Annotated in this window: 52 protein-coding genes and 1 pseudogene (2 of these 53 only partly in view); 30 read left to right on the forward strand and 23 right to left on the reverse strand. The window is 63.6% G+C overall.

Annotation, left to right across the window (positions count from 1 at the left end):
* On the reverse strand, nt 1–419 hold the 5' portion of the coding sequence (locus NKI85_RS05625; RefSeq protein WP_352776327.1) for a hypothetical protein. It extends 34 nt beyond the left edge of the window; 419 of the gene's 453 nt are visible here — the first part of the coding sequence; the start codon lies at nt 417–419; its stop codon lies beyond the left edge, outside the window.
* A gap of 160 nt (nt 420–579) precedes the next feature.
* Between NKI85_RS05625 and NKI85_RS05630 the strand changes: the two genes are divergently transcribed.
* The 3 genes from NKI85_RS05630 to NKI85_RS05640 all read left to right on the forward strand — a co-directional run bounded on the left by NKI85_RS05630 (nt 580) and on the right by NKI85_RS05640 (nt 4,203).
* Nucleotides 580–1,962 (forward strand): aspartate aminotransferase family protein, encoded by a 1,383-nt coding sequence (locus tag NKI85_RS05630; RefSeq protein ID WP_352522503.1) that lies wholly within the window; start codon nt 580–582, stop codon nt 1,960–1,962.
* A 14-nt stretch (nt 1,963–1,976) separates the two neighbouring features.
* Entirely contained in the window at nt 1,977–3,398 is a 1,422-nt protein-coding gene (locus NKI85_RS05635; protein WP_352522502.1) for a glutamine synthetase family protein, read from the forward strand.
* A gap of 85 nt (nt 3,399–3,483) precedes the next feature.
* On the forward strand, nt 3,484–4,203 hold the full coding sequence (locus tag NKI85_RS05640) for a UdgX family uracil-DNA binding protein (RefSeq protein WP_352522758.1): 720 nt from the start codon (nt 3,484–3,486) through the stop codon (nt 4,201–4,203).
* Nucleotides 4,204–4,210: 7 nt separating this feature from the next.
* Here NKI85_RS05640 and NKI85_RS05645 read toward each other — a convergent pair whose 3' ends face one another.
* From NKI85_RS05645 to NKI85_RS05660, 4 genes are all read right to left on the reverse strand, one after another.
* Entirely contained in the window at nt 4,211–5,476 is a 1,266-nt protein-coding gene (locus NKI85_RS05645; protein ID WP_352522501.1) for a glycerate kinase type-2 family protein, read from the reverse strand.
* A complete protein-coding gene (locus NKI85_RS05650) occupies nt 5,473–5,976 on the reverse strand; it encodes a heme-degrading domain-containing protein (RefSeq protein ID WP_352522500.1) in 504 nt (167 codons plus the stop codon). The genes NKI85_RS05645 and NKI85_RS05650 overlap by 4 nt, the downstream gene beginning before the upstream one ends.
* 74 nt (nt 5,977–6,050) lie before the next feature.
* A complete protein-coding gene (gene guaD / locus NKI85_RS05655; RefSeq protein WP_352776330.1) occupies nt 6,051–7,364 on the reverse strand; it encodes a guanine deaminase in 1,314 nt (437 codons plus the stop codon).
* Nucleotides 7,361–8,578 (reverse strand): urate hydroxylase PuuD, encoded by a 1,218-nt coding sequence (locus tag NKI85_RS05660; RefSeq protein WP_352522498.1) that lies wholly within the window; start codon nt 8,576–8,578, stop codon nt 7,361–7,363. Before NKI85_RS05660 ends, guaD begins: the two co-directional genes overlap by 4 nt.
* 139 nt (nt 8,579–8,717) lie before the next feature.
* Between NKI85_RS05660 and NKI85_RS05665 the strand changes: the two genes are divergently transcribed.
* The 4 genes from NKI85_RS05665 (at nt 8,718) to dps (ending at nt 12,633) form a co-directional block, all read left to right on the forward strand.
* Nucleotides 8,718–9,638: a LysR family transcriptional regulator gene (locus NKI85_RS05665; protein WP_352522497.1), complete on the forward strand. Its 921-nt coding sequence runs from the start codon at nt 8,718–8,720 to the stop codon at nt 9,636–9,638.
* Nucleotides 9,639–9,714: 76 nt separating this feature from the next.
* Entirely contained in the window at nt 9,715–10,737 is a 1,023-nt protein-coding gene (locus tag NKI85_RS05670) for an LLM class flavin-dependent oxidoreductase (RefSeq protein ID WP_352522496.1), read from the forward strand.
* A complete protein-coding gene (locus NKI85_RS05675; RefSeq protein WP_352522495.1) occupies nt 10,734–11,999 on the forward strand; it encodes an LLM class flavin-dependent oxidoreductase in 1,266 nt (421 codons plus the stop codon). Before NKI85_RS05670 ends, NKI85_RS05675 begins: the two co-directional genes overlap by 4 nt.
* 145 nt (nt 12,000–12,144) lie before the next feature.
* The gene (dps, locus tag NKI85_RS05680; protein ID WP_352522494.1) at nt 12,145–12,633 is read left to right on the forward strand and encodes a DNA starvation/stationary phase protection protein Dps; all 489 of its coding nucleotides are present in this window, start codon (nt 12,145–12,147) and stop codon (nt 12,631–12,633) included.
* Between the two features lie 9 nt (nt 12,634–12,642).
* Here dps and xdhC read toward each other — a convergent pair whose 3' ends face one another.
* The 4 genes from xdhC to uraH all read right to left on the reverse strand — a co-directional run bounded on the left by xdhC (nt 12,643) and on the right by uraH (nt 17,917).
* Entirely contained in the window at nt 12,643–13,632 is a 990-nt protein-coding gene (gene xdhC / locus NKI85_RS05685) for a xanthine dehydrogenase accessory protein XdhC (RefSeq protein WP_352522757.1), read from the reverse strand.
* 76 nt (nt 13,633–13,708) lie between these two features.
* Nucleotides 13,709–16,060, reverse strand: coding sequence for a xanthine dehydrogenase molybdopterin binding subunit (gene xdhB / locus NKI85_RS05690; protein WP_352522493.1), 2,352 nt, complete (start codon nt 16,058–16,060; stop codon nt 13,709–13,711).
* The gene (gene xdhA, locus NKI85_RS05695; protein WP_352776334.1) at nt 16,060–17,541 is read right to left on the reverse strand and encodes a xanthine dehydrogenase small subunit; all 1,482 of its coding nucleotides are present in this window, start codon (nt 17,539–17,541) and stop codon (nt 16,060–16,062) included. Before xdhA ends, xdhB begins: the two co-directional genes overlap by 1 nt.
* Nucleotide 17,542: 1 nt before the next feature.
* The gene (uraH, locus tag NKI85_RS05700; protein ID WP_352522491.1) at nt 17,543–17,917 is read right to left on the reverse strand and encodes a hydroxyisourate hydrolase; all 375 of its coding nucleotides are present in this window, start codon (nt 17,915–17,917) and stop codon (nt 17,543–17,545) included.
* A 173-nt stretch (nt 17,918–18,090) separates the two neighbouring features.
* Here uraH and puuE point away from each other — a divergent pair, with 173 nt between their 5' ends.
* From puuE to NKI85_RS05765, 13 genes are all read left to right on the forward strand, one after another.
* Complete coding sequence (gene puuE, locus NKI85_RS05705) at nt 18,091–19,524, forward strand: allantoinase PuuE (protein ID WP_352522490.1); 1,434 nt, start codon at nt 18,091–18,093, stop codon at nt 19,522–19,524.
* A gap of 63 nt (nt 19,525–19,587) precedes the next feature.
* Nucleotides 19,588–20,436 (forward strand): bifunctional allantoicase/(S)-ureidoglycine aminohydrolase, encoded by an 849-nt coding sequence (locus NKI85_RS05710; protein ID WP_502895989.1) that lies wholly within the window; start codon nt 19,588–19,590, stop codon nt 20,434–20,436.
* Nucleotides 20,433–20,936, forward strand: coding sequence for an ureidoglycolate lyase (locus NKI85_RS05715; protein WP_352776337.1), 504 nt, complete (start codon nt 20,433–20,435; stop codon nt 20,934–20,936). Before NKI85_RS05710 ends, NKI85_RS05715 begins: the two co-directional genes overlap by 4 nt.
* Entirely contained in the window at nt 20,936–21,529 is a 594-nt protein-coding gene (locus NKI85_RS05720; RefSeq protein ID WP_352522487.1) for a nucleoside deaminase, read from the forward strand. The genes NKI85_RS05715 and NKI85_RS05720 overlap by 1 nt, the downstream gene beginning before the upstream one ends.
* 84 nt (nt 21,530–21,613) lie before the next feature.
* Nucleotides 21,614–23,599: a CocE/NonD family hydrolase gene (locus NKI85_RS05725; RefSeq protein WP_352522486.1), complete on the forward strand. Its 1,986-nt coding sequence runs from the start codon at nt 21,614–21,616 to the stop codon at nt 23,597–23,599.
* Between the two features lie 155 nt (nt 23,600–23,754).
* Nucleotides 23,755–25,341 carry an ABC transporter substrate-binding protein gene (locus NKI85_RS05730; RefSeq protein ID WP_352776339.1) on the forward strand — a complete coding sequence of 529 codons (1,587 nt, stop codon included), beginning with the start codon at nt 23,755–23,757 and terminating at the stop codon, nt 25,339–25,341.
* A 16-nt stretch (nt 25,342–25,357) separates the two neighbouring features.
* Complete coding sequence (locus NKI85_RS05735) at nt 25,358–26,317, forward strand: ABC transporter permease (RefSeq protein WP_352522484.1); 960 nt, start codon at nt 25,358–25,360, stop codon at nt 26,315–26,317.
* A 10-nt stretch (nt 26,318–26,327) separates the two neighbouring features.
* Nucleotides 26,328–27,152, forward strand: a complete 825-nt coding sequence (locus NKI85_RS05740; protein WP_352522483.1) for an ABC transporter permease — start codon at nt 26,328–26,330, stop codon at nt 27,150–27,152.
* A complete protein-coding gene (locus tag NKI85_RS05745; protein WP_352776342.1) occupies nt 27,152–28,804 on the forward strand; it encodes an ABC transporter ATP-binding protein in 1,653 nt (550 codons plus the stop codon). The genes NKI85_RS05740 and NKI85_RS05745 overlap by 1 nt, the downstream gene beginning before the upstream one ends.
* Nucleotides 28,805–28,905: 101 nt before the next feature.
* Nucleotides 28,906–29,745, forward strand: a complete 840-nt coding sequence (locus NKI85_RS05750) for an alkaline phosphatase family protein (RefSeq protein ID WP_352522481.1) — start codon at nt 28,906–28,908, stop codon at nt 29,743–29,745.
* A 159-nt stretch (nt 29,746–29,904) separates the two neighbouring features.
* On the forward strand, nt 29,905–30,468 hold the full coding sequence (locus tag NKI85_RS05755; protein WP_352452243.1) for a sigma-70 family RNA polymerase sigma factor: 564 nt from the start codon (nt 29,905–29,907) through the stop codon (nt 30,466–30,468).
* The gene (locus tag NKI85_RS05760; protein WP_352522479.1) at nt 30,465–31,133 is read left to right on the forward strand and encodes an anti-sigma factor; all 669 of its coding nucleotides are present in this window, start codon (nt 30,465–30,467) and stop codon (nt 31,131–31,133) included. The genes NKI85_RS05755 and NKI85_RS05760 overlap by 4 nt, the downstream gene beginning before the upstream one ends.
* Nucleotides 31,123–32,580 carry a S8 family serine peptidase gene (locus NKI85_RS05765; protein WP_352522478.1) on the forward strand — a complete coding sequence of 486 codons (1,458 nt, stop codon included), beginning with the start codon at nt 31,123–31,125 and terminating at the stop codon, nt 32,578–32,580. The genes NKI85_RS05760 and NKI85_RS05765 overlap by 11 nt, the downstream gene beginning before the upstream one ends.
* A gap of 11 nt (nt 32,581–32,591) precedes the next feature.
* On the opposite strand, the gene NKI85_RS05770 is transcribed toward NKI85_RS05765, so the two are convergent.
* Both NKI85_RS05770 and NKI85_RS05775 read right to left on the reverse strand, forming a co-directional pair.
* Entirely contained in the window at nt 32,592–33,086 is a 495-nt protein-coding gene (locus tag NKI85_RS05770; protein WP_352522477.1) for a DUF8737 domain-containing protein, read from the reverse strand.
* 22 nt (nt 33,087–33,108) lie between these two features.
* Complete coding sequence (locus tag NKI85_RS05775) at nt 33,109–33,297, reverse strand: hypothetical protein (protein ID WP_352522476.1); 189 nt, start codon at nt 33,295–33,297, stop codon at nt 33,109–33,111.
* Between the two features lie 82 nt (nt 33,298–33,379).
* Here NKI85_RS05775 and NKI85_RS05780 point away from each other — a divergent pair, with 82 nt between their 5' ends.
* On the forward strand, nt 33,380–34,288 hold the full coding sequence (locus NKI85_RS05780; protein ID WP_352522475.1) for a LysR family transcriptional regulator: 909 nt from the start codon (nt 33,380–33,382) through the stop codon (nt 34,286–34,288).
* A 67-nt stretch (nt 34,289–34,355) separates the two neighbouring features.
* Here the strand turns inward: NKI85_RS05780 and NKI85_RS05785 are convergent, their stop codons facing one another.
* Nucleotides 34,356–35,378, reverse strand: a complete 1,023-nt coding sequence (locus tag NKI85_RS05785; RefSeq protein WP_352522474.1) for a substrate-binding domain-containing protein — start codon at nt 35,376–35,378, stop codon at nt 34,356–34,358.
* A 360-nt stretch (nt 35,379–35,738) separates the two neighbouring features.
* Here NKI85_RS05785 and NKI85_RS05790 point away from each other — a divergent pair, with 360 nt between their 5' ends.
* The 5 genes from NKI85_RS05790 (at nt 35,739) to NKI85_RS05810 (ending at nt 42,298) form a co-directional block, all read left to right on the forward strand.
* Complete coding sequence (locus NKI85_RS05790; RefSeq protein WP_352522473.1) at nt 35,739–37,094, forward strand: ABC transporter substrate-binding protein; 1,356 nt, start codon at nt 35,739–35,741, stop codon at nt 37,092–37,094.
* Nucleotides 37,095–37,321: 227 nt separating this feature from the next.
* Entirely contained in the window at nt 37,322–38,335 is a 1,014-nt protein-coding gene (locus NKI85_RS05795) for a carbohydrate ABC transporter permease (RefSeq protein WP_023680221.1), read from the forward strand.
* A 1-nt stretch (nt 38,336) separates the two neighbouring features.
* Nucleotides 38,337–39,491: a carbohydrate ABC transporter permease gene (locus tag NKI85_RS05800; protein WP_352522472.1), complete on the forward strand. Its 1,155-nt coding sequence runs from the start codon at nt 38,337–38,339 to the stop codon at nt 39,489–39,491.
* Nucleotides 39,492–39,495: 4 nt separating this feature from the next.
* Nucleotides 39,496–41,160, forward strand: a complete 1,665-nt coding sequence (gene bglA, locus NKI85_RS05805) for a beta-galactosidase BglA (protein ID WP_352522471.1) — start codon at nt 39,496–39,498, stop codon at nt 41,158–41,160.
* Nucleotides 41,161–41,185: 25 nt separating this feature from the next.
* A complete protein-coding gene (locus NKI85_RS05810; RefSeq protein WP_352522470.1) occupies nt 41,186–42,298 on the forward strand; it encodes an ABC transporter ATP-binding protein in 1,113 nt (370 codons plus the stop codon).
* 185 nt (nt 42,299–42,483) lie between these two features.
* Here the strand turns inward: NKI85_RS05810 and NKI85_RS05815 are convergent, their stop codons facing one another.
* The 9 genes and pseudogenes from NKI85_RS05815 to NKI85_RS05855 form a co-directional block, all read right to left on the reverse strand.
* Nucleotides 42,484–42,720 (reverse strand): DUF680 domain-containing protein, encoded by a 237-nt coding sequence (locus NKI85_RS05815; RefSeq protein WP_352522469.1) that lies wholly within the window; start codon nt 42,718–42,720, stop codon nt 42,484–42,486.
* 68 nt (nt 42,721–42,788) lie between these two features.
* A complete protein-coding gene (locus NKI85_RS05820) occupies nt 42,789–42,995 on the reverse strand; it encodes a DUF680 domain-containing protein (protein ID WP_352522468.1) in 207 nt (68 codons plus the stop codon).
* Nucleotides 42,996–43,067: 72 nt separating this feature from the next.
* On the reverse strand, nt 43,068–43,271 hold the full coding sequence (locus tag NKI85_RS05825) for a DUF680 domain-containing protein (RefSeq protein WP_352522467.1): 204 nt from the start codon (nt 43,269–43,271) through the stop codon (nt 43,068–43,070).
* 442 nt (nt 43,272–43,713) lie between these two features.
* A complete protein-coding gene (locus NKI85_RS05830; protein ID WP_352776347.1) occupies nt 43,714–44,460 on the reverse strand; it encodes an FAD-binding oxidoreductase in 747 nt (248 codons plus the stop codon).
* Nucleotides 44,457–45,068, reverse strand: coding sequence for a molybdopterin-dependent oxidoreductase (locus tag NKI85_RS05835; protein ID WP_352522465.1), 612 nt, complete (start codon nt 45,066–45,068; stop codon nt 44,457–44,459). The genes NKI85_RS05830 and NKI85_RS05835 overlap by 4 nt, the downstream gene beginning before the upstream one ends.
* Nucleotides 45,069–45,203: 135 nt before the next feature.
* A pseudogene (locus tag NKI85_RS05840) lies at nt 45,204–46,741 on the reverse strand (DegQ family serine endoprotease).
* A gap of 401 nt (nt 46,742–47,142) precedes the next feature.
* Nucleotides 47,143–47,868 carry an MBL fold metallo-hydrolase gene (locus tag NKI85_RS05845; RefSeq protein ID WP_352522464.1) on the reverse strand — a complete coding sequence of 242 codons (726 nt, stop codon included), beginning with the start codon at nt 47,866–47,868 and terminating at the stop codon, nt 47,143–47,145.
* Nucleotides 47,869–47,884: 16 nt separating this feature from the next.
* Entirely contained in the window at nt 47,885–49,051 is a 1,167-nt protein-coding gene (locus NKI85_RS05850) for a diphosphate--fructose-6-phosphate 1-phosphotransferase (protein WP_352522463.1), read from the reverse strand.
* A gap of 95 nt (nt 49,052–49,146) precedes the next feature.
* On the reverse strand, nt 49,147–49,911 hold the full coding sequence (locus NKI85_RS05855; protein WP_352522462.1) for a L,D-transpeptidase: 765 nt from the start codon (nt 49,909–49,911) through the stop codon (nt 49,147–49,149).
* Between the two features lie 187 nt (nt 49,912–50,098).
* On the opposite strand from NKI85_RS05855, the gene NKI85_RS05860 reads away from it, so the two are divergent.
* From NKI85_RS05860 to xylB, 3 genes are all read left to right on the forward strand, one after another.
* Nucleotides 50,099–50,722 carry a LysE family translocator gene (locus NKI85_RS05860; protein ID WP_352522461.1) on the forward strand — a complete coding sequence of 208 codons (624 nt, stop codon included), beginning with the start codon at nt 50,099–50,101 and terminating at the stop codon, nt 50,720–50,722.
* Nucleotides 50,723–50,731: 9 nt separating this feature from the next.
* Nucleotides 50,732–52,057, forward strand: coding sequence for a tetratricopeptide repeat protein (locus NKI85_RS05865; RefSeq protein ID WP_352522460.1), 1,326 nt, complete (start codon nt 50,732–50,734; stop codon nt 52,055–52,057).
* Nucleotides 52,058–52,249: 192 nt separating this feature from the next.
* On the forward strand, nt 52,250–53,704 hold the full coding sequence (gene xylB / locus NKI85_RS05870; RefSeq protein ID WP_352522459.1) for a xylulokinase: 1,455 nt from the start codon (nt 52,250–52,252) through the stop codon (nt 53,702–53,704).
* 41 nt (nt 53,705–53,745) lie between these two features.
* On the opposite strand, the gene NKI85_RS05875 is transcribed toward xylB, so the two are convergent.
* Nucleotides 53,746–54,105, reverse strand: a complete 360-nt coding sequence (locus tag NKI85_RS05875; protein WP_352522458.1) for a nuclear transport factor 2 family protein — start codon at nt 54,103–54,105, stop codon at nt 53,746–53,748.
* 110 nt (nt 54,106–54,215) lie between these two features.
* Here NKI85_RS05875 and xylA point away from each other — a divergent pair, with 110 nt between their 5' ends.
* Nucleotides 54,216–55,541, forward strand: coding sequence for a xylose isomerase (xylA, locus tag NKI85_RS05880; RefSeq protein ID WP_352776353.1), 1,326 nt, complete (start codon nt 54,216–54,218; stop codon nt 55,539–55,541).
* Between the two features lie 123 nt (nt 55,542–55,664).
* On the opposite strand, the gene NKI85_RS05885 is transcribed toward xylA, so the two are convergent.
* Nucleotides 55,665–56,264, reverse strand: the 3' portion of a protein-coding gene (locus NKI85_RS05885; RefSeq protein WP_352522456.1) for a TetR/AcrR family transcriptional regulator. The gene runs 45 nt beyond the window's last position; the window shows 600 of its 645 coding nt (coding positions 46–645); its start codon lies off the right edge, out of view; it ends in the stop codon at nt 55,665–55,667.

Consider the following 56,264-nt stretch of genomic DNA (forward strand, 5'->3'; position numbering starts at 1 on the left):
TCAGCCGGCTTACCGTCCCGGTCCGCGTCTGTCGTGCCGTCATAGACTTCGAGCAAATAGCGCCCGTCATAGACGCCTTCGTCGCTGGCCTTTGTCAGAATGGCCAGCTTGACATAGCTATAGGTGTTTGCGACCTCGTGCTCGCGATAGACGAGCAGCCGCAACTCCTTGTTGTCGAGCCAGTATTGCGTGAGGTTCGAATCCTCGAACAGCGTCTTGCGCAGATCGTCACCGACTGGCCTGTCCAGAATTTCGACATCGCCGCGAAAATTGAAAGTTGGTCCGCCCATGCCGGTGGTGACGCCGGCATCGACCTGGAATTTTACCGCCTTGTCTTCGACCGAACACCAGATGCCGCCGGAGGCCAAGGCCGTGCCGGCCGACAAAAGCAGCGTTGCTGCACAAACGATCGCCCGCATTGTTCTTCCCCAACCACCAACCTGCCCGCATTGATGCCGGTTGCCACGCTGAGGTCAAGCGCCGGTCATGTTCGCCATGATCGCTGAACCAACGCAGGGCAGCCACCCGGCCAATTGCGGTGGCAGAGGCCGATTGGCTAGAGTGCTGATGAGAGGGCTCATGAACGTCATCGACCATTCAAAGACTTCCATCGGCGGCATCGGCCCGGCCCGGATCGCCGAGTTGCGCGAGACCGAGGCAGAAGCCTTCCGCCGGGCGCGGCCGAAATCGATGGCCAAAATCGGCAATGGCCTGCCCGGCTTCTTCGGCGGCGTGCCGATGCACTGGATGAACGACTGGCCGACGCCGTTCCCGATCCTCGTGGATAGCGCCAAAGACGCCACTATCACCGACATCGACGGCAACCGGCTCGACGATTTCTGCCTCGGCGACACCGGCTCGATGTTCGGCCATTCGCCGCCGCCAGTCGCCCGCGCAATCCGCCGGCAGGCCGGACGCGGCCTGACCTACATGCTGCCTTCCGAAGACGCGCTCGCCATCGGTCCGCTGCTGCAGCAGCGTTTCCGCTTGCCGTCTTGGCAGATCGCGACGACGGCGACAGACGCCAACCGCTTTGCGCTGCGGGTTGCCCGCGCCGTCACCGGCCGGGAAAAGATCCTGGTCTTCAACGGCTGCTATCACGGCTCGGTCGACGAGACGATGGTCCGACTGGTCGACGGCAAGGCGGTGAACCGGCCCGGCCTTGCCGGCGAGTTCCGCGACTTGACGCGGGCGACTGATGTGGTCGAGTTCAACGATCTGCCGGCGCTCGAGGCCGCACTCCGCGACAACGATGTCGCCTGCGTCATCACCGAGCCGGTGCTGACCAACTCCTGCATGGTGCTGCCCGAAGCCGGCTTTCATGACGGGTTGCGGCGGCTCACCCGTGCGACCGGCGCGCTGCTGCTGATCGACGAGACGCACACGATCTCGACCGGTCGCGGCGGCTATACGAGGAAATACGGGCTGGAGCCGGACCTGTTCGTACTCGGCAAGCCGATCGCCGGCGGCGTGCCGGCGAGTGTCTGGGGCATGAGCGAAGACGTTGCGGCGCGCTATGCCGCTTATATCAGCCAGAAAGAGCCCGGCTATTCCGGCATGGGGACAACGCTATCGGCCAATCCGCTGCAATTCGCGGCGATGCGCGCCACGCTCGAACACGTCATGACCGACGACAACTACAGCCATATGGAGCATCTGGCGCGGCGGCTTGACGCCGGGTTGACCGCCGTCATCGACCGCTACCGGCTGCCCTGGCACGTTGCCCGAGTCGGCGCCCGTGTCGAGTTCATCTGCGCACCAGGCCCGCTGAGGAATGGCGGCGATGCAGAGGGAGCGCATGCGCCGGAGCTCGAGGCGGCGATCCACGTTGCGCTGGTCAATCGCGGCGTGCTGATCGCACCGTTCCACAATATGATGCTGATCTCGCCTGCGACCGGCGCCGCCCAGGTGAACCGGCTGATCACCGCCTTCGGCGCGGTTGCGGCAAAGCTTGTGGCATGAGACAAGCTTGCCACATGAAACAAGCGCCCAAGCAAAGTTTGAACCTGGTCACGGCATCCCCTTCGGGCTCGACGCCCGCCGAGGCGCAGGCCTTTCTCGACGCCCATCCCGAGATCGAGGCGTTCGACATCGTGCTGACCGACGCCAATGGCGTCGGGCGTGGCAAGATCGTGCGCCGGCATGAATTGATGAGCATCTTCGAGGGCGGCCGGCACATGCCGATCTCGATTCTCGGCCTCGACATCACCGGCGAGGATGTTCACGAGACCGGGCTGATCTGGACGACCGGCGACGGCGACCTGCGCGCATGGCCAATCCCCGGCACGCTGGTGCCGCTATTCGGCACACAGCCGCCGCGCGGCCAGGTGCTGATGGCGATGTACCACCTCGATGGCCAGCCGATGTCGTCCGACCCGCGGCTGGCGCTCGCCCGCCAGGTGGATATCCTCGCGGCCAAGGGCCTGCATCCGGCCGGCGCCTTCGAGCTCGAATTCTTCCTGCTCGCCAACGAGCGCGATGCCGAAGGCAAGGTGCAGCCCGCCCACGCGGTGCTCGACGGCCGCCGCTCGGCCAAGACCGAAGTCTATTCCGTCGACCATCTGCACGGCATGGAGCCGCTGTTTTCCGACATCTATGCTGCCGCCAAGGTGCAAGGCATCCCGGCCGAAACGGTCATTTCCGAATATGCGCCCGGCCAGTACGAGCTGACGCTCAACTACCGCAAGGACGTCATGCGGGCGGCCGACGATCTCGTCATGCTCAAGCGGCTGGTGCGGGCGCAGGCACGTCGCCATGGCGTTACCGCTTGCTTCATGGCCAAGCCGATCGAGAAGTATGCCGGCTCAGGCATGCATTTCCATGTCTCGCTGCTGGACGATGCCGGCAAGAACGTCTTTGCCGAAGCCGGCGGCGAAAACTGGTCGCTGCCGCTGCTGCGCGGCCTTGGCGGCCTCATCCAGACGATGGCGGAATCGATGCTGGTGTTTGCACCGCACGCCAATTCATGGCGGCGCTTCGTCTCGCAATCCTATGCCCCGGTGGCGCCGAGCTGGGGCGTCAACAATCGCTCGGTGGCGCTGCGCGTGCCGGCCGGCGATGCCAAGAACCGGCGCATCGAGCACCGGCCGTCGGGCGTCGACGCCAATCCTTACCTGGTGGCGGCGACGGTGCTGGCCGGCATCACCAGGGGTCTCGACGAGGGGCTCGATCCCGGTCCCGAAACGACCGGCAATGGCTACGAATCCGCCGTCACGCGTACGACGATGCCGGTCGACTGGCGCGCCGCGATCGAGGCGGCAAGGGCGTCGACCTTCCTCAAGGGCGCATTGGGCGAAGATCTGCACCGGACATTCGTGGCGATCAAGCAATCCGAATATCTGCGCGTGGCACGCACGGTCAGCGAGCTGGATTATCACCTTTATCTGCACGAAGTGTAAGGCCCTGCCCCGCAGGGTTCGTCCGGCGAAGTTCCGACCGAACCAGTTTTGAAGGAACCTTCTGGCGGCTTCGCTCATTCCGGTTCTGATCGCGGAAGCGGACAGGACCGTACTCGCCATGATCGCCAGAATGACAACACCCGCGCCGCACCACACCAAGGTGCAGGCCAGACGCTTGCCGGCAGGCAAGTCCCCGGAAACGACAGAAATCGACGCCAGGACCATTCCTGAACTGCGCGAAACGGCTAAAATCTGCCGCCGCTGTCCGCTGTGGCACGACGCGACGCAGACCGTATTCGGCGAAGGGCCTGACAAGGCGAAGGTGATCTTCGTCGGCGAACAGCCGGGCGACCAGGAAGATCTGGCCGGCAAGCCTTTCGTCGGTCCGGCGGGCAAGGTGTTCGATGCGATCCTGGACGATGCCGGCGTCGACCGGCTGAAAGTCTACGTCACCAACGCGGTCAAGCATTTCAAGTTCGAGCCGCGCGGCAAGCGGCGCATCCATTCGAAGCCGAATGCCGGGGAGGTGCAGGCCTGCCGCTGGTGGCTCGACAAGGAGCTCGATCTGATCAAGCCCAATCTGGCGGTGGCGCTCGGCGCCACGGCAGCGCAGTCGCTGCTCGGCAAGGTGGTGCCGATCATGAAGATGCGCGGGGCGGTCGTAGAGCGGGACGATGGCCTGCGTGTCTTCGTCACCATCCACCCGTCCTTCATCCTTCGCATTCGCGAGCCGGCGGACAAGCAGGCCGAACGCGAACGGTTTCTGCAGGACATGAAAGCAGTGAAAAAGCTGATGGCGGCCTGAGCTTGGCCTATTTGACTAATATCGCCCTGAGATCGTTGACGTTCGTCCCGGTCGGTCCAGGCACGAAGAGGTCGCCGACGGCGTTAAACGCGGTCCAGGCGTTGTTGCCGGCAAGCATGGCCTTGGCATCGACGCCCACCGCCCGCATCCGCGACACCGTCGAACCGTCGGCGAAGGCGCCGGCATTGTCTTCCGAACCGTCGATGCCGTCGGTGTCGGCGGCCAGTGCATGGACGCCCGCCATGCCGTTGATGCCAATGGCGAAAGCAAGCAGGAATTCCGAGTTGCGTCCGCCCTTGCCTTTCGCGCGCAAGGTCACCGTCGTCTCGCCGCCGGACAGGATCAGCACCGGTTTTGGGAATGGCCGGTTGCGCGTCGCCACCTCGCGGGCGATCGCCGCGTGGACGCTGCCGACCTCGCGCGCCTCGCCTTCAATGGAATCGGAGAGGATGACGGCCTGAATGCCTTGACGCTTCGCTTCGGCTGCAGCCGCCTCCAGCGACACGCCGGCCGAGGCGATCAGATGCACTTCGTTGCGGGAAAAGCGCGGATCATCCGGACGCGGTGCATCTGCAGCCGGCGAGCTGATATGCGCCATCACTTGAGCAGGCAGTTTCATGCCATAGGCGGCGATCGATGCCAGCGCCTCTTCGCGGCTTCCCAAATCGGGAACGGTTGGGCCGGAGGCGACCAGCGCCGGATTGTCGCCCGGAATGTCTGAAACGACCAGCGAGACCAGTTTGGCCGGATAGGCGGCGGCCGCCAGCCTGCCGCCCTTGATCGTGGAAAGATGTTTGCGGATGGTGTTCATGGCGGCGATGGGCGCGCCGGAGGCGAGCAGCGCCTCGTTGGCGGCGATCTCATCGGCCAGCGTCAGACCTTTGGCGGGCGCCGGCAGCAGCGCCGAGCCGCCGCCGGAGATGAGCGCGACGACGAGGTCGTTGGCCGTTAGTCCCTGAACCTTTTCGAGCAACCGTCGTGAAGCCTCCAACCCGGCGGCGTCCGGCACCGGGTGCGCCGCCTCGATGATCTCGATGCGCCGGCATGTCGCGCCACAGCCATAACGGGTGACCACCAGCCCTTGGATCGGCCCGTCCCACACTTTCTCGAAAGCCGCCGCCATCTGCGCCGAGCCTTTTCCCGCGCCGATGACGATCGTGCGGCCCTTCGGCTTTGCCGGCAAATGGTCCCTGATGGTCCTTTCGGGATCGGCGGCGGCAACGGCGGCGTTGAAGATCGACGTGAGGAAGAGTTTGGGGTCTACCTCTGTCATTTTGCTTCCAGCGGCAGTGCCAGCCCGCGCGCGTCGATGCTGAGATGCTCGCAAAGCGCATTGACCACCACGCCGTGGTCCTCACGCTCCGGCAGGCCGGAGACTGCGATCACGCCAATGACACCGGCGCTCTTGACCGTGATGGGAAAGCCGCCGCCGGCCAGCACATAATCTGATATATCCAGCCCCTCGCCGGGCTTGAAGCTGCGGTCGGGGCGCTGCTGCTCCAGCACCATGCGATAGGTGCTTTTCAAAAACCGGCGCACGACATTGATCTTGCGCCGCGCCCAATCCGGATTGGAGGCGTTCGAGCCGGGCATTGCCGCATAAAACAGCGGCCGGTCGAAGGTTCTGATATCGACGATGATCGGCAGGTTCTCGGCTAGCGCGCGGTCGCGGATCGCCGAGCCGATCTTGAAAGCGACGGCCTCATCGAACGCCGGGAAGACGAGCGTGGCTTCCTGTTTCTTGATCAGAGCGATGTCGTCCGCAACGGCCATGTCGTTCCCCTGTCAACTTCGCTGCACGATTTGACCGATGGCTGCCGCTCGGTCAAGCCCGCCGTATACGACAGCTAAACCGCCATGTCCGTCTTGGCCGCCCGGCCGGCGACATAGACCTCGCGCACGGCGCGGTCGTCGCCGAGCGTCTGCAGCAGAAACAATTCCTCGGCGAGCGTGTCCGCCGTCTCCATCCGCAGCCGCATCGCCGGCGTGGCGCGAGCGTCGAGCACGACGATATCGGCATCGCTGCCTTCCTTCAGGGTGCCGATCTTTTCCGCAAGCGACAGCGCCTCGGCATTGCCGAGGGTCAATTGCCAGAAGGACTGCAACGGATTGAGCTTCTCGCCGTTCAGCGCGATCACCTTATAGCCCTCGTCCATGGTACGCAGCATCGAATAGTTGGTCCCGCCGCCGACATCGGTGGCAGCGGCTATGCGGAGCGACTTTTCGCGGCGGCGATACCGCTGATAATTGAACAGGCCCGAGCCGAGAAACAGATTGGAGGTCGGGCAGAACACCGCCACCGAGCCGCTATCCGAAAGCGCATCCGCCTCGCGTTCCGACAGATGGATGCAGTGGCCGAACAGGCTTTTGCGGCCGAGCAGCCCGTAATGCTCATAGATGTCGGTATAGTCGCGCGCCTGCGGATAAAGCTTCTGGGTGAAAGCGATCTCGGCGTGGTTTTCCGACAGATGCGTTTGCATATGCAGGTCCGGATATTCACGGCAGAGCGTACCCGCCATCTCCAATTGCTCCGGCGACGAGGTGATGGCGAAGCGCGGGGTGATGGCATAGTGCTGGCGCCCCTTGCCGTGCCACTCCTCGATCAGCGCCTTGCTGTCGTCATAACCCGATTGCGGCGTGTCGAGCACGCCTTCCGGGGCGTTGCGGTCCATCATAACCTTGCCGGCGATATTGAGCATGTTGCGGTCGTGCGACTCGGCAAAGAACGCCTCGGCCGATTCCTTGTGCACCGAGCAATAGGCGGCGACCGTCGTCGTGCCGTGGCGCAATACGTCATCCAGGAACAGTCTGGCGATACGGCGTCCATGCTGAGCGTTCTGGAATTTGATCTCCTCGGGAAAGGTGTAGGTGTTCAGCCAGTCGAGCAGCTCGGCGCCGTAGGAAGCGATGACCTGCATCTGCGGAAAATGCGCGTGCGCATCGATGAAACCGGGCAGCAGCAGATGCGGCCGATGGTCGATCTTTTTTGTTCCCGCGCCCGCCTTTTTCTCGACCTCGGAATAGGCGCCCGCTGCAATGATCCTGCCGTCGTGCATCAGCAGGCCGCCATCGTGCTCGTAACGCCAGGCGGAATGGTCGTCGATGGTTTCGGGCCAGCGCAAAAACGACAGCGTACGGCCGCGCAGGAGCGTGCTGGTCATTTCCCCGCGCCTTCGAACCAGGCCACCAGCAGCGCCCGTTCCTTGTCGGTGATCTGGGTGACGTTGGCGGGCGGCATGGCGTGGCTGCGGCCGGCCTGCAGGTAGATCTCGCCGGCGTGCTCGGCGATGCCGGCATCGGTGTCGAGCATCACGCCCTTCGGCGCGTGGTAGATACCCTCGTAGGACGGCTCTGCCGTGTGGCACATCGAACAGCGGCCAAGAACGGTGTCGCGCACAGCGGCGAAGTGCGCCGAGGCGACGTAGACCTCCGCCGCCGAGGACGTCTTGACCTCGCCGGTCAACAGCTTCGGCACCGTCGACAGCCAGATGATGACGACGAACAGCACGGCCGCCACCAGCCAGGTCCAGGTCGGATTGCCTTTACGTGCATGCATGGTGTTGAAATAGTGCCGGATCAGCACGCCGATGATGAACACCAGCGAGGCAATGACCCAGTTGAACTCTGTCCCGAACGCCAGCGGATAGTGGTTCGACAGCATCAGGAACAAAACCGGCAGCGTCAGGTAATTGTTGTGCAGCGAGCGCTGCTTGGCGATCTTGCCGTATTTCGGATCTGGCTTCCTGCCGGCGATCAGGTCGGCGACGACGATCTTCTGGTTGGGGATGATGACCATGAAAACGTTGGCCGACATAATCGTCGCGGTGATGGCACCAAGATGCAGGAAGGCGGCGCGGCCCGTGAACAGGTGGGTTAGCCCCCAGGCGACGAACACCAGCACCCCGTAGAGCACCAGCATCAGGCCGGTGTCGCTCTTGCCGAGCGGCGAACGGCACAAGAGATCGTAGACCACCCAGCCGATGCCGATCGTCGCCAGCGACAACAAGATGCCTGTAGGCACCGACATCGCGAGCACATTCGGATCGATCAGGAACAGGTCCGCGCCGGCATAGTAGACCACGCACAGCATGGCGAAGCCCGACAGCCAGGTGGCGTAGGATTCCCATTTGAACCAGGTCAGGTGCTCGGGCATTTCAGCCGGCGCCACCAGATATTTCTGCACGTGGTAGAAGCCGCCGCCATGCACCTGCCATTCCTCGCCGAAAGCGCCGGCAGGCATGCCCGGACGCTGGCGCAGGCCGAGATCGAGCGCGACGAAATAGAAGGACGACCCGATCCAGGCGATGCCGGTGACGACGTGCAGCCAGCGCACGGCGAAATTCAGCCAATCCCAGAATATCACGAAATCCATCATGAAAAGTCGTCCCTGCCGATCGGCTGACTTTACGGGCTGGAGCGCAAACGGAAAGGGCCGAGGTGCACGATGACTTTCAAAAAAAATTGGAAAATACTACGCTCGTTACACGCAGCCACATGAGAGCCACGAAAGCCGCATGGCCTATCTCGATAACATCGCCGTTTTCGTCCGCGTCGTCGAGCTCGGCAATTTGTCGGCGGCTGGGCGCGACATGCGCATTTCGCCGGCGGTCGCCTCCAACCGCATCAAGGAGCTCGAGAAGCATCTCGGCGTCAGGCTGTTCAACCGCACGACGCGGCAGTTGATGCCGACCGAGCACGGCACGGTGTTCTACTCCGGCGCCAAGCAGGTGCTGGAGGCGGTCACCGAGGCGGAAGCGGCGGTCAGCGCCTTATCCGGCCAGCCGCGCGGCACCATAAAAGTGACGGCACCGCTCGGCCTCGGCCGGCGGCTGGTAGCATCGGGCATTCCGGATTTCCACGACAGGTACCCCGATATCGAGGTGCGGCTCCGGCTTTCCGATCACAATGTCGACATCATGAAGGAAGGCATCGATGTTGCGTTCCGGCTGGGCATCATCGAGGATTCTAGCCTCAGAATGCGCGGCATCATGGAATGCGAACGGGTGCTGGTGGCGGCGCCGAAATATCTGGAAGCGCGCGGCGAGCCCCGCGAGCCGCAGGAGTTGATCGGCAAGAAGCACGACTGCCTGATGCTGCGCTATTCCGGCGCGCGCGAATATGTCTGGACGCTGCAGACGCCAAGCGGGCCGCAAAAATTCGAGGTGCACGGCCCCTACGATACCGATGATGGCGACGTGCTGACCGGCTGGGCGCTGTCCGGCCGCGGCATCATCAACAAGCCGCGCTTCGAGGTCGAGCCATTTATCCGCGACCAGCGGCTGAAAGTGATCCTGAGCAACACGCCGCCGACGCCGGTACAGTTCGCCGCCGTCTACCCGCACAAGAAGCTGCAGGATCCGAAGGTGCGGCTGCTGCTCGACTTCATGGCCGAGCGCTGCCAGCGGCTGATCAGGGATATTCTGGCCGGCAAGTGATCGCCGGCTGGCCGGTTGCTTTCCGTCCAGCCGGCGAAGATAATTCCTGCGGAATCTCACTCACCAGGGAAGACCAATGGCCAACGGCGCCACAATGCATCTCGCCGTTTCGCTGTCTCCGGAAGCCGCCCCTCCCCATCCGCCCGACGCCGGCCCGGATTTCAGCCTTCTGACCCGGTCCGTGCAAAAGGCCGAAGCAGCCGGGTTGGACATGGTGTTGCTCGCCGATTCCGCGCTGGCTGCAGGCGGCGGACCGAACCGGCAAGTGCCGTTCGAAGCGACGACCCTGCTGGCGGCACTGGCGACGGTGACGAGCAGGATCGGCCTGGTCGCGGCAGCCTCGATGGTCGCCCACCAGCCCTACAATCTCGCACGCCGTTTCGCCTCACTCGACATCATCAGCCATGGTCGCGCCGGCTGGCACGCGAGCATGATGCCCGGTCCGCGCGAGGCGGCCAATTTCAGCCGGCCGGAAGGGATTCCCACTGACGATTTTCGCCGGCGCGCGGTGGAGTTCATCGGCATCGTGCAAGGCCTGTGGAAAGGCTGGGACGCGGACGCGCTGCTGTTCGACAAGCGTGGCGGCCGCTTCTTCGATCCCGAAAAAATGCACCTGCTCGGCCACAAGGGCGAGTATTTCTCGGTGCGGGGGCCGCTCAATGTGGCACCGTCGCCGCAGGACACGCCGGTGCTAGTGATGTCCGGCCTGTCCGAGCCCGACATGGACATCGCCGCCCGCACCGCCGACGTCGTCCTGCTGGACGAGCTATCCGTCGAGCGCACCAAGGCACTGCACGACGATCTGAAGCGCCGCGCACTTGCGTTTGGCCGCAGTCCGGGCGCGATAAAGGTGCTGATGAATGTAGCGGCGGGTGCCGAAATGACGGCCAGGCCGGACACATTCGCGGACAGGCTCGAAGAGCGCTTTCGCTCGAGAGCCTGCGAGGGGTTCAACATCGACATGCCGCTCAAGTCGACGCTCGACGATTTCATCGGTCGCGTGCTGCCGGAGCTTCACCGTCGCGGCCTTGTTCTGTCTGGTTACAGCGGGGCGACACTGCGCTCCCACCTCGGACTTGCCGGGGAGGATCGACAATGAGTACCGGTCGACGCCAGATGAAGCTCGGCGCCTTCCTGTGGGCGACAGGCCACCACATCGCCGCCTGGCGCCATCCGCAGGCGCATGTGACAGCCGGTATCGACATCGACCATTACATCCAGCTGGCGCGCACGGCGGAGGCGGCGAAGTTCGACATGATCTTCTGCGAGGACGCCGCCGGCGTGCGCGAGGCCAATGTCAACATCGCCAGCCAGACCTCACGCTCGATCGGCTTCGAGCCGATCAGCCTGCTTGCGGCGCTCGCCGTCCAGACGGAGCGCATCGGGCTCGTCTCCACGGCATCGACGAGCTACAATGAGCCTTACGGGCTGGCGCGGACCTTCTTGTCGCTCGATCATCTGAGCGGCGGGCGTGCCGGCTGGAACCTTGTCACTTCCGCCAGCCAGATCGAGGCCGCCAATTTCGGCTCGACCGGTCTGCGCCCGCATGCGGACCGTTACGAGCGGGCGCGCGAATTCGCTGCCGTGGTCGCAGCTCTCTGGCGGGGCGCAGGAACCAGTGGCTTCAATCACGAAGGCAGAAGTTTTTCGGTGCGCGACCCGCTCGATCTGCCGCGTTCGCCGCAAGGTGCACCGGTCATGATTCAGGCGGGAGCGTCGGACGAGGGCCGCGACCTCGCCGCCCGAACCGCCGATGTGGTGTTCACGGCGGCGCAAACGTTCAAGGAGGCGAAGGCCTTCTACGATGACCTCAAAGGGCGGCTGGCGGTCTATGGGCGCGAGCCGGACGACGTCAAGATCATGCCTGGCGTCGCACCGATCGTCGCTGCAAGCGAAACGGAAGCCCGGGCAAAATATGATGAATTGCAGGAACTGATCCCGGACGACGTCGGCGTCGCGCTGCTTTCCAGCTATCTCAGCATATCCGATCTCGCGCGCTATCCCATCGACGGACCGCTGCCGGAGCTGCCGGCCAGCGAAGGCATGCAGAGCCGGCAGGCGCTGGTCATCGAGCAATCCCGCCGCGATAACCTGTCCATTCGCCAGCTTGCCCGCCATTTTGCCGGCGCGCGCGGCCATTGGCGCGTCGTTGGAACGCCGGCTCAGATCGCCGACGAGCTCGAGGCACGCTTCGAGGGCGGCGCGGCAGACGGTTTCAACGTCATGCCATCCTATTTTCCCGGCGAATTCGACGCCTTTGCAACGCTTGTCGTGCCGGAGTTGCAGCGACGCGGCCTGTTCCGCACGGACTATCGAGGCAGCACGCTGCGTGAACACCTGGGCTTGAATCGGCCGGCGTAAGCGGCGAGCGGAACGAAAGTCGGAGATCGTCGTTTTGGGATGCTGTGCCGCGCGGCGATGAGGGCGTCTGCGCGCATGTTCGATTGACCTTCCACAAACTCGCCCTCTTTGAACCACGCGGACGCAACCGCCACAGGAGCCGATCATGGACGCCATCGCCACCCGCAACGACCTGCAATCCAACGCCAAGAAAGAGTGTATCGATCTTCTCAACGCCCGCCTCGCCGACGCCATCGATCTGGCGCTGATCACCAAGCAGGCGCACTGGAACGTCAAGGGGCCGCAATTCATCGCCATCCATGAGATGCTCGACACGTTCCGCGACGAGATCGATGGCCATGTCGACACCATTGCCGAGCGCGCCGTACAGCTCGGCGGCACCGCGCTCGGCACATCGCAAGAGGTGTCGAAGGCGACCATGCTCGAGGCCTATCCGACCGACATCCACAAGACCAGGGATCATCTGGCAGCGCTGATCGACCGCTATGCCGCGACAGCCAAGCGGGCACGCGCGGCGATCGACGAGGCGGCGGGTGCGGGCGACGCCGACACCGCCGACATCTTCACCGCCTATTCGCGCTCGCTCGACAAATTGCTGTGGTTCCTAGAGGCGCACACGCAGGAGAAGGAATAAAAGGAAACGTCAGCCGGCCATAGCCCCGCCATGAGGGGCTCTGGACGGAGTGGCCGAGGGCGCAGCATGGGCGGCCAACACCGTCATGATCTGGGCTGCGGCGAGTGCGGCGATCACCTGCGGGCGCTTGTCCTTGACGGCATCGCCGCCGATCGGCGAGACGAGGCGGGCAAATTCCGCCTCGCTTCCGTCCGCCGACTTCAGGAACCAGTTCCGGAACGTCGCCTTCTTGGTCCTGGAACCGATCATGCCGACATAGGCGGCATCCCGGCGTTTCAGCGCCTCGGCGACGATCAGGAAATCCAGCGCGTGGTCGTGGGTGAGGACGACGAAGGCGGAGCCGGCCGGGGCCCTGCGAACAATCGCCTCGGGCATCGGCGTCAGGCTTGTTTCGACCGTGCCCGGCATGCCCTCCAGCGCCTCGGCTCGTGTCTCGACAACAACGACATGCACCGGCAGCAAAGCCACCGCCGATGCCAGCGCCTGGCCGACATGGCCGCCGCCGAAGATGTAGACATGTGGCAGCTGCGCCTCCTCGGCTTCCGCCGCCGCAACCAGCTCGGCCTCAAGCGCCGCGTCCACCAGCCGGATCAGCACTTCCACCCGACCGCCGCAGCACTGGCCGATCTCCGGCCCGAGCGCGATGTCGAGCGTGGCGCGGATATCCCTCCCCCTTGAGGGGAGGGTGGCGGCGAAGCCGCCGGGTGGGGTCGCCGCGGCAGTGCTCGACGCTCTGGCGGTGCCTTCTGAGACGACCCCCTCTGGCCGCTTCGCGGCCATCTCCCCCTCGAGGGGGGAGAAAAGCATCTGCCGCGCCTTGTCGATCGCCATGTATTCGAGCTGGCCGCCGCCGATCGTGCCGAAAGTGGCCGATCCAGAGACGAGCATGAAGGCGCCCTTTTCGCGCGGCGTCGAACCTTTTGTCCCGGCGACCTCGACCACTGCGATGCGGCCGGCGCTGGCAAGAAAGATTTTCAGGCTTTGCACTCTCGCGTTCATCATTCGCATTCCCTATCGGGAAAATATAGAGTTTTTCGGCCTGAATTGCACGCTTTCCGGGATTCCGAGGCCGGGTTTAGGTGCCGGTCTTGGCTTCCCGCTTCAGCCGTTCGATCGCCATCAGCACACGCTCCGGCGTAGCAGGCGGGTCGAGGCGCGGACAGATCTTGTGGCCGGCAACGCTCGCCACTGCGTCCGAGAGGGCATGCAGCACCGACATTGCGAGCGGAAAGGGCGGCTCGCCGACCGCCTTGGAGCGGTGCACCGTCGGCTCGCCTGCTTCCGCCCAGTCGGCCAAAGTCACGTTGAAAATCTTCGGCCGGTCCGAAGCGAGCGGGATCTTGTAGGTCGACGGTGCATGGGTGCGCAGCCGCCCCTTGTCGTCCCACCACAGTTCCTCCGTCGTCAGCCAACCCATGCCCTGGATGAAACCGCCCTCGACCTGGCCGAGGTCGATGGCGCGGTTCAGCGAGCGGCCGGTTTCATGCAAGATGTCGGTGCGCTCGACGATGTATTCGCCAGTCAGCGTGTCGACCGAGACTTCCGAGCACGCAGCCCCGTAAGCGAAATAGTAGAAGGGGTGGCCCTCGCCCTTGTCGCGGTCCCAATGGATTTTCGGCGTCGTGTAGAAGCCCGCCGCCGAAAGCTGGATGCGCGCCATGTAGGCCTGCCTGACGAGATCGGCGAAGGCGATCTCCTGGTTGCCGATGCGCACCCGGTTGGGCAGGAACAGCACCTGGTCGCGCGGCACCTGGTATTTCTCGACGGCAAAATCGGTCAGCCGGTCCTTGATTTGCCGGGCGGCGTTCTGTGCCGCCATGCCATTGAGGTCGGAGCCGGACGATGCGGCAGTTGCCGAGGTGTTCGGCACCTTGCCGGTCGTCGTGGCGGTGATCTTCACCTGGTCGAGGTCGATCTGGAATTCCTCCGCCACAATTTGCGCCACCTTGACGTAGAGACCCTGTCCCATTTCGGTGCCGCCATGATTCAGATGCACCGAACCGTCGGTGTAGACATGCACCAGCGCGCCGGCCTGGTTGTAATGGGTGGCGGTGAACGAGATGCCGAACTTGACCGGCGTCAGCGCCAGTCCGCGCTTGATGAAGCGGCTATTGGCGTTGAATGCATCGATGGTCCGGCGACGCCTTGCATAGTCGGAACTCGCCTCCAGCTCGGCGACAATGCGGTGGATGACGTTGTCCTCGACCGTCTGGTGGTAGGGCGTGATGTTGCGGTCGCCGGTGCCGTAGAAATTCTTCTTGCGGATTTCGAGCGGGTCTTTGCCGACGGCAAAGGCGACCTCGTCGATGACGCGCTCGGCGCCGACCATGCCTTGCGGACCGCCGAAGCCGCGAAAGGCGGTGTTCGACACAGTGTTGGTGTAGAGCGGCGCCGATTGCGCGTGCACTGCCGGCCAGAAATAGGTGTTGTCGCAATGGAACAGCGCACGGTCGGTGACCGGGCCCGAGAGGTCGGCCGAGAAGCCGCAGCGCGCCGCGAACATGAAATCGACGCCGAGAATATTTCCATCGTCGTCGAAGCCGACCTCGTAATCGACCAAAAAGTCGTGGCGCTTGCCGGTGGCGATCATGTCGTCGTCACGGTCGGGCCGGATCTTGACGGCGCGATGATGTTTCTTCGCAGCGATAGCAGCCAACGCCGCAAACTGATTGCCTTGCGTTTCCTTGCCGCCGAAAGCGCCGCCCATCCGGCGGATTTCTACCGTCACCGCATGGCTCGGCACACCGAGCGCATGGCTGACCATGTGCTGGATTTCGCTCGGATGCTGGGTCGAGGAATAGATGGTGACGTCCTGGTCCTCGCCCGGAATGGCCAGGGCGATATGGCCCTCCAGATAGAAATGCTCCTGGCCGCCGATGCGCATCTGCCCTTTGAGCCGGCGTGGTGCTTGTTCGATGGCGGCTGCGGCATCGCCGCGCTTCAGGGTCAGCGGCGGAGTGACCAGCTTGTCTTTCCGGGGATCGAGGTCGCCAATATCGGCGACGAACGGCAACTCCTTGTATTCGACCTTGGCCAGCCTTGTGGCGCGGCGCGCCTGCTCGCGGGTTTCGGCGATGACGCAGAAGATCGGCTGGCCGAAGAATTGAACCCTGCCGTCGGCCAGCACCGGCTCGTCGTGACGGCCGGTCGGCGAAATGTCGTTCTCGCCGGGCACGTCGCTTGCCGTCAGCACGTCAATGACGCCGGGGGCAGTGCGCACCGCCGACAGATCGATTTTCGTGATGGTGGCATGCGTAGCATTGGAAAGCCCGAGGCAGCCATGCAGCGTGCCGGCCGGTTCCGGCATGTCGTCGATATAGACGGCTGTGCCGCTGACATGCTTGTGGGCGGAATCGTGCCGCTGGTCGGTGGCGACGCCGCCGGCGATTTTTTGCGCCTTGAGGTTGGGGGTGGCATGCTTGTTCATCACGCCGCCTCGTGCCGTGACACCTGGGCAGGCGCCCTGGTGCCGCTGGTCTCGACAAAGAAGCGCAGCAGCAGGTTGCGCGCCGCCAGCGCCCGGTATTCCGCGCTTGCCCTCATATCGGTCAGCGGGGTGAAATCGCTGGCGTACTCGGTCATCGCCGCCTCGACCGTCTCTTCCGTCCAAGGCTTGCCAAGCAATGCCTTTTCCACGCCAAAGGCCCGCTTCGGCGTTGCCGCCATACCGCCATAGGCGATGCGCACATCCGCCACCGAGCCGTCCGCTGCCAGCGTCAGGGAAAACGCGCCGAGCGCAGCCGTAATGTCTTCGTCGCGGCGCTTGGTGATCTTGTAGACGGCAAATTTCGTCTCGCTGTCCGGCACCGGAACATGCACGGCCTCGACGAATTCGCCGGGCTGCCGGTCCTGCTTGCCATAGGCGATGAAAAAGTCCTCCAGCGGGATCGTCCGCCGCTTGTTGCCGCGGCGCAGCGTCAGTTGCGCGCCGAGCGCGATCAGCGGCGGCGGCGTGTCGCCGATCGGCGAGCCGTTGGCGATGTTGCCGCCGATCGTGCCCATGTTACGGACCTGATCGCCGCCGATGCGGTCGAACAGCGGCCCGAGCGCCGGGACGCGCTTCGAAAGCGTCGCGAAGGCTTCGCTGTAGGTGACACCGGCGCCGATCGAAATGATGCCCTTGTCCTCGGACATCCCGCACAGCCCATCGAGATTGCCGATGAAGACCGCCGGCGAGATGTCGCGCATGTGCTTGGTAACCCAGAGGCCGACATCGGTCGAACCGGCGACGATGGTGGCACTTGGCTCCTTGTCGAGCACGCTGGCCAGATCGTCGGCATTGGCCGGCACGATCAGCCGTTTATTGCCGGAACCGATCTCGATGCGCAAACCGTCCTTCATCGCTTCGAGCTTGGCTGTGACTGCCTCGCGCTCGGCCGCCAACGGGTCCTTGGCGACCTTGCCGTAGCTGGAGATGGCGCGCGCCGCGCGCATGATCGCCTCATAGCCGGTGCAGCGGCAGAGATTGCCCTGCAGCGCCTTTTCGATCGCCGCATCCGACGGCTCCGGCGACCGCATCCACAGCGCATAAAGCGACATGACGAAACCCGGCGTGCAAAAGCCGCATTGCGAGCCGTGGAAATCGACCATCGCCTGCTGCACGGGGTGCAGTTTTCCTGCGTCGCCGCGCAGATGCTCGACGGTCACGACATGAGTGCCGTCGAGCGAGCCGAGGAAGCGGATGCAGGCATTGACGCTTTCATACACCAGCCTTCCGGCCGAGAGCCTGCCGACCAGCACCGTGCAGGCGCCGCAATCGCCCTCGGCGCAACCTTCCTTGGTGCCGCGCAGCGAGCGGTCGAGCCGCAGCCAGTCGAGCAGTGTCTGGTCGGGCGCAACCGCGCTGAGCGCGACGTCCTCGTCATTGAGAATGAATCGAATTTCGTTGCGTGTCTTGATCCCAGCCATCTCAGCTTCCCCGGTAGGTCGAATAGCCGTAGGGTGATAGGAGCAGCGGCACATGATAGTGTACCGGCTCGGCCATGCCGAAGCGGATCGGCACATGGTCGAGGAAGGCCGGTTCCGGCAGTTTCGTCCCCTGCCGGCGCAGATAATCGCCGGCCGCAAAGACCAGCTCGTATTCGCCGGTGCGGAATTCCGCGCCGGCAAGCAAAGGTGCGTCGCAGCGGCCGTCATCGTTGGTGACGACAGTCTTCAGATGCGTCCGCACCTGGCCGTCGATATGATAGAGCTCGATCGACAGGCCTGTCGCCGGCCTGCCGGCTGCGGTGTCGAGCACATGGGTCGTCAGGCGCCCGCCTTCGGCTTTCGACGTTTCCGCCACTGGCTGCTCCATTCCCTGCACCGTCGAACACTATTCATGAATTGTGCGCCAATTAAAGGCGATGCATAAGTCCCGGTCGAGCGGAGCACGACAAAAACACTTTCAAAAATTTCGGGGGAATGCGCAGGCACTCCTTTCGACTATCCTGATCACAATTTCCGGCAGGAGCGAGAATGCGTTACGAACGAGACATGCGCGGCTACGGAGCCAACCCGCCGGATCCGAAATGGCCCGGCGGCGCGCATGTCGCGGTGCAGTTCGTCGTCAATTACGAGGAAGGCGGCGAGAACTGCGTCCTCCACGGCGATAAGGCTTCGGAGGCTTTCCTGTCGGAGATCGTCGGCGCGGCGCCCTGGCCCGGCCAGCGCCACTGGAACATGGAATCGATCTACGAATACGGCGCCCGCGCCGGCTTCTGGCGATTGCTGCGCCTGTTCAGCGAGGCACAAGTGCCGGTCACCTGCTATGGCGTCGCCACGGCCCTGGCGCGTTCGCCCGATCACGTCGCGGCGATGCAAGAGGCCGATTGGGAAATCGCTTCGCACGGGCTGAAATGGATCGACTATCGCGATCACGCGCCAGAAGACGAGCGCCGCGATATGGAGGCGGCGATCCGGCTGCACTACGAAGTGACAGGCGCGCGGCCGACCGGCTGGTACACCGGCCGCACGTCGATCAACACGGTGCGGCTGGCGGCGGAAGAGGGCGGCTTCGAGTATGTGTCGGACACATATGACGACGAACTGCCCTACTGGTTCGAGCACGTGGCGCCGGACGGCACGGCGAAACCGCAGCTGATCATCCCCTATACGCTCGACGCCAACGACATGCGCTTTGCTACGCCGCAGGGCTTCAACTCGGGCGACCAGTTCTTTGCCTATCTCAGGGATAGTTTCGATACGCTCTATGAAGAGGGCAAGGCAGGGCGGCCGCGCATGATGAATATCGGCCTGCACTGCCGCCTGGTTGGGCGGCCGGGCCGGGTCGCGGCGCTGAAGCGCTTCATCGACTACGTCAAATCGCATGACAAGGTCTGGCTGGCACGGCGCATCGACATTGCAAAGCACTGGCAGCAGACGCATCCGTTTCGGTTGCCGGCGCTGCGCCCGTCGAAAATGGAATTCGAGGCCTTCGTCCACACATTCGGCGGCGTTTTCGAGCATTCGCCGTGGATTGCCGAGCGCGCCTACGAGCTGGAGCTCGGCCCGGCGCATGACAGTGCCGGCGGCCTCCACAATGCGCTCTGCCGTGTGTTTCGCGCGGCCAGCAAGGCCGAGCGGCTCTCCGTGCTCAACGCCCATCCCGACCTTGCCGGAAAACTGGCGCAAGCCAGAAGGCTGACGGCCGAATCGACGAGGGAACAGACCTCGGCCGGGCTCGATGCGCTGACCGACAAGGAGCGCGAGCTGTTTTCAAAACTCAATGCCGCCTACGTCACCAGTTTCGGTTTCCCCTTCATCATCGCGGTGAAAGGCAAGACCAAGGCGGAAATCCTGGCCGAGTTCGAGGCGCGTATCGGCAACAGCCGCAGCCTCGAATTCGAAACCGCCTGCAGACAGGTCGAGCGCATCGCGCTGCTTCGCCTGAAGGATATGCTTCCGCAATAGGCCTTTGGCTTCGCAATAGGCCTTGGCTTCCGCAATAGGCTTGAACTTATGGATATGATGAAAATGGCCGAGCGAACCTACTACGCGCCGCAGGGCGGCCACCCCGGCCAGAGCGAATTGCTGACCGGCCGTGCGGTCTTCACCGAAGCCTATGCCGTCATCCCCAGAGGCGTGATGCAGGACATCGTCACCAGCGCCTTGCCCTTCTGGGAGGGGACACGCGTCTGGGTGCTGTCGCGGCCGCTGTCGGGCTTTGCCGAGACGTTTTCGCAATATATCGTCGAGGTCGCGCCGGGTGGCGGCAGCGACCGGCCTGAACCCGATTCCGGCGCCGAAGGCGCGCTGTTCATGGTCGAAGGCGAGCTGAGCGTTTCGGTTGCCGGCAAGAAGCATGTGCTCAGGCCGGGCGGCTTCGCGTTCCTGCCGCCGGCCATCGGGTGGACGGTTCGCAACGAAAGCGGCGCGGCTGTCCGCTTCCACTGGATCCGCAAGGCTTATGATGCAGTCGACGGCATCGATACGCCGCAAGCGTTCTTCGCTAACGAACAGGATATCGCGCCGACGCCGATGTCCGGAACCGAGGGCCGATGGGCGACGACGCGCTTCGTCGATCCGGCCGACATGAGCCACGACATGCATATCACCATCGTCACCCTCGAGCCGGGTGCCGTCATCCCGTTTGCCGAGACGCATGTCATGGAGCACGGGCTTTATGTGCTGGAGGGCAAGGCGGTCTACCGCCTCAACCAGGACTGGGTCGAGGTCGAGGCAGGCGACTATATGTGGCTGCGCGCCTTCTGCCCGCAGGCCTGCTATGCCGGCGGCCCGGGCAAGTTCCGCTATCTCCTCTACAAAGACGTCAACCGGCACGCCAAGCTCGGCAGCGCCGGCGTCGCAAGGCGTACGCCATGACCCGCATTGTCGCGCGGCCACTGACCCGCGAGAATTTCGCCGAGTTCGGCGACGTCATCGATAGGGGCGGCGACAACCATTATCCGATCAACGGCGGCAAGGCCGAGCGCTACCACGATCTCGCCACCGCTGAAGCACGAGGCCCGAATGCGCGCGTGCTGATCTCGATGGTGCGTGGCACGCCCTATGATTTTCCGTTGAAGCTCACCATGGTGGAGCGTCACCCTTTTGGCAGCCAGGCCTTCATCCCGCTGTCGCCACGGCCGTTCCTGGTCGTCGTCTGCCATGATGGCGAGGAAGGCCCTGGCGAGCCGCACGCCTTCATCACCGCGCCCGGACAAGGCGTCAACTACCCGCGCAATCTGTGGCACGGCGTGCTGACGCCGATCGGCGATGTCGAGGATTTTGTGGTCGTCGACCGCGGGGGCGACGGCTCCAATCTCGAAGAGTGTCATTTCTCGCACCCTTACGAAATCCATCTTCCCGACGGGATTAGGTGATGACCGACATATCGCTGATCGACCGACTGCTCGACGTCATCGAGCACGACATCGTGCCGAAGACCGCCGAAGGCGTCGTCCATGGCAACAAGCTGTTCGGCGCGGCGATCCTGCGCAAGGACGACCGCTCGCTGGTGCTTGCCGAAACCAACAACGAGACCGAAAACCCGCTCTGGCACGGCGAGGTGCATTGCCTGAAGCGCTTCTACGAAATGCCGAAGGCCGAGCGCGTCGACACCAGGGACGCTATCTTCCTCGCCACCCACGAGCCCTGCTCGCTCTGCCTGTCGGCGATCACCTGGACCGGCTTCGACAATTTCTACCATTTGTTCAGTCACGAGGATTCGCGCGACAGCTTCGCCATCCCGCACGATTTGAAGATCCTGAAAGAGGTCTTTACCCTCGATCCCGGCGGCTACAATGCCGAGAATGCCTATTGGAAGAGCTTCTCGATCCGCAGACTGGTGCGATCGCTGCCCGATGCCGAGCGGGAGCGGCTGGAAGCGCGGATCAGCGCGATCTCCGCAATTTACGACGAGCTCTCCACTGCCTATCAGGCGAGCAAAGCGGAAAACGACATACCGCTGAATTGACGCGGATTGACCAGCCGAATTCGTTGGCTGGCCCACGACGACGTCCTGCGGACTCCATCATCTGGCGGTCCTGGAGCCTGCCGCATGAAAACCATCACTGAATTCCCCCGAGAAGTCGTAGAGTTCCCGGACGTTGGCATCGTCATGCCGGACGGCTGCCGGCTGTCGGCGCGGGTGTGGATGCCAGCCGACGCCGCCGACGATCCGGTGCCGGCAATTCTCGAGCACCTGCCATATCGCAAGCGTGACGGCACGACCTATCGCGATCAGCTGACGCATCCCTATTTCGCCGGCCACGGCTACGCCTCGATCCGCGTCGACATGCGCGGCAACGGCGATTCCGAAGGGCTGATGGACGACGAATATTCCGAGCAGGAATTGCAAGATGCTTGCAATGTGATTGCCTGGGCGGCGGCGCAGCCGTGGTGCAACGGCAATGTCGGCATGATGGGCATTTCCTGGGGCGGCTTCAATTGCCTGCAGGTTGCGGCGATGCAGCCGCCGGCGCTAAAGGCGGTGATCAGCCTGTGCTCGACCGTCGACCGCTATGCCGACGACATCCACTATAAGGGCGGCTGCCTGCTGATCGAGAATTTCGGTTGGGCCTCGACCATGCTGTCCTATTCGTCGCGGCCGCCGGATCCGCTGCTGGCCGGCGACAACAGATGGCGCGACCTGTGGCTGACCCGGCTGGAGAACCAGCCTTTCCTGGCGCCGCTATGGCTGAAGCACCAGCATCGCGATGCCTATTGGAAGCGCGGCTCGGTCTGCGAGGACTATTCCGCCGTTCATGCCGCGGTGCTGTCGATCGGCGGCTGGCATGACGGCTATCGCAATACGATTTCCCATCTCGCCGCCAACATCGAGGCACCGGTCAAAGGCATCGTCGGCCCGTGGATCCACAAATACCCGCATTACGCCGCGCCCGAACCGCGCATCGGCTTCCTGCAGGAGGCGTTGCGCTGGTGGGACCGCTGGCTGAAGGACATCGACACCGGCGTCGAGGCCGACCCGGCCTACCGCGCCTATGTCATGGACAGCGTGCGCCCGGCGCGCTGGCATCCTGAGCGGCCGGGCCGCTGGGTCGCAGAATCGGAATGGCCGTCGCCCACTATCAAGACGCAAGAGGTTGAGCTTATCCCTGAAGGCAGCGAGCCCGCCATCGTCGCTTCGCCGCAAAGCTGCGGCCTTGCCGGCGGCGAATATTTTCCCTTCACCTTCGGCCCGGAATTGCCTGGTGACCAGCGCCCCGACGATGCATTCTCGGTGTGCTTCGACCAGCCGGTGCTCGCCGAAGCGGTCGACATTGTCGGTGCTCCAGAAGTTCTGGTCAGGCTCTCGTCGGACCGGCGCCAGGCGAACATCGCGATCCGGCTGTGCGACGTGCATCCCGATGGCGCATCCGAGCTGATCTCCTACGGCGTGCTCAACCTGACGCACCGCAACTCGCACGAGTTCCCGCAAGCGCTGGTGCCGGGCGAAACCGTCAGCGCCCGGGTGGTGCTCGACCAATGCGCCTATCGCGTGCCGGCCGGCCACCGCATGCATATTGCCGTTTCGAACACCTATTGGCCGATGATCTGGCCATCGCCGGAGCCGGTCCGGCTCGAACTGTCGGCCGCGATGCTGAAGCTGCCGTTGCGCCCGCTGGCGCAGGGCGATGAAGTGACGTTTCCCACGCCCGAGGCCGCCACTCCCTGGGCAACGGAGACGGTCCGCGCCGCGAGCTCCGAACGTCATGTCGATCGCGACGAAAAGACCGGAATGATTACGCTTTCCATCGTCGACGATTTCGGCGAGGTGCGCGATCTGGCGCATGGCCTTGCCAATGGCAGCATCGCGAGAGAGACATGGACGATCCATCCTGACAATCCGCTGTCAGCGTCGGGCCAGACGCATTGGACCCAGACGCTGTCGCGAAATGGATGGTCGGTGCGCACCGAAACCTTCGCCGAAATGCGGTCCGACGCGCAAAGCTTCATGGTTAGCGCCAGAATCGAAGCCTACGAAGGCGAAAAACTGGTTTTCGAGCGCAATTTCGAGGAGAAAATCCCGCGCGCACTGGTTTGAGCGCTTATAGCGATTGGTCCAATTGCGACGCACGATTTACGCCACGGCATGTCGCATTCGGTCTTGCTTACCGCTTTCCCTTACGGTCATTATTCTCCCGATAAGAAATGAGAAAAACGACCATAAGGTCGGACCAACAGAGTGAGGAACTCAACATGTCTAACGAACTGGAATATCTGAGCCGGCGCGTTGCGTCCGGCAAACTGAGCCGTCGTGATTTTCTCGGCCGGGCGGCAGCGCTCGGCGTCACGGCAACCTTCGCCAATTCGCTGCTTTCCGGCGCAGCACGCGCGGCGGGTCCGGTCAAGGGCGGCACGCTCAAGGCCGGCCTGGTTGGCGGCGAGTCCACCAACAGCCTCGATCCGGCCCTGTTCATGACGCAGGTGCCGTTCGCCTTCGGCAAGATGTGGGGCGAACTGATCGTCGAGCTGTCTCCCGAAGGCAAGCTCGAGAACCGTATTGCCGAGGAGATCGGCTCGTCGGACGACGCCAAGACCTGGACGCTGAAGATCCGCGATAGCGTCGAGTTCCACAACGGCAAGACGGTGACCGCAGAGGACGTGGCCGCCACGCTCGAACGCCATTCGGACGAGAAGTCGAAATCCGGCGCGCTCGGTTACATGAAGGGCATCGAGAGCATCAAGGCCAGCGGCAAGGAAGTCGTGCTGACGCTGAAGGAGCCGAACGCCGACCTTCCCTATCTGCTCAGCGACTACCATCTGATCGTCCAGCCGAATGGCGGCAAGGACAAGGCGGATGCCGGCATCTCGGCCGGTCCTTACAAGGTCACCACCAACGAGCCCGGCGTGCGCCATGGCGGCGAGCGCTTCGCCAATTACTGGCAGGGCGACAAGATGGGCCATGCCGACCAGATAGAGATCATCGTCATCAACGACGCCACCGCGCGCACGGCGGCCCTGCAGGGCGGCCAGGTCAACATGATCAATCGAGTCGAGCCGAAGATCGTCGATCTGATCAAGCGTCTGCCCGGCGTCACCATCCGCAACCACGCCGGACCCGGCCACTACGTCTTCATCATGCATTGCAACACGGCCCCGTTCGACAACAATGATTTGCGGATGGCGCTGAAGCTGGCGATCGACCGCGAGGAGATGCTCGACAAGATACTCAGAGGCTATGGCTCGCTCGGCAACGACTTCCCGATCAATTCGGCGTATCCGCTCTTCACCGAGATCGAGCAGCGCAAATACGATCCCGACAAGGCTAAGTTCCATTACAAGAAGTCGGGCCATGATGGTGCCGTTCTGCTCCGGACATCGGATGTCGCCTTCCCCGGCGCTGTCGACGCCGCACAGCTGTTCCAGCAGAGCGCGGCCAAGGCCGGCATCAAGCTGGAGATCAAGCGCGAACCGGGCGACGGCTATTGGTCGGAAGTCTGGAACAAACAGCCCTTCTGCGCTTCTTACTGGGGCGGTCGCTCGACCCAGGACCAGATGTACTCGACCGCCTACCTGTCGACGGCGGACTGGAACGACACGCGTTTCAAGCGTCCGGATTTCGACAAGATGGTGCTGGCTGCCCGCGCCGAACTCGACGAAGCCAAGCGCAAGGCAATGTACCACGACATGGCTGTCATGGTGCGCGACGAAGGCGGCCTGATCCTGCCGATGTTCAACCAGTTCATCGACGCGACGGGCGCCAAGGTTGCCGGCTGGGTGGACGATCCGCATCAGGAGCTGATGAACGGATACGCTCTGGCAAAGTGCTGGCTCGAAGCCTGAGCCCGGCCTTGCGGATATGTCCTCACCCATCGTGAAACTGGTGGCCCAGCGCATTGCGCTGGGCATCGTCCTGCTATTGGCCGTTTCGGTCCTCATCTTCGCCGGCACCCAGATCCTGCCCGGCGACGTTGCGCAAGCGATCCTCGGACAGTCGGCGACGCCGGAGTCGCTCGCCAATCTGCGCGAGCAGCTCGGCCTCAACGACCCGGCCTATATCAGGTATTTTCGCTGGCTCGGCGGCGTGCTCACTGGCAATCTTGGCACCGCGATGTCGAGCGGGCAGGATATTGCGACCTCGATCAAGGGGCGGCTGTGGAACACGCTGTTCCTCGCCTTCTGGGCGGCGATCATCGCGGTGCCGCTGGCGATCATCCTCGGGCTCATCGCGGTGCGCTACCGCAATGGCTGGGTCGACAAGCTGATCTCTGGGCTGGCGCTCGCCTCGACATCCTTTCCGGAATTCTTCATCGGCTATGTGCTCGTCTATTTCTTCGCCGTGAAGTGGCAGATCTTCCCGGGCATCTCGACCGTCTTTGACGGGATGCCTTTCCTCGAGCGCATGCAGGCGATCGCTCTGCCGGCGGCGGCACTGACGCTGGTGGTGCTCGCCCACATGATGCGCATGACACGCGCCGCGATCCTCAACGTCATGCAGTCGGCCTATGTCGAAACGGCGGAGCTCAAGGGGCTTTCGGCCTTCGCGGTCATCCGCAGGCATGCCTTCCCCAATGCGATCGCGCCCATCATCAACGTCGTGATGCTCAATCTCGCTTACCTCATCGTCGGCGTCGTCGTGGTCGAAGTGATCTTCGTCTATCCGGGCATGGGGCAGTATCTCGTCGACCACGTCACCAAGCGCGACGTGCCGGTGGTGCAGGCGGTGGGGCTGATCTTTGCCGCCGTTTACATTAGCCTGAACATCATTGCGGACATAGCGGCGATCGTCGCCAATCCGCGCCTCAGACATCCGAAATGAGGGGGCGGGTATGCTCGTCATAAAACGCATCCCCATCCCGGCGCTGATCGGACTGGTGCTGACCGCATTGTTCGTGCTGGCGGCGATCTTTGCGCCCTGGATTGCACCGCACGGCAATGGTGAGATCGTTGGCGACGTGTGGGAGCCGATGTCGGCCACACATTGGCTGGGCACCGACAATCTGGGCCGCGATCTGTTGTCACGCATGATTTACGGCGCCCGTATCACCCTGTTCATCGCAGTGCTGGCCACCGCATTGTCGTTCTCGCTCGGCGCTATCCTCGGCTTCTCTGCCGCGGTGTTCGGCGGCTGGTTCGACACGCTGCTGTCGCGCCTCGTCGATCTCCTGATGTCGATCCCGACGCTGATCATGGGCCTCGTCGTGCTCTCGGTGCTGCCAACCAATTTGGTGACGCTGATCCTGGTGATGGGCATTCTCGACTCGACCCGCGTCTACCGCCTGTCGCGGGCGGTGGCGGTCGACATTAACGTCATGGATTATGTCGAGGCGGCCAAATTGCGCGGCGAAGGCAGCGGCTGGATCATCTTCCGCGAGATCCTGCCCAATGCGCTGTCGCCGCTGGTTTCTGAACTCGGCCTGCGCTTCATCTATGCCGTGCTGTTCTTGTCGACCTTGTCCTTCCTCGGCCTCGGCGTGCAACCGCCGGACGCCGACTGGGGCGGCATGGTCAAGGAAAACAAGGACGGTATCGTCTTCGGAATTGCGGCGGCACTGATCCCGGCGGCGGCGATCGCCGCGCTGGCGATTTCCGTCAATCTTGTCGCCGACTGGGTGCTCAACCGCACGACAAGCCTGAAGGGAGGACGCGGGTAATGGCTGACCAGCGACCGAAGTCCGTGCTGCTCGATATCCGCAATCTACGTATCGAGGCCACGGTGTACCCGCCGGGTGAGGCGCCGAAGAACATCGTGCTGGTGCACGATGTCTCGCTGACGCTCGAAAAGGGCAAGGTGCTCGGCCTGATCGGCGAGTCCGGCGCCGGCAAGTCGACCATCGGCCTGTCGTCGATGGGCTATGGCCGTGGCGGCGTGCGCATCACCGGCGGCGAGGTCATCCTCAATGGCCGCGACATCCTGAAGAGCGGCAAGGAGGGATTCCGCAAATTGCGCGGCCGCGAGGTCTGCTATGTCGCGCAATCGGCGGCAGCTGCCTTCAACCCGGCGCACAGGCTGATGGACCAGGTGGTCGAGGCAGCACTGCTGCACGGCATCGCGACGCGGGCCGAAGCCGAAAAGCGCGCCGTCGCGCTGTTCAAGAAGCTCAGCCTGCCGAATCCCGAAAGTATCGGCGAACGCTTTCCGCACCAGGTGTCGGGCGGCCAGCTGCAGCGCGTGATGACGGCAATGGCGCTGTGCTCGGAGCCCGATCTGATCGTCTTCGACGAGCCGACCACGGCACTCGACGTGACGACGCAGATCGACGTCTTGGCGGCAATCAAGGACGCCATCCGCGATACGCATGTGGCGGCGCTCTACATCACCCACGACCTTGCCGTCGTCGCCCAGGTCTCGGACGAGATCATGGTGTTGCGCCACGGGCGGCTGGTCGAATGGGGCGGCACCCGCCAAATCATCAAGGAGCCGCGCCAGGAATACACCAACGCGCTGGTCTCGGTGCATCAGATCGAACACCAGGAGCAGAAGCCAGGCGCGACGCCGTTCCTGTCGGTCAAGAATATCACCGCCGCTTATGGCCGCAGCCACATCAAGGTGCTGAAGAACGTTTCGGTCGACATTTTCCCGGGCCAGACGCTGGCGGTGGTCGGCGAGTCCGGCTCCGGCAAGTCGACACTGGCGCGCGCCGTCACCGGCCTGTTGCCGCCCGAACAGGGAACAGTCACCTTCGACGGGCGTCCGCTCGCCAACCGGCTCGCCGACCGGCCGAAAGAGGATCTTCGTCAGCTGCAGATGATCTATCAGATGGCCGATGTGGCGATGAACCCGCGCCAGACGGTCGGCACCATTATCGGCCGGCCGCTCGAATTCTATTTCGGTCTGCGTGGAAGGCAGCGGGACGCCCGCGTCGCAGAACTGCTCGACAAGATCGAGATGGGCAAGGGTTTTGTCGACCGCTACCCGGCCGAGCTTTCCGGCGGCCAGAAGCAGCGCGTCTGCATCGCCCGTTCGCTCGCCGCCAAGCCGAAGCTGATCATCTGCGACGAGGTGACCTCGGCGCTCGATCCACTGGTGGCCCACGGCATACTGGAGCTGCTGCTCGAGCTGCAGAAGGAGGAGAATGTCGCCTATCTCTTCATCACCCATGATCTCGCAACGGTGAAGTCGATCGCCGATTCCATCGCGGTGATGTATCGCGGCGAAGTGGTGCGCTACGGTGCCAAGAGCAAGGTGCTGGCGCCGCCCTTCGATGCCTACACCGATCTTTTGCTGTCGTCGGTGCCCGAAATGGAGATCGGCTGGCTGGAAAAGGCGATCAAGGGACGGCGCATGGCAAGCGCGGGGAACTAGCGGGCCGGCCGTTGCGCCTACGATCAGGTCCTGGCCTGGATTGAACGGCAGGCCCCAGACGCACGCTCTGACTTTTTCGATTGAATCGCATGGAGCCGCCCGTGGCGCTCAAGACAAAACTATTGCTCATCATCCTTGACGGCGTGCCTTACCGGAACTGGCGACGGCTGATGGGCAATCTCGAAGGCTGGGTGCAATCAGGCGAAGCACGCGTGTGGAAGATGCGCTCCGTGCTGCCGTCGACCTCGGCCTGCTGCTATGCCTCGATCCACACCGGCGTGCCGCCTCAAGTGCACGGTATCCTGTCAAACGAGAACCGGTTTCGCGTCGAACAACCGGACATCTTTTCCGAAGTCACCAAGGCCGGCGGCAAAACTGGTGCGGTCACCCACTCCTACTGGTCCGAATTCTTCCGGGTCTATCCGTTCGACTTGGTCGAGGACATGGAGTTCGACGAGCCGGGCGGGCCGATCAGCCATGGCCGGTTTCACACCATGACCGGCTACAATGCCAGGAACCAGATGACGCCGAGCGACGTCGACCTGTTCGCGACGTTGACCATGCTGACCCGGCGCCACGGCATCGACTACGGCATCCTGCACAGCTGCACGCTGGACTCGATGGGCCACCGCTTCGGCCACGACTGTCACGAGATGGATCATGCCGTCTATGCAGTGGACGCCATGCTCGCCGGCTTCCTGCCGCGCTGGCGGGACGCCGGCTACGAGGTGATCGTCACCGCCGATCATGGGCAGACCAATCGCGGCCATCATGGCGGCCATGACGAGGAGATGCAGGATTTCGCACTTTATTACTTCGGATCCGGCGAGGGTCCGGAAGCCAACACGCTGCTCGATCAGCTGCAGCTCGCCCCGACGGTGCTGAGGCGCCTCGGCGTGCCAGCGCCGGCGACGATGAAGGCAAAGCCGTTTCTCAGTTGATCCGGCAGCTCGCTTCTCCCAAGGGAGAAGGGAAAGCGCTCCCTCTGGCCACGCTCCCGCTCTTCGGCTAGCCTCCGCAAAAGTCCTCGGGCGGATGCGGTGAACCTTTTTGGGCCGATCAGCGACAGAGCAGGCAGGAGCCAGGCGGCTCGACCGGCGATGACTGCCGCAGAGACCGATCGCGCGCTTGTCGAGCGAGTCGCGAAGGGCGACCGTGCCGCCGTGCGGCTCCTGTTCATGCGCCACCACGCGCGGGTCTACCGCTTCGTGGCACGCCAGACGGGATCGGAACTGATGGCCGACGATATCGCGAACGAGGTGTTCCTCGAACTCTGGCGGCAGGCGCCGGCCTTCGAGGGGCGCTCGGAGGTCTCGACATGGCTGCTCGGCATTGCCCGCTTCAAGGCGCTGTCCCTGCTGCGCAAGAAGAAGGAAGACTGGATCGACGACGATGACGCGGCCCAGGTCGCCGACGGCGCCGACACGCCGGAAGTCGTGACGATGAAGGAAGACAAGGCCGCTGCCTTGCGGCGCTTCATCGATGCCATGCCGGAAGAACACCGCACGGTGATCGACCTTGCCTATTATCACGGGCAGTCGGTGAGCGAGATCGGCGAGGTGCTCGGCATCCCGGTCGCCACGGTCAAGACCAGGATGTTCTACGCCCGCAAGAAACTCGGCGAAGCCCTCAAGGCCGCTGGTTACGACAGGGGATGGCCATGAGTGCCGCTGAAAAAATGTCGCGCCGCGACGAAATGGAAATGCTGCTGCCGTTTTATCTGAACGGCTCGCTGGAGGGCGCCGAGCTCGAAGTCATCGAGGAATGGCTGGCGAGCGATCCGGCGGCGATGGCCGCACTTGGCGAGGCCGAGGCCGAATTCTCCGGCACCGCTGCCGCCAACGAGGCAATCCGCCCGCCGGCCGATGCGCTCAGCCGCTTTGCCAAGGCGCTCGACGCCGAGGCCGGTCCGGCCCGCGCGCCTCCGGCATCGTCCTGGCTGGCGCAAGCCTGGAGCCGCCTCATGGCGGTGCCGGTCGGCGTCGCCTGGGCCGCGGCCGCAGTGCTGCTGGCTCTGGTCGTGGTGCAATCCTTTGTGCAGACAGGCAACAAGAGTGACGACTTCGAGATTGCCGGATCGGAAGACGATCTGGCCAAAATGCCGTTTGCGCTGGTGAAGTTCAAACCGGATGCGAAGCTGTCCGACATCGTCGCTTTTCTCGACCAGAACCAGTTGAAGATCGCCGGCGGGCCTACCGCCGACGGCGTCTTCCGCCTCGGCGTTCCGGCCAAGACCGCCGCGGACTATCAAAAACTGCTCGGCCTTATTGCCGCCCAGCCTTTCACTGAAGCTGCCCTGGAGGGAAGGAAACCGGCTGATGGCGGCTAAGGCGGTCATTCGATTGACGGCGGTGATGACAATCTTCGCCGCGTCCGCAATGGCGCAGACCAACGACCCGAACCTCACCCAGGCGGAGATCGACTGCCTGAACCGGGCAAGTGCGGCCGGCGCCGACTGCGCCAAGGATGGCGGCGGCGTGAAGGATGGCGGCAAAACGCCGGCTAAAGCTTCCACGGCGAGTGCCGTGTTTCTTCCCGCGCTGATCGTCGACTTGTTCCCCAATCCTGCCGTAGTCGCCGAGGCGCCGATACCCAATCCTGGCAATACCGCAGCCCCGCCGTCCGCTCCACCCGCCGATGCGCCAGCAGTACAGGTGGCCGCGCCGGGCGGTCCGGTCGTAGCGCCGACCGATCTTGTCGCAACCGAGCCGCCGCGCGCGGTGATCGGCGATTTCGTGCCTGACGAGGTGCTGGTCACGATCAATGGCGATGCCGGCGCGGTCCAGCAGATCGCCGCTTCGTTCGGCCTCGAGATACGCTCGCAGCGGCAGTCGCGGCTGCTCGGCAACACGCTGGTGCGCTTCGGCATTCCCGATGGCCGCCCGGTCGGCGTCGTGCTGGCGCAGCTTGCCGCCGACGGCCGCACTTTGCGGCGTGAGGCCAACCATGTCTATTCGCTGCAGCAGGCGGCCAGCATCGTCAATTATGCGTTCGAGCGCATCGCGCTCGACGCCAACGAGGCCAGCGGCGACAACGTCCGCGTTGGCGTCATCGATACCGGCATCGACGACAGCAATCCAGCGCTCTTCGGCGTCATTGCCAAGCAGTTCGATGCCATGCCCGACGTGCCGATCAAGGCGCGCGACCACGGCACTTCGGTCGATGGATTGATCGCCGGCACCGGCGCGTTCAAAGGCATGGCGCCCGGCGCCAGGATCTATCACGCCCGCGCCTTCGAGGGCGGCAAGTCGACCATGGACGTCATCCTTTCGGCGCTCGACTGGGCGGCGGACCAGGACGTCCGCATCATCAATATGAGCTTCGTCGGCCCGAAGAACGATCTGCTCGGCATTGCCTGCCACAATGCCCGGGCGCTCGGTATCGTACTGGTCGCGGCCGCCGGCAATAATGGGCCGAGGGCGCCCTATGGTTATCCGGCCGCCTTCGACGGTGTGATCGCGGTGACGGCCACCGATGCGAAGGACGGGCTGATGCCGCAGGCCAATCGCGGCGCCTACGTCTTCATCTCCGCTCCCGGCGTCGAGATGGTAGCGCCAAGCGGCGCCGGCTCGGATGTGGTGACCGGGACTTCCTTTGCAGCGGCGATCGTGACCGGTGCCGTCGCCAACCTGTTTCATGCCGCACCCGACCGTTCGGCCGACTGGGTCGAGAAAGCACTTGCCGCCACCGCAAGGGATCTCGGTCCCAAGGGGCGGGACGATGATTTCGGCTTTGGCCTGCTGGACACCAAGGCGGCCGAGGCGGCGAAGGAATAGTCCGTGACGGCTCAAGTCGCGTTTTGCCGAGGACGCACCAGAAAATAGAATGCGACGATGTGCGTGATCATCAGCAGCGGTACGTAGATGATCGGGATCGCGTAGGTGGCGCCCAGTTCGCCGGCGTGTGCAGGAAGGCCGATCTGGACGGCATGGTAATAGTCGACGATGAGGTCGACCGTCCCTACGACATTGAAGGCGACGACGAACAGCCAGAAGAGCCGGCGTATCCTCACCGTGAGCAGCGCCAGCATGGCCAGCACCCCTGTCGCGAAGTCGCCATCGGCGGCAAACACGGCGAAGTCGGCGGGCAGATTGGGGCTTACGACGCCCGGAAGGAGGAAGACGAGCCCAAAGAAGCGGAAGCTGTGCAGCGTAGCGATAGCGCGCTGCGCTGCGACCCGGTCCATCGACCTGAGCCACGGCAAACCATATGCGCCGAAGCAAAGCAGCCACGCGACATAGCCGAGAACGAGATGGGTTTGGAACACCATTTCCGTGGACATTTGGCCTCCTCTCAACGTTGGTTCACGCGGCCTCGAACACCGCGCTCGGGACGCCGAGCCGGTCGTTCATGAGATTCCGTCCCAGGTCGGCGGAAAGCCGCGCGAAGTCCGGTCCCGCGCCGAGATTTGGCGAAGGTCGCGGCCCCGGCAGCCGCTTGGTCAGGCCAGTGGCGCGATGGTGGTCGCGCACGCCATCAAGTCCATCCGTCATTGCAAGATGTCTCCGAGCTTCAGCCGATTACCCCCTAAGCCCGCTACCGCAATTCGGCTATCCGGTGTAATCACAATACCCTATGAAGCAGAACTACACAGTCCGACATGGTGCGCTGGAGGGCGTCGAGGCGTTCCTGGCTGTCGCCAGGCGCCGCAACTTCCGCCGTGCCGCCGCGGATCTCGGCGTGACGCCGTCCGCAGTGAGCCAAGCGGTGCGCGCCCTGGAAGCTCGCATGGGCACGGCGCTGTTCGTCCGCACGACGCGGAGCGTTGGTTTAACCGAGCCTGGTCAGCGGTTCCTCGACCGTGCCGGCCCTGCTTTCGAAGAGCTCGTCGCGGCCGGCGAGGCCGCGCGCGATATCGGCCAACGGCCGACCGGTCTGCTGCGCCTGTCTGTACCCCGCGCTATCGTGCCGTTGATGTTGGAGCCGGTGATCGCGTCGTTCTGCCAAGCCTATCCTGAGATCGAACTGGAGATCGCCGTGAGCGACCAGATGGTCGATCTGGCGACCGGCGGGTTCGATGCCGGTATCCGCCTCGGCCAGCTCATTGCCGCCGACATGGTCGCGGTGCGGCTGACTCCGCCGTTCTCGTTCGTGGTCGTCGGCAGCCCTGACTATCTCGAGCGCCACGGCCGTCCCGAGCGTGTCGACGACTTGCGCCACCACGCCTGCTTACGCTTGCGCCGCTCGAATGGCGCCATCGCGCCCTGGTCTTTCATCGACGGCAACGGCGCGATCGAAGCGATCGTCTCAGGCCCGCTGATCGCGCACGACTATTCGACGTTGGTCGGGGCTGCGATGCGGGGCGTTGGGCTGGCGCAGACGCCGCGACCCCTCGCCGAAGGTCCGATAGCCGAAGGAAAACTCAAGTCGGTGCTGGACGGCGTCGCCACCACGACGCCGGGCGTCTTCCTCTATCATCCTGGCAAGCGCCAGGTCCTGCCGAAGCTGCGCGCCTTCATCGATCACCTCAAATCCGCGGCCTGAGACCAGGACGCACAGCAACCGCCAACGCTGGCTAACAGCCGCCATTCAGAGTGATCGAGTCGTGCCCCTAGGCCGGTGCGCCGGCCACCGATCCCCTGACCACCAGATCGACCGGCCAGACCTCGCCGCGGGCGCCCTCCTCCAATCCGGAAATCCGCGCCGCCAGCCGTTCGGCGATGCGCGCGCCGGCCAGGCGGATCGACGAACGCGTCGTCGACAGCGGCACCGAAAAATTTTCCGGCTTCAGCCACGGGAAGACGTCGTCATGGGCGATCAGCGACAGGTCGCCTGGAATGGTCAGGCCGAGATCGCGCACCGCGCGCACCACGCCGAGCGCCATGATCAGGCTGGAGCAGGCGATCGCCGTCGGCGCGTCGCTTTGTTCCAGCAAGCGCCTGGCAGCGCGGTAGCCGTTCTCCTCGGTCATGGTGAGGGAACAGACATGCTGTTCGCTAAGCATCAAGCCGCTTGCCGCAAGCGCGCGCCGCACGCCGCGCTCACGATGGATGGCGAAGGTCTCGCGATCGTCACCATTGATCAGTGCCAGCCGCCTGTGACCGAGCTGGACGAGCAGCCGCGCCGCCTCGTGGAAGGCGCCCTCATTGTCGATGTCGGTGAAGGGATAATCGAAATCGAAGCCTTCGCTGCGGCCGTGGACGATGAAGGGAATGCCGAGCGTATTGACCAGCGCCACGCGCCGGTCGGCCGGCCTCGGCGAGGAGATATAGACCGCGTCGACCTGCCGGTTGGCGACAATGCGGCGGTAAGTCGTCTCCTGGTCGTCGGCATCGGCCGGTGACAGCACCAGGTCGAGCTCGTGCGAACGCGCATAGTCGCCGAGGCCGGACAGGAACTCGACGAAATGCGGGTCGATATCGACGGTCGTTCCCGTCGGCAGCACATAGCCGATCATGCCGGTCTTGCCGGTTGCCAGCCGGCGGGCGCTCGGGTTGGGGCGATAGCCCTGGCGCTTGGCGGCATCGACCACCCGCCGGCGCGTTTCCTCGTTGACCTCCGGGTAGCCGTTCAATGCGCGGCTGACCGTGGTCTGTGAAAGCGCCAGCATGTGGGAGAGCTGCTTGAGGTTCACCGGAGGCCTCCAAACCCCAAAGCGCTTTTAATCTGAATCGATGTGGCCACTACGAACCGCGTCGCCGAGCGCGATGACCATATGCATCGCTCGGGCCAGTTTGAAGCCGAATTTGCTGCTGCACCGCCATAATACTGTGCTGCAGCGCACTTTCGCCGCTTCTCGGCGCAAAATTAAATCGATTAGCCCGGCCTCCTCTTGACTCCCGACCAATTCAGTGGCGAGATCAAAATCACCAAAGCGCTTTGGAAGACTCTACGAAAGGTTGCGGTTCCTTTCCGACTGAGTCACAGTCCTGCAGCGCCGGCGGACGGAATGGAGGTTTCGTTCGGTGTTTGTCACCACTGGGAGGGAATACCGATGAAGAAAATGCTTCTGCTGGGTGCTGCGTTTGCCACGCTTGCCCTGGCCATGCCGGCGCAAGCCGAATTGAAGTTCAAGCCGGGCGAAGATCCCCGTTTCAACTGGGCGAACTACGAAGAGCTCAAGAAAGTCGACCTCAAGGGCGAGACGCTGACGATCTTCGGACCGTGGCGCGGCGAGGACGAAGGGCTTATCCGCACCGTTCTCGATTACTTCTCCGAAGCCACCGGCGCCGAGATCAAGTACTCCTCGTCGGAGAATTACGAACAGCAGATCGTCATCGACACGCAAGCCGGCAGCCCGCCCAACATCGCCGTGCTGCCGCAGCCGGGCCTGATCCAGGATCTGGCGTCGAAGGGCCTTTTGACGCCACTCGGCGACGACACGGCCAACTGGGTCAAGGACAATTACGGCGCCGGCCAATCCTGGGTCGACCTCGGCACCTTCAAGGACAAGGACGGCAAGCCCGGCTTCTTCGCCTTTCCCTACAAGGCCGACGTGAAATCGCTGGTCTGGTACTCGCCGGACAATTTCGAAGAAGCCGGCTACAAGGTGCCCAAGACGCAGGAAGAGCTTGCCGAGCTCGAAAAGAAGATCATCGCCGACGGCGGCACGCCATGGTGCATCGGGCTTGGTTCGGGCGGCGCCACCGGCTGGCCGGCGACCGACTGGGTCGAAGACATCATGCTGCGCACCCAGACGCCCGAGACCTACGACAAATGGGTGAAGAACGAAATTCCGTTCAACGATCCGGCGGTGGTCAACGCCATCGACATTTTCGGCAAGATCGCGACCGACGACAAGATGGTCGAGGGCGGCGCCAAGGCGGTTGCGGCGACCGATTTCCGCGACAGCCCGAAGGGCCTCTTCTCGGTGCCACCGAAATGCTATCTGCACCACCAGGCATCGTTCATCCCGACCTTCTTCCCGCAAGGCACCAAGATCGGCGAGGATGCCGACTTCTTCTACTTCCCGCCTTACGCTTCCAAGCCCGAGCTCGGCACTCCGGTGCTCGGCGCCGGCACGCTCGCCATGATCACTAAAGACAGCAAGAGTGCCCGCGCGTTCATCGAATTCCTGAAGCTGCCGCTCGCTCATGAGATCTGGATGGCACAGGGCGGCTTCGTGACGCCGTTCAAGTCGGTCAACAAGGACGCCTATGCCAGCGACGCGCTGAAGAAGCAGGGCGAGATCCTGGCCAACGCCTCGACCTTCCGCTTCGATGGGTCCGACCTGATGCCGGGCAAGATCGGCGCCGGCGCCTTCTGGACCGGCATGATCGACCTGGTCGGCGGCAAGTCCGCCCAGGACGTCGCCACCGACATCCAGAAAAGCTGGGACGCGATCAAGTAAGCGGCCGGCTTGAGTTCCCGATCCGATGCGATCCGGGCCTCAAACGGCCCGGATCCTACCCGGTGCTTGGCGTCGCGTCGATTGTCGTGAGCACAACGCATTCCGGCATGACGCGCGCCCAGTGACCTGCTTTTCGGCTGGTCGCGCTCCAGACAACTGAATCGGCGCATGATCCCGTCGCCAAAGCCATTCTCGACTGGCGGATCCGTGCGCAGGGCGAGGGACCCATGGCGGCTCAGATTTTTTCGGCGATATTCGTCATCATCATCGGCGTGGGCGGCTGCGTCGCCTATTTCTGGGGCGCCAACAAGGCACTCGACACGATCTTTCCGGCGCGCGGCGTTTCCGGCAAGGCGGCGATCAACAATCTGCGCCGGCAGGGGGTGATCCGGCCCTGGCTGTTCGTCGGCCCGGCGATGATTATCCTCACCATCTACCTGATCTACCCGGTGGTGGAGACGCTGAGGCTGTCGTTCCTCGATCGCGGCGGCGCCCATTTCGTCGGCTTGGCCAACTATCAATGGGCGTTCGGCGACCGCGAGTTCCGCAACTCGATCCTCAACAATATCATCTGGCTGGCGGTGGTGCCGGCCGCCTGCACCTTCCTCGGGCTGATCATCGCCGTGCTCACCGACAAGATCTGGTGGGGCACCATCGCCAAGAGCCTGATCTTCCTGCCGCTGGCCATCTCCTTCGTCGGCGCCAGCGTCATCTGGAAATTCATCTACGAGTATCGCGGCGACGGCCAGACGCAGATCGGCCTGCTCAACGCCATCATCCAGTATTTTGGCGGCCAGCCGCAGGTCTGGATATCGCTGCCGTTCTGGAACAATTTCTTCCTGATGGTCATCCTGATCTGGATCCAGACCGGCTTTGCCATGGTCATCCTGTCGTCGGCCTTGCGCGGCATTCCGGAAGAAACGCTGGAAGCCGCCGTCATCGACGGCGCCAACCCTTTCCAGATCTTCTGGAAGATCATGGTGCCGCAGATCTGGGGCACCATCGCCGTCGTCTGGACCACCATCACCATCCTGGTGCTGAAGGTTTTCGACATCGTGCTGACCATGACCAACGGCCAGTGGAACAGTCAGGTGCTGGCCAATCTGATGTTCGACTGGATGTTCCGCGGCGGCGGCGATTTCGGCCGCGGCGCCACCATCGCCATCATCATCATGATAGCGGTCATTCCGATCATGGTCTGGAACATCCGCCAGGCGAACAAAGAGACGGAAGGGCATTGAGATGGCCGTGTCGACCGGAAAGTCCTTTGTCAGCCGTTTCGGCGTCCATATCGCCGTCTTCATCTTCGTTGCGATCTGGACGATCCCGACGCTCGGCATTCTGGTCTCGTCGCTGCGCGACAAGGATCAGATCATCGCTTCGGGCTGGTGGAACTCGTTCACCAGTTCCAGCCAGACGGAAGCCGGCCGGCTGCCGCCCGCCTCGGCGCAGGTCGAGAAGGTCGGCAAGTTCGTCCTGCAAGGCAATATCTTCGGCGATGGTCCTGCCCGCAACATCAGCGCCTTCGGCGTCAAGTCGGCAGCGCCGACGCAATATCCCGCCGGCACGACAGCCGATCTCGGCGACGGCGTGACCCTGCAGCTCAATGCCGACGGCAGTTTCGTCATGACCTCGCCGAAGGCCTTCGAAAGCGAACGTGGCCAGCGCGTGTATTACGCCTCGTCGGCGCCGCCGAAATTCACCACCGACAATTACGACACAGTGCTGTTTTCGGAAGGCATCGGCCGCTCCTTCATGAATTCGCTGACCGTCACCATTCCGGCGACCGTCATCCCGATCCTGATCGCCGCGTTCGCCGCCTACGCGCTGGCCTGGATGCGCTTTCCCGGCCGGGCCCTGCTCATCGCCGTCATCATCGGCCTCCTGGTCGTGCCACTGCAAATGTCGCTGATCCCCCTGTTGAAGCTCTATAACGGCGTCGGCAGTTTCTTCGGCGTGCCGTCGAAGACCTATCTCGGCATCTGGCTGGCGCATACCGGCTTCGGCCTGCCCTTCGCCATCTATCTCCTGAGGAGCTATATTGCCGGCCTGCCACGCGAGATCATGGAATCGGCGCGCATCGACGGCGCCAGCGATTTCGAGATCTTCGTCAAGATCGTGCTGCCATTGTCGTTCCCGGTGCTGGCCTCGTTCGCCATCTTCCAGTTTCTCTGGGTGTGGAACGATCTGCTGGTGGCGATGGTTTTCCTTGGTACCGAGGGCGACCAAATCGTGCTGACCGCCAAGCTCAATGCGTTGCTCGGTTCGCGCGGCGGCGACTGGGAGATCCTGACGACTTCGGCCTTCGTCACCATCATCGTGCCGCTGATCGTGTTCTTCTCGCTGCAACGCTATTTCGTCCGCGGGCTGCTTGCCGGCTCGGTGAAAGGAGGTTGAGATCATGCAATCCGCTTTGAAGGCGACCCCGAAGCCCGATCTCGCTATCGATCGCGACTGGTGGCGAGGTGCCGTGATCTATCAGATCTACCCGCGCAGCTATCAGGATTCGAACGGCGACGGCATCGGCGACCTCAGAGGCATCATCGGCCGGCTGCCCTACATCGCCTCGCTCGGTGTCGACGCCATCTGGATCTCGCCATTCTTCAAATCGCCGATGAAGGATTTCGGCTACGACGTGTCGGATTATTGCGACGTCGATCCGATGTTCGGCACGCTGGCCGACTTCGACGCGCTGACCGCCGAGGCGCACCGGCTTGGCCTCAAGGTGATGATCGACGAGGTGCTGTCGCACACCGCCGACATCCATCCGTGGTTCAAGGAAAGCCGTTCGAACCGGAGCAATCCAAAGGCGGACTGGTATGTCTGGGCGGATGCCAAGCCGGACGGCACGCCACCCAACAACTGGCTGTCGATCTTCGGCGGCTCGGCCTGGCAGTGGGACACCAGCCGCCAGCAATATTATCTGCATAATTTCCTGGCCGAGCAGCCCGACCTCAACTTCCATAGCCGCGCGGTACAGGACGCGCTGCTCGACGTCACCCGCTTCTGGCTGGAGCGCGGCGTCGATGGCTTTCGCCTCGATACCATCAATTTCTATTTCCACAGCCAAGGCCTGGAAGACAATCCGCCGCTGCCGCCTGAGCAGCGCAACGACCAGACGGCGCCGGCCGTCAACCCCTACAACTACCAGGACCATCTCTATGACAAGAGCCGGCCTGAAAACCTCGGCTTCCTCGAACGCTTCCGCGCCCTGCTCGACGAATATCCGGCGACGGCCGCGGTTGGCGAAGTCGGCGATTCGCAGCGTGGGCTGGAAGTGGTGGCGGCCTATACGGCCGGCGGCAAGCGCGTGCATATGTGCTATTCCTTCGACTTCCTGGCGCCGGAGAAGATCAGCGCGGCAAAGGTGCGCTCGGTGCTGGAAACCTTCGGCAAGGTGGCCAGCGACGGCTGGTCGTGCTGGGCCTTTTCCAACCATGACGTGATGCGACCTGCCTCGCGCTGGGCGGCCAACGAGCCCGACCCGACCGCCTATCTCAAGGTCATCTCGGCGCTGCTGATGTCGTTGCGCGGCTCGGTCTGCATCTATCAGGGCGAGGAGCTCGGGCTCAGCGAGGCCGAACTCAGCTTCGAGGATCTGCAGGACCCATACGGCATCCGTTTCTGGCCGGAATTCAAGGGCCGCGACGGCTGCCGTACGCCGATGGTTTGGGACGGCGCCGCTCGCAATGGCGGCTTCTCGACGGCAAAGCCCTGGCTGCCGGTGCCCAGCAAGCATCTAGCGCAAGCGGTCAACGTGCAGCAGGGCGACGACGGCTCGCTGCTCGAGCACTACCGGCGCTTCCTGGCTTTCCGCCGCGCCCATCCGGCGTTGACCAAGGGCGATATCGAGTTCATCGAAAGCGAGGGCGACACCGTCGCCTTCACGCGCCGCGAAGGCAACGAGCAGATCGTCTGCGCCTTCAATCTCGGAGCAAAGCCGGCCGAAGTCGATCTTGGCGGCCGCTCATTGCAGCCCTTGCCGGGACACGGGTTTTCGGGACAGACTGGCGCCGGCACTATCCGCCTCGGCGGCTACGGCGCCTGGTTCGGGCGTATCGACTGAATTCAAGGAAGAACTGGAGGGTACCATGGCCGATGTCAGGCTAAGGCAAGTGAAGAAATCATACGGCAATCTCAACATTCTGCACGGCATTGACCTCGACATAAAGTCGGGCGAATTCATTGTCTTTGTCGGTCCCTCGGGTTGCGGCAAGTCGACCTTGCTGCGCTGCATCGCCGGGCTCGAGGAGATCACCTCGGGCGAGCTCAGGATAGACGGCGAGATCGTCAACGACGTGCCGCCGTCGAAGCGCGGCATCGCCATGGTGTTCCAGTCCTATGCGCTCTACCCGCATATGACCGTCTATGACAACATGGCCTTCTCGATGAAGATCGGCAAGGAAAGCAAGGCCGAGATCGACAAGCGGGTGCGCCAGGCGGCCGAGATCCTGCAGCTGACCAAATATCTCGACCGTCTGCCCAAGGCGATGTCGGGCGGCCAGCGCCAGCGCGTCGCCATCGGCCGCGCCATCGTGCGCAATCCCAAGGTCTTCCTGTTCGACGAGCCGCTATCCAACCTCGACGCGGCGCTGCGCGTCGCCACCCGCATCGAGATCGCCAAGCTCAAGGAATCGATGCCCGCTACGACGATGATCTACGTTACCCACGACCAGGTCGAGGCGATGACGCTGGCCGACCGCATCGTGGTGCTGAAGGAAGGTCATATCGAACAGGTCGGAACGCCGATGGAGCTCTACAAGCGGCCCGGCAATCTGTTCGTCGCCCAGTTCATCGGCTCGCCGGCGATGAACATCCTGCCGGCGACGATCGACAAGACCGGCAACCCGACGGTCGTCAGCCATGTCGGCGGCCGCAAGGCGACGGTGCCGATCGCAACGCCTGCCTCCGCGAAAGGCGCTGCGGTGAGCTTCGGCGTGCGGCCGGAGGATCTGATGATCGCCACCGGGGCCGACTATTTGTTCGAAGGCACGGTCGATTATGTCGAGCAGCTCGGCGAAGTCCAACTCGTCTATGTCGACATCGGCCGCGCCGACCTGCCGCTGGTGACCAAGCTGCCGGGCAATGTCGGGGTCAAGCGCGGGGCGACGATGCGGCTGACGGCGGATGCCAGTGATCTGCATATCTTCGATGCGGACGGACACTCCTTCGCGCTCCATGAAGCAGAAGCAAAGGCGGCCTGAACTCTGGAACGGTTCATCGTTTCACGGAAACGCCGAACCGCGCTATCTTTTTTGACGCAATTCCGGACGGAAAACCGTTTCACACTTTTCCTGGAATTGCTCCGAGCGGGCGTTTTCTCGGCACGCAAAAAACAAGAGCAGCGGGCATGGCCCGCCGCTCTTGTTCAGGAAGTCCAGCTCGGCTGTTAGCGGCCGAACAGGTTGCGGTCGGCGCCCTGAGGCGCGGACTTCGGGACGTCGCCCGACGAATTCAGCAGCTTGTAGACCGGCGAATTGCTGTCACGTACCGAAGACGTCTGCGTCTTGTCGACGTTGACGGTCGACTGCTTGTTGATGTCGGTCCCGCCAACATTGTCGTTGCGGGCATAGGCGCTGCCGGCGGCGATCAAAAGAGCGGCGGCAGTAAGAACAATCTTTTTCATTTGGATACTCCTGGATTTTCGAATCAAGCGGCGGGCATGCCCGCCCGCCTTAGTGGTGGGATCGGCTGTTAGTTGTTGCCGAAGAGGTTGCGGTCGGCGCCCTGGACGACCGGCTGCTTTTCAGCCTGGTCCGACTTCTTGACGGAAGCCGTGTAGGAGCTGTCGACCAAGACAACCGGCTGGTTGGCTCCGTTGGAACCATAATTGTCGCTGCCGGCGAAGGCGCTGCCGGTGATGGCCAAAACGGCGACGGCAGCAAGAGCGATCTTTTTCATTTCAATACTCCTGAATTTTTTTCAGATCCCGGGCGGCGGCTATGCCCGCCGCCCTGATGCTGGGATCGGCTGTTAGTTGTTGCCGAAGAGGTTACGGTCGGCGCCCTGGACAGGCTGCTTGTCGGCATGAGCCGGCTTCTGAATGGAAGCCGTATACGAGCTGTCGACCGAGGCGGCAGGCTGGTTCGCACTATTGGAACCAAAGTTGTCGCTGCCAGCGAAGGCGCTGCCGGTGATGGCCAAAACGGCGACGGCGGCAAGAGCGATCTTTTTCATTTTTTAGTACTCCAGTATCTTAGTTTTCGGTCCGTCTAGCGGCGTGTCTTGGGAGGAATTCGCGTCGTTCGGACAGCCCCGATGTGGGAAAGCCAATGGCCAGTTTCCAATCACGAAGTTGTTTGGTGTGGACCAAGAATCTACACCTTGAAATTGTGCCAGAGATTCCTTTCGCCACAATTTTATTGCTAAACATCAAGTAAATAGCCCATAGCATCGGTCTGGCTGCAAGGTGACTTGGAGAGGCAGCGTTCACAGCGTCCTGCACGCATTGTCAACAGAAACGAACCGTTCGGTTCGATTTTTCAAACCGATAAAAGTCGCAGCCGAGGTTGTTTGTCGAATCGTTAACCATTTCGGCCAAATGCGGCGTCGGCGTTGCGGCTGCTTTGGCCTGCCTTATGCCGCCCAGCGAAGACTGCAACGGGCAAGCAGAACCGGGTCAGACCCCGTAACGTTCGGTGCGGATGAGAGCCGCGGGAACGCCGGCATCGATCAGCGCCTCGGCGGCGGCCGTCACGAATGCGTTCGAGCCGCAGACGAAGGCGAGCTTCGGCGGCGCGGGCAGCCTGGTCATGGCTTGCACCATCATCGCGGTGTCGACCCGCCGCGCATAATCCGACGGTCGGCGGGCCGGCTCGCGCGTCAGCGTCAGCACCAGATCGAAGCCATCCCGGCGCTCGGCGAGGTCGATCAACTCGTCGCGAAAGATCACCTCGTCCCAGACCCGCGCGGAAAACACCAGGGCGGTGGCGACCAGCGATTTCCGCATCGCCCGGTGACGGACCATCGCCATCAGCGGCACCACGCCCGACCCGCCGCCAACCAACAGGAGCGGTCCGCCATCGCTGTCGGACCAGACGAAATGGCCGCCGAGCGGCCCGCGCAATTCGACCTCGTCGCCCACCGCCGCGATCTCGTGAAAGAACGGCGAGACCTCGCCGTCCTCGAGTTTTTCAATCGCCAGCTCGATGGTCTCGCCGCCCTCCGGCGCCGAGGCAATGGAGTAGGAGCGGCGCGCCTGATAGCCGTCCGGCGCCGTCAGCCTGACGTCGACATGCTGTCCGGCACGATAGGCGAAAGGCCGCGACGGCTGCAGGAAAAAGCTGGTGACGCGCGGCGTGCGCTTTTGGATGCGGGTGATGGTGACCGTCTGCCAGGGCGACTGCGCCGCCGGTCCATCGCTCATGGATCGTTCGTGTAGCGCTGCTCGCGCCACGGATCGCCATAGATATGATAGCCTCGCAACTCCCAGAAACCCGGCTCGTCACGCTCGGTGAACTGCAATCCGTTCAGCCATTTGGCCGATTTCCAGAAATAAAGATGCGGAACGAGCAGCCGCGCCGGCCCGCCATGGTCGGGCGTGATCGGCTTGCCCTCGTAAAGCAGCGCCACCATCGCCTTGCCGGCGGTGAGATCCTTCGTCGGCACATTAGTGGTGTAGCCGTCGAAACCCAGCGCCAGCGTGAAAGCGGTCGGCGGCTCAATGCCGGCATCGGCAAGGATGTCGTCGACCAGCACGCCCTGCCACGCCGTGTCGAATTTGGTCCATGCGGTCACGCAATGGATGTCGCGCGTCATCTTGGTCAAGGGCAGCGCGTTGAACTCGGCCCAGTTCCATTTCTTGATCGGCCGCGGCCCGTGCTTAAGCGTGAACGACCAGTCCTCGGTGCGCACGTGCGGCGTCGGGCCGGCCGACAGGACCGGGAACCCTTGCTCGAGATACTGCCCCGGCGGGATGCGTGCATCCGTATCCGTCGGGGGCTTTCGTCCGGAAGAGAAGCCGCGGGTAACCATCGAGAATATCCGTTTGCGCAAGGTCCAATCGAACTTTGCCAGTTTTCTCGAAGACGCGCCCGCGGGCAACTGAAATCTTGGCTCCGGCCTGGCGGCAAAAAACTCTACATCGACCTTGGCGGCGCGCTGCCTGCCTCAACCACTGGCGAAGGGGACGGCGACAAACATCTGGGCGTCGCCGCGCTCGACAAGCAGCAGCACCGATTTCTTGCCGGATTTGGCAGCCTGCACAATCGCCTGATTTGCCTGTCTGGCGCTCCGCACCGGAGTCTGGTCGACGCCGACGATGATGTCGCCGGGCTGGATGCCGGAAGCCGATGCCGCCTTGTTCGGGTCGACGCGCTCGACCAGTGCGCCGTGCTGGTTTTCTGGCAGGTTCATTGCCTGGCGCACATCCGGAGTGACGTCCATCAGGCCGAGACCGAGCGCCGGTGCGCGAAGGCCCTGCCCCGTCGACGGCTGACCTGAATCGCCCGTCACCGATCCCGTTGCCGTGTCGTCTTCGTTGCGCCCGATCTCGACGGAGATCTGCAGGCCTTTCCCCTTGCGCCAGACATTGAGGGCTTCCCTCGTGCCAGGCGCAACGTCAGCGACGGCGCGCGACAGATCCCTCGGATCCTTTATCTCCTGGCCGGCGAAGCTGGTAATGACATCGCCGGTCTCGAGGCCGGCCTTGGCGGCCGGCGATCCGTCGCTGACCTGCGCGACCAGCACGCCGGCGGGGTGATCGAGGCCGATGGCGCTCGCCACATCAGGCGTCACCGGCTGAATCTGGACGCCGAGATAGCCGTACTGGATGGAGCCGCCCTTCATCAGCTTGGCGACGACCTTTTGCGCCTGGTCGGAGGGGATGGCGAAGCCGACGCCGACGCTGCCGCCATTCGGCGAAAAGATCGCGGTGTTGATGCCGACGACATCGCCGTTCACATCCGTCAGTGGGCCGCCGGAATTGCCCGGTTGATCGGCGCGTCGATCTGAATGAAGTCGTCAAACGGGCCGCTGTGCAGGTCGCGGCCGCGCGCCGAGACGATGCCGGCCGTGACCGTGGTGCCAAGGCCGAAAGGATTGCCGAAGGCGAGCACCTGATCGCCCGGCATGAGTTTGTCGGAACTGCCCCATTTGACGGTCGGCAAGGGCTTGCCGACGTTGACCTTGAGCACGGCAAGATCGTTCTTGGCGTCATGGCCGATCAATTTGGCGGGAAGCTCGCTGCCGTCGTCGAGCGTCACCTTGACCGACTGGGCGCCGTCGACGACGTGATTGTTGGTGACGATCATGCCGTCGGAGCCGACGATGAAGCCTGAGCCGAGAGCCTCGGTGCGGGGCGCCTGTTCCGGCGGTGTCTTGGGGGCGGGCAGTCCCTGGTCACCGAAGAAACGGCGGAAATAATCGTCGAAAGGCGAGTTTCCGCCGAAGGGAGAGGCGTCGCTCGTGATGTCCGGCTGTTGTACTTTCATGACCGTCGTGATGGTCACCACTGCCGGTTTGTCGGCCGCCACGACCGGAGCGAACGAGCCGCGGGGCGCCGTCATGCCGGTGACAGGTGGGGTCACTGTTGCCGCCAGGACATCATTCAGCCTGGGAGCGAAGGACAGGGCGAAGGGGCTGACTATCAGTGCGGCGCCCAGCAAAGCGGCGACGCGATGTCTGCGAAGGGTGTGGATTGGTGACATGGCCGTTGTCCGGGCGAGAGATTGGTGGAGCGCCGCAACGTTCCGTCACCGGAACAATTCATCGGCGCGTCGGTCGTCGGCGTTGCCTGTCTCGCCTGTCACGGCAGCCGACCGGATCGACAGCCCCGCATCTAGGGCGCCGATCGGAGTGTCCAGATGAGGTTACGAAGATTTAATTTCCGGCTGGACGAAGATTTGATTTCCGGCTGGCAACCGCCTTGCGGCGTTGCCGCCGAAACCCGAAAATACAAAAACCCGCCTCGGGAGGCGGGTCGTTGGGGCGAATCAGCACCATACCCAAATTAGTAGCATAGCTGCCGGCACAAAGCAAGAACAAAATAGCTGCCCAAGACAAATCGCTTCACATTTGCGCCGCCCCGTCACTGCCACTGCCGAGGCCGCTATGCCGCTGTCCCGTCGGTCCGGCTGAGATAGGCGGTGGCAATCTCGCGCATCCGCCTGCCGTCGAAGCTCGGTCCATGGCCGCCATGGCCGATGCGGATCGGCAGCTCGAGCAGCCGCTGCATCGTCCGGCGGTAGGCGGCACGATCCGAATCCGGCAGGTCGTCGATCAGCATGGCGTCGTAGATGGCGTCGCCGGCGAAGAACAGGCCGTCAGTCTCGTCGAACAGCGCGATCGAATCGGGAGAGTGGCCGGGCAGATGCAGCACGCGGAACTGCCGGTCGCCGAGGTCGACCATATCGCCCTCGTCCAGGGTCCGGGTCAGCGGCGCCGGCGGAATCCTGTAATCGGCCGCTTTCCAGCCTTCCGCCGGCAGCTTGGAGACAGCGCCTTCCAGATCGTGGAACATGTAGGCGTAGGTCACCGCTTCATCCATGCTGTCGAACTGCGCGGCGCTGTGGCGCGGCCCTGCCCGCAACGGAAACTCGTGCAGCGAACCGACATGATCGAGATGGATATGCGTGGCGACGGCGAGCAGCGGCTTGCCGGCCGGCGTGTCGATCTGCGGCGCCAGCGGGCAGATCCCCATGCCGGTGTCGACCAGCAGGTCGACATCGCGGCCGCGCAAATGCCAGATGTTGGCACGCACGAAATCATGCACGAAGGGCTCGGTCAGCATCGTCGTCTTGGCGTCGACGATGGTTTTGCTGAACCAGTTGTCCATCAGGTCAAGGCCGGCATCAGACGAACGGCTTGCCGACCTTGTACTTTTGCGGGACCAGCCGCTTCAGATAGGCCATGCCCGCATCGGACAGCCGGTTGACATCGGGCAGCATGAAATCATCCGGCATATGGCGCGTCTTGCCGGCGACGTCCTTCAGCGGCACCTTCCTCAGCACGGTTTTCTTGCCGTCATATTGCAGCGCCACCGAACCGCCGCCCTCTTCGGCCACCGTGACCGCGAAGGCTCCGGCGTCGAAGGCCTCCTGCGCGTCCACCGCGCTGATGGCACCGACATAGCCGCGCGGCATGTAGCCGAGCGCATCGACGCGCGCCCGCTTGCCCGGCAATCCTTCGGCGAGCGCGTGCTCCAGTGCTGCCGGCAGGTCGCTGCCCGACAGCTTGACGTTGCCGTGCTGGTCGCGCTCCAGCCTTTCCGGCGGCACCAGGCTTTCGACCAGCGCCTTGCCGTCGGCGGTGCTGACGCCTTCGGAGACGGCAACGATGCAGCGCTTGTGGCGGTCGAGCGTGGCGCGCACGTCGTCGATGAAGCCGGCCGCCGAGAACGGCCGCTCCGGCACGTAGACGAGATGCGGGCCGCTGTCCTGATCGAGCTGCCATGCCGCGGACGCGGCCGTCAGGAAACCGGCATGCCGCCCCATGACGATGCCGACATAGATGCCCGGCAAAGCGCGGAAATCGAGATCGACCGAAAGAAACGCCCCGGCGACGAACTCGGCCGCCGACATGAAGCCGGGCGTATGGTCGTTCTCCTCGAGATCGTTGTCGATGGTTTTTGGCGCGTGCACGAAGGCGATCTTGCCGCCGGCGGCGTCGGTCAGGATCTGCTGCGTGCCCGACGTGTCGTTGCCGCCGATATAGATGAAGGCGTCGGCACCGGCTTTCTTCAGGCCGTTGAGGATGAGGTCGCAGTAGGCGGCATCCGGCTTGTCGCGCGTCGAACCAAGCGCGGCGCTCGGCGTCGCCGCGATCAGCCGCAAACGGTCCTCGGGGATGGCGGAAAGATCGACGTAATTGCCGTCACGAATGCCGCGCACGCCGTGGATGGATCCCAGCACCTTGGCGCCGGGATGCCGCTTGCGGATTTCGAGCGCAGCACCCACCACAGTCTGGTTGATGACGGCGGTCGGGCCGCCGCCTTGCGCGATGACAAAAGTTCCGGCCATTGTTCACGTCTCCAGGGCGATGAAATCGCAGGCACATTCGCCTGTCTTGCGGCATCGCGCAACGGCAGAGTGATCGCTGAAGGCGAAGCCGCCGTTCAGACGACGACGATCGGGTTTTTCTTGGAGACGCGGCTGTAGAGGTCGATGATGTCCTGGTTGATCAGGCGCACGCAGCCCGACGACATCGCCTGTCCGATGCTCCACCATTCGGGCGAGCCGTGGATGCGATAACCGGTGTCGCTGCCGTTCTGATAGATGTAGAGGGCACGCGCGCCGAGCGGATTGTCGAGGCCGCCCGGCTGTCCGCTTTGCCACTTCACCAGTTCCGGCTTGCGGGCGATCATCTCGGGCGGTGGGGTCCAGACCGGCCATTCCTTGCCGTACTGGATGTTGGCGCGGCCGGACCAGCGGAATCCGTCCTTGCCGATGCCGACGCCGTAACGGATCGCCTCGCCGCCGGGCTGCACCAGATAGAGCAGCCGTTCCTGCGAGTGAACGACAATGGTGCCGGGCTGCTCGCCGGTCGGATCGACGACGATCTGGCGGCGGAATTCCGGTTTGACCTTGAGGTAAGGCACTTCCGGCACGTTGAAGCCGCCGTCGGTGAGCGCGGCGTACATCACGTCAGGGCTGGTGATGTTCTTGTCGACGCTGATGCTCGGGCGGACCGGCCGGATCGAGCCGGTGGCGACGTCGTCGAGCTGGAGCGACGGCAAATCCAGCGTCTGGCTGCAGCCGGCGATGCCGAGCAGTGCCAGCGCGCCGGCGCCGGACAGCACCGTGCGGCGGGAAAGTTGTATTTCGGTTTCGATTGCGTCGCCATTGTACGGCGGCGTCAGACCTTGCGGCAACTCACGCATATTACCCAAACCCTACGCTGTCGGCGGGAAACACGGTCCGGCCGAATAGCAGGCATTTTCACCAATCATGGTTGAAAAAGCGTGAAGGCTGGCCGCCTGGCGTTAACGAGGGCTTTTTCGATTTTGCCTCTTTACATCTTCGCCGGGCCAAGGATTTATCCTCATCTTTGAGCTCAAGGAGAAGAAAATGTCCTTCGAAAACTGGGCCGCCTTTGCCGCCGCCTCGGCAGTCCTTCTGGTCATTCCGGGCCCGACCATTCTGCTGGTGGTGTCCTATGCGCTCGGCCAGGGCTGGCGTACCGCGCTGCCGATGGCGGTCGGCGTGGCGCTCGGCGACTTCACCGCCATGACATTGTCGATGCTGGGCATCGGCGCGCTGCTGGCTGCGTCGGCCACCGTATTCACCGTGCTGAAGGTGATCGGCGCCGGCTATCTGATCTATCTCGGCATCAAGCTGTTTCGCGCCGGCGGTGCGCTCAGGGCCGAACCGCGCACCGATGCGGTGTCGTCGGCGAAAATGATGGCGCATGCCTGGCTGGTTACGGCGCTCAACCCGAAAAGCATCACCTTCTTCGTCGCCTTCCTGCCGCAGTTCCTCGACCGGCATGCGGATTTCTGGACACAGATGCTGATTTTTGAGACGACCTTCCTGGCGCTCGCCTTCGCCAATGCCTTCGGTTACGCGCTGATCGCCGCAAGGGCGCGCACCGTGGTGCGCAATCCGAAGGCGATCCGCATCTTCAACCGCACCGGCGGCACGCTGCTGGTCGGCGCCGGCATCGCGACAGTGGCGATGCGATCGGGCAACTGAGGACAAGGCATGGCAGCAAGGGACGCATTCGGCCTGACGCTGTCGGGCGCGACGGAGGCCGGGCTTTCGTCCTACAGCCGGGCTGTGCGCGAATTGCAGTGCTTTATCGGCGATCCTGTCAGTTCCGTTGACCGGGCAATCGCCGACGATCCCGGCTTCGTCATGGCGCATGTGTTTAAGGGCTATCTGTTCGGCCTCGCCACCGAGCGTGACGCGACGGCGGTGGCCAAGGCATGTCACGAGGCAGCGCTGCCGTTACCGGCAACGGCGCGCGAGCAGGCGCATGTCGCCGCACTTGGCCACCTTGCAGAAGGACGCTGGCACGAAGCCGCTCGCCTGCTCGAGGATATCGCCATCGAGTTCCCGCTCGATGCGCTGGCGCTGCAGACCGGCCACCAGATCGACTTCTTCACCGGCAACGCCCGTATGCTGCGCGACCGCATCGGCCGTGCACTGCCGTCTTGGCAGAGCGGCATGCCGGGCTACCATGCCATACTCGGCATGCAGGCCTTCGGGCTGGAGGAAATGGGCGACTATGCGCGCGCCGAAAAGCTTGGCCGCACGGCGGTCGATCTCGAGCCGCGCGACGGCTGGGCCCAGCACGCCGTCGCCCATGTCATGGAGATGCAGAGCCGGCAGAAGGACGGCATATTGTGGATGCGCGCCAATCCCGAAGCGTGGACGCGGGAAAGCTTCCTGCAAGTCCACAATTGGTGGCACCTGGCACTGTTCCACTATGATCTCGGCGAGACCGACGAGGTGCTGGCGCTCTATGACGGGCCGATCTATGGCGAGCGCTCGACGCTGGCGCTCAACATGGTCGATGCCTCGGCGATCCTGTGGCGGCTGCATCTCGGCGGCGTCGACGTCGGCGATCGCTGGACGGCGCTCGCCGCCAATTGGGTGCCCAAGGCCAGCGCCGGCAACTATGCCTTCAACGACGCCCACGCGATGATGGCGTTTGTCGGCGCCGGCCTCGAAGCGCCGGCCCGCAACTTGCTCGACGCGCAGCGCGAGGCGATGCGCGGCAAAGACGACAACGTGGGTTTCACCAGGGATGTCGGCCATCCCTTGACGCTCGCCATCAAGGCGTTCGGCGAAGGCAATTATGCCGAGACGATACGCCTGATCCGGCCGATCCGGGCAATCGCCCATCGCTTCGGCGGCAGCCATGCACAACGCGACGTCATCGACCTGACGCTGGTCGAGGCGACATTGCGTTCGGGCGATGGCGCGCTGGCGAGGGCGCTTGCGGCGGAACGCGCCCTGGCGCGGCCGGACAGCCCGTTGTCTGCACTATTTTTGCGGCGCGCAACCGATCCCGCGGCGAATTGACCAAGGCTAAATCTTGCCTTAAAAACTGCCCCGGCGAGATTTTTTCGAGTGTCGAAAAAATCTTCGCGTGTTGACCGGAGGGCGTTTCCGGCGGCACGATTGCCGGGATATCTTCGCCACCGTGTCGCAGGACAGGGCCGGGGAGCAAGGAAAAGACCGTCGCCGCCAGGCATGACGGACGTGGGAGGAAACATGTATCTCGGCCTCGATCTCGGCACGTCGGGCGTCAAGGCGCTGCTGATCGATGCCAGGCAGAGCATCGTCGGTTCCGGCCATGCGCCGCTCGATGTGTCGCGCCCGCATCCCGGCTGGTCGGAGCAGAATCCCGCAGACTGGATCCGGGCCTGCGAAGCGGCGATCGCCGAACTGCGGTCCACGCATACGAAGGAGCTCGCGGCGGTCAAAGGCATCGGCCTCTCCGGCCATATGCATGGCGCCACTCTGCTCGATGCCGGCGACCAGGTGCTGCGCCCTTGCATCCTGTGGAACGACACACGCAGCCACGCCGAGGCTGCCGCACTCGATGCCGACCCCCGTTTTCGCAAGCTGACCGGCAACATCGTCTTTCCCGGCTTTACCGCGCCAAAGCTCGCCTGGGTCAAGAACAACGAACCGGATGTTTTCGCCAAAGTGGCAAAGGTCCTGCTGCCGAAGGACTTTTTGCGGCTCTGGCTCTCCGGCGAGCACATTTCGGAAATGTCGGATTCGGCTGGCACGTCGTGGCTCGATGTCGGCAAACGAGCCTGGTCTGCCGAACTGCTCGCCGCCACCTCGCTCGACGAAAGGCAGATGCCGTCATTGGTCGAAGGCACGGCAAAGGCCGGTGCCTTGCGCAGCGAACTGGCTGCGAAATGGGGCATGCTATCAGGCATCCCGATCGCCGGCGGCGCCGGCGACAACGCGGCCTCGGCCTGCGGCATGGGCACGGTCGGCGCCGGCCAGGCCTTCGTTTCCCTCGGCACGTCCGGCGTGCTTTTTGCCGCCAACGCGTCCTATCTGCCCAACCCGGAAAGCGCCGTACACACATTCTGTCATGCGCTGCCCGGTACCTGGCACCAGATGGGCGTCATTCTGTCGGCGACCGATTCGCTGAACTGGCTGTCGGGAATCGCGGGCAAAGGCGCCGGCGAGCTGACCACCGAACTCGGCAACGCGCTGCAGGCGCCGACCGGCGTCTCCTTCCTGCCCTATCTCTCAGGCGAGCGGACGCCTCACAATGATTCCGTCATTCGTGGCGCGTTTACCGGGCTTGCCCATGAATCCGGCCGCGCGGCACTGACCCAGGCCGTGCTCGAAGGCGTCGCTTTCGCTTTCCGCGACAGTCTGGAAGCACTGGCCAAAGCCGGCACGACGCTGACCCGGGTGACGGCGATCGGCGGCGGCTCGCGCTCGCACTATTGGCTGAAGGCAATCGCCACGGCGCTTGGCCTGCCCGTCGATATTCCAGCCGACGGCGATTTCGGCGCTGCCTTTGGCGCGGCCCGACTTGGCCTGATCGCGGCGACCGGTGCCGATCCGCGCGCCGTCTGCGCGGCGCCGGCGACCGACGCCACGGTCGAGCCGGTCGCCGCCCTCGGCGACGCCTATGCGCAAGCCTATCAGCGCTATCGCCAGCTTTATCCGGCGATCAGAGGCGCCACGGCGTGAACGGTTTCCCGCCCTCGCCGCGGCCTGCCGAGAAGGCCTCACTATGCCGGCACTTTGTCGAGAAAGCCGGTGACGCTTTTCAGCCGGCCATTTTCGATGACGCCGATATCCGTGCCTTCGATGACGGATTCGATGCCGTCCGGCCCAAGATTCCACGAAAAGCGGATGGTATCGGCGAAGCCGTCCGGCTTGCCTTTCAGCGAGAACCTAAAGCCGGCAAAGCGCTGCTGCACGCCGTCGATCAGCGCGGCAATGCCGTCATGGCCGTCGCCCTGCATGATCGGATCGCGGTAGCTGACGTCTTCGGTGAAGGTCGCCTTGAGCAAGGCTTGCATGCGCGCGGCGTCGCTCTCGTTCCAGGCGGTGATGTAGTTTTCGGCAATGGTGTTGAGGTCGGTCATGGTCTGTCTCCTTCGTTGGGTGGCTTTGACACGAGCCTTTTCGACCAGCGTAAGCGCGAAACCAATTACGCCTGAGGTAATCAGGCAGAACCATGCGAGAGGAAGAGAACATGACCAGCGGTTTTTTCGGCGACATCCAACAGATCAAATATGAGGGACCGGATTCGACCAATCCGCTGGCCTACCGGTTCTACAATCCCGACGAGATTGTCGTCGGCAAGCGGCTGGAAGACCATCTGCGCTTTGCCGTCGCCTATTGGCATTCCTTTGCCTGGCCGGGCGGCGATCCGTTCGGCGGCCAGACGTTCGACCGGCCATGGTTCCCCAAGGCCGGCGGTACCGACACGATGGAGCTGGCCAAGCTCAAGGCCGACGTCGCCTTCGAGATGTTTTCGCTGCTGGGTGCGCCTTATTTCTGCTTCCACGATGCCGATGTGCGGCCGGAGGGCCGCGACTTTTCCGAAAGTGCGGCGCGGCTCGACGAGATCGCCGATTATTTTGCCGGAAAGATGAAGCAGACCGGCGTCAAGCTGTTGTGGGGGACTGCGAACCTGTTCTCCAACCGCCGCTTCATGTCGGGCGCCGCCACCAATCCCGATCCGGACGTCTTTGCCTATTCGGCGGCGACGGTGAAACACTGCATCGACGTCACCAAGCGGCTGAACGGCGAGAACTACGTGCTGTGGGGCGGCCGCGAGGGCTATGAGACGCTGCTCAACACCGACCTTGCCCGCGAGCAGGAGCAGGCAGGCCGCTTCCTCAATCTGGTCGTCGACTACAAGCACAGGATCGGCTTCGAAGGCACCATCCTGATTGAGCCGAAGCCGCAAGAGCCGACCAAGCACCAGTACGATTACGACGTCGCCACCGTCTATGGCTTCCTCAAGCGTTTCGGACTGGAGAATGAGGTGAAGCTCAACATCGAGCAGGGCCATGCGATCCTGGCCGGCCATTCGTTCGAGCATGAATTGGCACTCGCCAACGCGCTGGGCGTCTTCGGCTCGATCGACATGAACCGCAACGACTACCAGTCGGGCTGGGACACCGACCAGTTCCCCAACAATGTACCGGAAATGGCACTGGCCTACTATCACGTGCTGCAGGCTGGCGGCTTCAAGACCGGCGGCACCAATTTCGACGCCAAGCTCAGGCGCCAGTCGCTCGATCCGCAGGATCTGCTGATTGGGCACATCGGCGGCATGGATTGCTGCGCTCGAGGCCTCAAGGCAGCGGCACGCATGATTGAGGACAAGGCGCTGTCCGCCCCGCTCGCCGAGCGCTATGCCGGCTGGAATTCGGCCGAGGCCAAGGCGATGCTTGCCGGCAAGCGTACGCTGGAGGAGATCGCTGAGCGCGTCATCAAGGAGGAGATCGAGCCGCAGCCCAGGTCCGGCCGCCAGGAACTGCTCGAAAATATCGTCAATCGATACGTCTAAGGCGTACCGTTTTCACGGCCGCATTGTTCAGCGGCCGCTGGCTAAAGACGGCTTTCAGCAGGGCTGAGACCGACGACAAGGTTTGCCCCGTGCGAATGCGCGCGGCCTGTCCGCTGACCGGGTCTAGCGCTTGTCCTGGCCGTGATCGAGGCCTCTCAGGTAGGCGCAGAACATGTCGGCCATGGCGTCGGCGTAGGCTTCGATCTCCGTGGCGGTTCGAGGTGCCTCCGAGAACTGCTTCCCGACCGTGCTGAGCGTCGTCATGACCAGGTCGCCGGCCAATTCGCGAGTCACTTCCGAGGCCTTGGGCAGCGCCTCCTCCATGAAGACCCGGATGATGCGGTCTCCGGACGCCCTTGCCGCCTGCGCCTCAGGCGCGTCGCGGTAAAGGGGTGCGGCGTCGTCGAGCGCCACACGTACCGCGGCCTCGTCACACTCCGAGCGGAGGAAGGTGCGGACAAGGGCGCGCAGCCGCTCGAGCGGCGGTTTCCTAATATCCTCGAGGATGAGGCGCAGCAGCTCGGTCGTCTGCCGCCATTCGTCGCTCTGGAGCCGGAACAGGATCGCCGCCTTGTTCGGAAAATACTGATACAGCGATCCGATGCTGATACCGGCCTTCTCGGCCACCCGCGCCGTGGTGAAGCGCTGCGCGCCTTCCCTCGCCAAAACCTGAACAGCAGCCTCCAAAATCGCAGCGACGAGCTCCGCCGAGCGGGCCTGCTT

It is taken from the genome of Mesorhizobium sp. M0571 (assembly GCF_040320985.1).
Lineage (GTDB): Bacteria > Pseudomonadota > Alphaproteobacteria > Rhizobiales > Rhizobiaceae > Mesorhizobium.

What these genes read in the sequence shown, in the direction of transcription:
- NKI85_RS05630 (WP_352522503.1), top strand. Translation starts at nt 580, where the DNA reads ATGAACGTCATCGACCATTCAAAGACTTCCATCGGCGGCATCGGCCCG.
- NKI85_RS05635 (WP_352522502.1), top strand. Translation starts at nt 1,977, where the DNA reads ATGAAACAAGCGCCCAAGCAAAGTTTGAACCTGGTCACGGCATCCCCT.
- NKI85_RS05645 (WP_352522501.1), bottom strand. Translation starts at nt 5,476, where the DNA reads ATGACAGAGGTAGACCCCAAACTCTTCCTCACGTCGATCTTCAACGCC.
- NKI85_RS05650 (WP_352522500.1), bottom strand. Translation starts at nt 5,976, where the DNA reads ATGGCCGTTGCGGACGACATCGCTCTGATCAAGAAACAGGAAGCCACG.
- guaD (WP_352776330.1), bottom strand. Translation starts at nt 7,364, where the DNA reads ATGACCAGCACGCTCCTGCGCGGCCGTACGCTGTCGTTTTTGCGCTGG.
- NKI85_RS05660 (WP_352522498.1), bottom strand. Translation starts at nt 8,578, where the DNA reads ATGATGGATTTCGTGATATTCTGGGATTGGCTGAATTTCGCCGTGCGC.
- NKI85_RS05665 (WP_352522497.1), top strand. Translation starts at nt 8,718, where the DNA reads ATGGCCTATCTCGATAACATCGCCGTTTTCGTCCGCGTCGTCGAGCTC.
- NKI85_RS05670 (WP_352522496.1), top strand. Translation starts at nt 9,715, where the DNA reads ATGGCCAACGGCGCCACAATGCATCTCGCCGTTTCGCTGTCTCCGGAA.
- NKI85_RS05675 (WP_352522495.1), top strand. Translation starts at nt 10,734, where the DNA reads ATGAGTACCGGTCGACGCCAGATGAAGCTCGGCGCCTTCCTGTGGGCG.
- dps (WP_352522494.1), top strand. Translation starts at nt 12,145, where the DNA reads ATGGACGCCATCGCCACCCGCAACGACCTGCAATCCAACGCCAAGAAA.
- xdhC (WP_352522757.1), bottom strand. Translation starts at nt 13,632, where the DNA reads ATGAACGCGAGAGTGCAAAGCCTGAAAATCTTTCTTGCCAGCGCCGGC.
- xdhB (WP_352522493.1), bottom strand. Translation starts at nt 16,060, where the DNA reads ATGAACAAGCATGCCACCCCCAACCTCAAGGCGCAAAAAATCGCCGGC.
- xdhA (WP_352776334.1), bottom strand. Translation starts at nt 17,541, where the DNA reads ATGGCTGGGATCAAGACACGCAACGAAATTCGATTCATTCTCAATGAC.
- puuE (WP_352522490.1), top strand. Translation starts at nt 18,091, where the DNA reads ATGCGTTACGAACGAGACATGCGCGGCTACGGAGCCAACCCGCCGGAT.
- NKI85_RS05710 (WP_502895989.1), top strand. Translation starts at nt 19,588, where the DNA reads ATGGCCGAGCGAACCTACTACGCGCCGCAGGGCGGCCACCCCGGCCAG.
- NKI85_RS05715 (WP_352776337.1), top strand. Translation starts at nt 20,433, where the DNA reads ATGACCCGCATTGTCGCGCGGCCACTGACCCGCGAGAATTTCGCCGAG.
- NKI85_RS05720 (WP_352522487.1), top strand. Translation starts at nt 20,936, where the DNA reads ATGACCGACATATCGCTGATCGACCGACTGCTCGACGTCATCGAGCAC.
- NKI85_RS05725 (WP_352522486.1), top strand. Translation starts at nt 21,614, where the DNA reads ATGAAAACCATCACTGAATTCCCCCGAGAAGTCGTAGAGTTCCCGGAC.
- NKI85_RS05730 (WP_352776339.1), top strand. Translation starts at nt 23,755, where the DNA reads ATGTCTAACGAACTGGAATATCTGAGCCGGCGCGTTGCGTCCGGCAAA.
- NKI85_RS05735 (WP_352522484.1), top strand. Translation starts at nt 25,358, where the DNA reads ATGTCCTCACCCATCGTGAAACTGGTGGCCCAGCGCATTGCGCTGGGC.
- NKI85_RS05740 (WP_352522483.1), top strand. Translation starts at nt 26,328, where the DNA reads ATGCTCGTCATAAAACGCATCCCCATCCCGGCGCTGATCGGACTGGTG.
- NKI85_RS05745 (WP_352776342.1), top strand. Translation starts at nt 27,152, where the DNA reads ATGGCTGACCAGCGACCGAAGTCCGTGCTGCTCGATATCCGCAATCTA.
- NKI85_RS05755 (WP_352452243.1), top strand. Translation starts at nt 29,905, where the DNA reads ATGACTGCCGCAGAGACCGATCGCGCGCTTGTCGAGCGAGTCGCGAAG.
- NKI85_RS05760 (WP_352522479.1), top strand. Translation starts at nt 30,465, where the DNA reads ATGAGTGCCGCTGAAAAAATGTCGCGCCGCGACGAAATGGAAATGCTG.
- NKI85_RS05765 (WP_352522478.1), top strand. Translation starts at nt 31,123, where the DNA reads ATGGCGGCTAAGGCGGTCATTCGATTGACGGCGGTGATGACAATCTTC.
- NKI85_RS05770 (WP_352522477.1), bottom strand. Translation starts at nt 33,086, where the DNA reads ATGTCCACGGAAATGGTGTTCCAAACCCATCTCGTTCTCGGCTATGTC.
- NKI85_RS05775 (WP_352522476.1), bottom strand. Translation starts at nt 33,297, where the DNA reads ATGACGGATGGACTTGATGGCGTGCGCGACCACCATCGCGCCACTGGC.
- NKI85_RS05780 (WP_352522475.1), top strand. Translation starts at nt 33,380, where the DNA reads ATGAAGCAGAACTACACAGTCCGACATGGTGCGCTGGAGGGCGTCGAG.
- NKI85_RS05790 (WP_352522473.1), top strand. Translation starts at nt 35,739, where the DNA reads ATGAAGAAAATGCTTCTGCTGGGTGCTGCGTTTGCCACGCTTGCCCTG.
- NKI85_RS05795 (WP_023680221.1), top strand. Translation starts at nt 37,322, where the DNA reads ATGGCGGCTCAGATTTTTTCGGCGATATTCGTCATCATCATCGGCGTG.
- NKI85_RS05800 (WP_352522472.1), top strand. Translation starts at nt 38,337, where the DNA reads ATGGCCGTGTCGACCGGAAAGTCCTTTGTCAGCCGTTTCGGCGTCCAT.
- bglA (WP_352522471.1), top strand. Translation starts at nt 39,496, where the DNA reads ATGCAATCCGCTTTGAAGGCGACCCCGAAGCCCGATCTCGCTATCGAT.
- NKI85_RS05810 (WP_352522470.1), top strand. Translation starts at nt 41,186, where the DNA reads ATGGCCGATGTCAGGCTAAGGCAAGTGAAGAAATCATACGGCAATCTC.
- NKI85_RS05815 (WP_352522469.1), bottom strand. Translation starts at nt 42,720, where the DNA reads ATGAAAAAGATTGTTCTTACTGCCGCCGCTCTTTTGATCGCCGCCGGC.
- NKI85_RS05820 (WP_352522468.1), bottom strand. Translation starts at nt 42,995, where the DNA reads ATGAAAAAGATCGCTCTTGCTGCCGTCGCCGTTTTGGCCATCACCGGC.
- NKI85_RS05825 (WP_352522467.1), bottom strand. Translation starts at nt 43,271, where the DNA reads ATGAAAAAGATCGCTCTTGCCGCCGTCGCCGTTTTGGCCATCACCGGC.
- NKI85_RS05830 (WP_352776347.1), bottom strand. Translation starts at nt 44,460, where the DNA reads ATGAGCGATGGACCGGCGGCGCAGTCGCCCTGGCAGACGGTCACCATC.
- NKI85_RS05835 (WP_352522465.1), bottom strand. Translation starts at nt 45,068, where the DNA reads ATGGTTACCCGCGGCTTCTCTTCCGGACGAAAGCCCCCGACGGATACG.
- NKI85_RS05845 (WP_352522464.1), bottom strand. Translation starts at nt 47,868, where the DNA reads ATGGACAACTGGTTCAGCAAAACCATCGTCGACGCCAAGACGACGATG.
- NKI85_RS05850 (WP_352522463.1), bottom strand. Translation starts at nt 49,051, where the DNA reads ATGGCCGGAACTTTTGTCATCGCGCAAGGCGGCGGCCCGACCGCCGTC.
- NKI85_RS05855 (WP_352522462.1), bottom strand. Translation starts at nt 49,911, where the DNA reads ATGCGTGAGTTGCCGCAAGGTCTGACGCCGCCGTACAATGGCGACGCA.
- NKI85_RS05860 (WP_352522461.1), top strand. Translation starts at nt 50,099, where the DNA reads ATGTCCTTCGAAAACTGGGCCGCCTTTGCCGCCGCCTCGGCAGTCCTT.
- NKI85_RS05865 (WP_352522460.1), top strand. Translation starts at nt 50,732, where the DNA reads ATGGCAGCAAGGGACGCATTCGGCCTGACGCTGTCGGGCGCGACGGAG.
- xylB (WP_352522459.1), top strand. Translation starts at nt 52,250, where the DNA reads ATGTATCTCGGCCTCGATCTCGGCACGTCGGGCGTCAAGGCGCTGCTG.
- NKI85_RS05875 (WP_352522458.1), bottom strand. Translation starts at nt 54,105, where the DNA reads ATGACCGACCTCAACACCATTGCCGAAAACTACATCACCGCCTGGAAC.
- xylA (WP_352776353.1), top strand. Translation starts at nt 54,216, where the DNA reads ATGACCAGCGGTTTTTTCGGCGACATCCAACAGATCAAATATGAGGGA.